This window comes from Rhodococcus sp. ACS1 (assembly GCF_002300155.1).
Taxonomy (GTDB): domain Bacteria; phylum Actinomycetota; class Actinomycetes; order Mycobacteriales; family Mycobacteriaceae; genus Rhodococcus_F; species Rhodococcus_F koreensis.
Genome location: NZ_NSDZ01000001.1, coordinates 804,242 through 860,534, shown reverse-complemented (window position 1 = coordinate 860,534; position 56,293 = coordinate 804,242). Strand labels below are relative to the sequence as shown.

The 56,293-nt window shown below is 68.2% G+C and carries 57 protein-coding genes and 2 pseudogenes (2 of these 59 cut by a window edge); 39 read left to right on the top strand and 20 right to left on the bottom strand.

All coding sequences use genetic code 11. The annotated features are described in order from the left end of the window. From CJ179_RS04100 to CJ179_RS04090, 3 genes are all read left to right on the top strand, one after another. Positions 1-832: the 3' portion of an MFS transporter gene (locus CJ179_RS04100; protein ID WP_072937986.1), read on the top strand. 602 nt of this gene lie to the left of the window's left edge; only the last 832 of its 1,434 coding nucleotides appear in the window; its start codon lies beyond the left edge, outside the window; its stop codon occupies positions 830-832. 43 nt (positions 833-875) lie between these two features. Further along, positions 876-1,247, top strand: a complete 372-nt coding sequence (locus CJ179_RS04095) for a glyoxalase superfamily protein (RefSeq protein ID WP_072937853.1) — start codon at positions 876-878, stop codon at positions 1,245-1,247. Between the two features lie 62 nt (positions 1,248-1,309). Next, entirely contained in the window at positions 1,310-2,071 is a 762-nt protein-coding gene (locus CJ179_RS04090; RefSeq protein WP_095860749.1) for a serine protease, read from the top strand. A 12-nt stretch (positions 2,072-2,083) separates the two neighbouring features. Here CJ179_RS04090 and CJ179_RS04085 read toward each other — a convergent pair whose 3' ends face one another. Together CJ179_RS04085 and CJ179_RS04080 are read right to left on the bottom strand one after the other, a co-directional pair. After that, positions 2,084-2,758 (bottom strand): response regulator, encoded by a 675-nt coding sequence (locus tag CJ179_RS04085; RefSeq protein ID WP_072937855.1) that lies wholly within the window; start codon positions 2,756-2,758, stop codon positions 2,084-2,086. Positions 2,759-2,788: 30 nt separating this feature from the next. Beyond that, the gene (locus CJ179_RS04080; RefSeq protein ID WP_095860748.1) at positions 2,789-4,405 is read right to left on the bottom strand and encodes an ATP-binding protein; all 1,617 of its coding nucleotides are present in this window, start codon (positions 4,403-4,405) and stop codon (positions 2,789-2,791) included. 67 nt (positions 4,406-4,472) lie between these two features. Here CJ179_RS04080 and CJ179_RS04075 point away from each other — a divergent pair, with 67 nt between their 5' ends. The 4 genes from CJ179_RS04075 to CJ179_RS04060 are packed head-to-tail and all read left to right on the top strand — an operon-like array spanning position 4,473 to position 7,942. Next, positions 4,473-5,462 carry a tripartite tricarboxylate transporter substrate binding protein gene (locus CJ179_RS04075; protein WP_072937987.1) on the top strand — a complete coding sequence of 330 codons (990 nt, stop codon included), beginning with the start codon at positions 4,473-4,475 and terminating at the stop codon, positions 5,460-5,462. Continuing rightward, positions 5,459-5,992, top strand: a complete 534-nt coding sequence (locus CJ179_RS04070; RefSeq protein WP_072937857.1) for a tripartite tricarboxylate transporter TctB family protein — start codon at positions 5,459-5,461, stop codon at positions 5,990-5,992. The genes CJ179_RS04075 and CJ179_RS04070 overlap by 4 nt, the downstream gene beginning before the upstream one ends. A gap of 1 nt (position 5,993) precedes the next feature. Beyond that, a complete protein-coding gene (locus CJ179_RS04065) occupies positions 5,994-7,553 on the top strand; it encodes a tripartite tricarboxylate transporter permease (RefSeq protein WP_072937858.1) in 1,560 nt (519 codons plus the stop codon). Then, entirely contained in the window at positions 7,550-7,942 is a 393-nt protein-coding gene (locus CJ179_RS04060; RefSeq protein ID WP_072937859.1) for a universal stress protein, read from the top strand. The genes CJ179_RS04065 and CJ179_RS04060 overlap by 4 nt, the downstream gene beginning before the upstream one ends. 56 nt (positions 7,943-7,998) lie before the next feature. Here the strand turns inward: CJ179_RS04060 and yaaA are convergent, their stop codons facing one another. Continuing rightward, a complete protein-coding gene (gene yaaA, locus CJ179_RS04055; protein WP_095860747.1) occupies positions 7,999-8,742 on the bottom strand; it encodes a peroxide stress protein YaaA in 744 nt (247 codons plus the stop codon). 56 nt (positions 8,743-8,798) lie between these two features. Between yaaA and CJ179_RS04050 the strand changes: the two genes are divergently transcribed. The 5 genes from CJ179_RS04050 (at position 8,799) to CJ179_RS04030 (ending at position 14,653) form a co-directional block, all read left to right on the top strand. Then, the gene (locus CJ179_RS04050) at positions 8,799-10,544 is read left to right on the top strand and encodes a proline--tRNA ligase (protein WP_095860746.1); all 1,746 of its coding nucleotides are present in this window, start codon (positions 8,799-8,801) and stop codon (positions 10,542-10,544) included. Between the two features lie 68 nt (positions 10,545-10,612). Next, entirely contained in the window at positions 10,613-12,343 is a 1,731-nt protein-coding gene (locus CJ179_RS04045) for an acyl-CoA dehydrogenase family protein (protein ID WP_095860745.1), read from the top strand. 135 nt (positions 12,344-12,478) lie between these two features. Continuing rightward, on the top strand, positions 12,479-12,892 hold the full coding sequence (locus CJ179_RS04040; protein ID WP_174705457.1) for a hypothetical protein: 414 nt from the start codon (positions 12,479-12,481) through the stop codon (positions 12,890-12,892). 126 nt (positions 12,893-13,018) lie between these two features. Further along, on the top strand, positions 13,019-13,318 hold the full coding sequence (locus CJ179_RS04035; protein ID WP_072937864.1) for a hypothetical protein: 300 nt from the start codon (positions 13,019-13,021) through the stop codon (positions 13,316-13,318). 375 nt (positions 13,319-13,693) lie between these two features. Next, positions 13,694-14,653: an alpha/beta fold hydrolase gene (locus CJ179_RS04030; RefSeq protein WP_095860744.1), complete on the top strand. Its 960-nt coding sequence runs from the start codon at positions 13,694-13,696 to the stop codon at positions 14,651-14,653. On the opposite strand, the gene CJ179_RS04025 is transcribed toward CJ179_RS04030, so the two are convergent. Both CJ179_RS04025 and CJ179_RS04020 read right to left on the bottom strand, forming a co-directional pair. Then, positions 14,654-15,301, bottom strand: a complete 648-nt coding sequence (locus CJ179_RS04025; RefSeq protein WP_072937866.1) for an FHA domain-containing protein — start codon at positions 15,299-15,301, stop codon at positions 14,654-14,656. A gap of 57 nt (positions 15,302-15,358) precedes the next feature. Further along, positions 15,359-15,958 carry a TetR/AcrR family transcriptional regulator gene (locus CJ179_RS04020; protein ID WP_072937867.1) on the bottom strand — a complete coding sequence of 200 codons (600 nt, stop codon included), beginning with the start codon at positions 15,956-15,958 and terminating at the stop codon, positions 15,359-15,361. 103 nt (positions 15,959-16,061) lie between these two features. On the opposite strand from CJ179_RS04020, the gene CJ179_RS04015 reads away from it, so the two are divergent. Beyond that, the gene (locus CJ179_RS04015) at positions 16,062-17,507 is read left to right on the top strand and encodes an MFS transporter (protein ID WP_095860743.1); all 1,446 of its coding nucleotides are present in this window, start codon (positions 16,062-16,064) and stop codon (positions 17,505-17,507) included. Positions 17,508-17,524: 17 nt separating this feature from the next. On the opposite strand, the gene CJ179_RS04010 is transcribed toward CJ179_RS04015, so the two are convergent. Then, positions 17,525-18,193: a response regulator transcription factor gene (locus CJ179_RS04010; protein WP_095860742.1), complete on the bottom strand. Its 669-nt coding sequence runs from the start codon at positions 18,191-18,193 to the stop codon at positions 17,525-17,527. Next, the gene (locus CJ179_RS04005; RefSeq protein ID WP_257015316.1) at positions 18,190-19,404 is read right to left on the bottom strand and encodes a sensor histidine kinase; all 1,215 of its coding nucleotides are present in this window, start codon (positions 19,402-19,404) and stop codon (positions 18,190-18,192) included. Before CJ179_RS04005 ends, CJ179_RS04010 begins: the two co-directional genes overlap by 4 nt. A 73-nt stretch (positions 19,405-19,477) precedes the next feature. On the opposite strand from CJ179_RS04005, the gene CJ179_RS04000 reads away from it, so the two are divergent. Together CJ179_RS04000 and CJ179_RS03995 are read left to right on the top strand one after the other, a co-directional pair. Next, a complete protein-coding gene (locus CJ179_RS04000; RefSeq protein WP_095861054.1) occupies positions 19,478-20,416 on the top strand; it encodes an ABC transporter ATP-binding protein in 939 nt (312 codons plus the stop codon). Continuing rightward, the gene (locus tag CJ179_RS03995; protein WP_095860741.1) at positions 20,413-21,261 is read left to right on the top strand and encodes an ABC transporter permease subunit; all 849 of its coding nucleotides are present in this window, start codon (positions 20,413-20,415) and stop codon (positions 21,259-21,261) included. Before CJ179_RS04000 ends, CJ179_RS03995 begins: the two co-directional genes overlap by 4 nt. 10 nt (positions 21,262-21,271) lie before the next feature. Here CJ179_RS03995 and CJ179_RS03990 read toward each other — a convergent pair whose 3' ends face one another. The 4 genes from CJ179_RS03990 to CJ179_RS03975 form a co-directional block, all read right to left on the bottom strand. Beyond that, a complete protein-coding gene (locus CJ179_RS03990; protein WP_095860740.1) occupies positions 21,272-22,099 on the bottom strand; it encodes an SDR family NAD(P)-dependent oxidoreductase in 828 nt (275 codons plus the stop codon). Further along, positions 22,096-22,581 (bottom strand): nuclear transport factor 2 family protein, encoded by a 486-nt coding sequence (locus CJ179_RS03985; protein WP_095860739.1) that lies wholly within the window; start codon positions 22,579-22,581, stop codon positions 22,096-22,098. Before CJ179_RS03985 ends, CJ179_RS03990 begins: the two co-directional genes overlap by 4 nt. A gap of 98 nt (positions 22,582-22,679) precedes the next feature. After that, entirely contained in the window at positions 22,680-23,123 is a 444-nt protein-coding gene (locus CJ179_RS03980) for a ferritin-like domain-containing protein (RefSeq protein ID WP_095860738.1), read from the bottom strand. Beyond that, positions 23,120-23,647, bottom strand: coding sequence for a hypothetical protein (locus CJ179_RS03975; RefSeq protein ID WP_072937990.1), 528 nt, complete (start codon positions 23,645-23,647; stop codon positions 23,120-23,122). The genes CJ179_RS03980 and CJ179_RS03975 overlap by 4 nt, the downstream gene beginning before the upstream one ends. 197 nt (positions 23,648-23,844) lie before the next feature. On the opposite strand from CJ179_RS03975, the gene rimP reads away from it, so the two are divergent. The 11 genes from rimP (at position 23,845) to truB (ending at position 34,872) form a co-directional block, all read left to right on the top strand. Then, positions 23,845-24,417 (top strand): ribosome maturation factor RimP, encoded by a 573-nt coding sequence (gene rimP, locus CJ179_RS03970; RefSeq protein WP_072937875.1) that lies wholly within the window; start codon positions 23,845-23,847, stop codon positions 24,415-24,417. Then, the gene (gene nusA, locus CJ179_RS03965) at positions 24,414-25,445 is read left to right on the top strand and encodes a transcription termination factor NusA (protein WP_095860737.1); all 1,032 of its coding nucleotides are present in this window, start codon (positions 24,414-24,416) and stop codon (positions 25,443-25,445) included. Before rimP ends, nusA begins: the two co-directional genes overlap by 4 nt. A 44-nt stretch (positions 25,446-25,489) precedes the next feature. After that, entirely contained in the window at positions 25,490-25,843 is a 354-nt protein-coding gene (locus CJ179_RS03960) for a YlxR family protein (RefSeq protein WP_095860736.1), read from the top strand. A 105-nt stretch (positions 25,844-25,948) separates the two neighbouring features. After that, positions 25,949-28,873 (top strand): translation initiation factor IF-2, encoded by a 2,925-nt coding sequence (gene infB / locus CJ179_RS03955; protein WP_072937878.1) that lies wholly within the window; start codon positions 25,949-25,951, stop codon positions 28,871-28,873. Between the two features lie 101 nt (positions 28,874-28,974). Continuing rightward, positions 28,975-29,265: a DUF503 domain-containing protein gene (locus tag CJ179_RS03950; RefSeq protein ID WP_015890369.1), complete on the top strand. Its 291-nt coding sequence runs from the start codon at positions 28,975-28,977 to the stop codon at positions 29,263-29,265. A gap of 113 nt (positions 29,266-29,378) precedes the next feature. Continuing rightward, positions 29,379-29,867 (top strand): 30S ribosome-binding factor RbfA, encoded by a 489-nt coding sequence (gene rbfA / locus CJ179_RS03945; protein WP_015890370.1) that lies wholly within the window; start codon positions 29,379-29,381, stop codon positions 29,865-29,867. 11 nt (positions 29,868-29,878) lie between these two features. Next, positions 29,879-30,880: a bifunctional oligoribonuclease/PAP phosphatase NrnA gene (locus CJ179_RS03940; RefSeq protein WP_095860735.1), complete on the top strand. Its 1,002-nt coding sequence runs from the start codon at positions 29,879-29,881 to the stop codon at positions 30,878-30,880. A 12-nt stretch (positions 30,881-30,892) separates the two neighbouring features. After that, complete coding sequence (locus CJ179_RS03935) at positions 30,893-32,281, top strand: MATE family efflux transporter (RefSeq protein ID WP_072937881.1); 1,389 nt, start codon at positions 30,893-30,895, stop codon at positions 32,279-32,281. A gap of 1 nt (position 32,282) precedes the next feature. Beyond that, on the top strand, positions 32,283-33,212 hold the full coding sequence (locus CJ179_RS03930) for a metallophosphoesterase (protein ID WP_072937882.1): 930 nt from the start codon (positions 32,283-32,285) through the stop codon (positions 33,210-33,212). Beyond that, complete coding sequence (gene npt, locus CJ179_RS03925) at positions 33,209-33,892, top strand: 4'-phosphopantetheinyl transferase Npt (protein ID WP_095860734.1); 684 nt, start codon at positions 33,209-33,211, stop codon at positions 33,890-33,892. Before CJ179_RS03930 ends, npt begins: the two co-directional genes overlap by 4 nt. A 62-nt stretch (positions 33,893-33,954) precedes the next feature. Beyond that, positions 33,955-34,872, top strand: a complete 918-nt coding sequence (gene truB / locus CJ179_RS03920; RefSeq protein ID WP_095860733.1) for a tRNA pseudouridine(55) synthase TruB — start codon at positions 33,955-33,957, stop codon at positions 34,870-34,872. A 4-nt stretch (positions 34,873-34,876) separates the two neighbouring features. Here truB and CJ179_RS03915 read toward each other — a convergent pair whose 3' ends face one another. Continuing rightward, the gene (locus CJ179_RS03915) at positions 34,877-35,590 is read right to left on the bottom strand and encodes a metal-dependent transcriptional regulator (protein ID WP_143051390.1); all 714 of its coding nucleotides are present in this window, start codon (positions 35,588-35,590) and stop codon (positions 34,877-34,879) included. 176 nt (positions 35,591-35,766) lie between these two features. Between CJ179_RS03915 and CJ179_RS03910 the strand changes: the two genes are divergently transcribed. From CJ179_RS03910 to CJ179_RS03900, 3 genes are all read left to right on the top strand, one after another. After that, positions 35,767-36,741: a bifunctional riboflavin kinase/FAD synthetase gene (locus CJ179_RS03910; protein WP_025432373.1), complete on the top strand. Its 975-nt coding sequence runs from the start codon at positions 35,767-35,769 to the stop codon at positions 36,739-36,741. Between the two features lie 110 nt (positions 36,742-36,851). Further along, positions 36,852-37,121, top strand: a complete 270-nt coding sequence (gene rpsO, locus CJ179_RS03905; protein ID WP_005240682.1) for a 30S ribosomal protein S15 — start codon at positions 36,852-36,854, stop codon at positions 37,119-37,121. Between the two features lie 313 nt (positions 37,122-37,434). Then, positions 37,435-39,708 carry a polyribonucleotide nucleotidyltransferase gene (locus CJ179_RS03900; protein ID WP_015890378.1) on the top strand — a complete coding sequence of 758 codons (2,274 nt, stop codon included), beginning with the start codon at positions 37,435-37,437 and terminating at the stop codon, positions 39,706-39,708. A gap of 82 nt (positions 39,709-39,790) precedes the next feature. On the opposite strand, the gene CJ179_RS03895 is transcribed toward CJ179_RS03900, so the two are convergent. After that, the gene (locus tag CJ179_RS03895) at positions 39,791-40,228 is read right to left on the bottom strand and encodes a protein-tyrosine phosphatase family protein (RefSeq protein ID WP_072937992.1); all 438 of its coding nucleotides are present in this window, start codon (positions 40,226-40,228) and stop codon (positions 39,791-39,793) included. Positions 40,229-40,405: 177 nt separating this feature from the next. Between CJ179_RS03895 and CJ179_RS03890 the strand changes: the two genes are divergently transcribed. Next, entirely contained in the window at positions 40,406-41,338 is a 933-nt protein-coding gene (locus tag CJ179_RS03890; RefSeq protein WP_095860732.1) for a LysR substrate-binding domain-containing protein, read from the top strand. Between the two features lie 43 nt (positions 41,339-41,381). Here the strand turns inward: CJ179_RS03890 and CJ179_RS03885 are convergent, their stop codons facing one another. The 5 genes from CJ179_RS03885 to CJ179_RS03865 all read right to left on the bottom strand — a co-directional run bounded on the left by CJ179_RS03885 (position 41,382) and on the right by CJ179_RS03865 (position 46,593). Next, positions 41,382-42,215, bottom strand: a complete 834-nt coding sequence (locus CJ179_RS03885; RefSeq protein ID WP_072937887.1) for a carbohydrate ABC transporter permease — start codon at positions 42,213-42,215, stop codon at positions 41,382-41,384. After that, on the bottom strand, positions 42,205-43,164 hold the full coding sequence (locus CJ179_RS03880) for a carbohydrate ABC transporter permease (protein WP_179377525.1): 960 nt from the start codon (positions 43,162-43,164) through the stop codon (positions 42,205-42,207). The genes CJ179_RS03885 and CJ179_RS03880 overlap by 11 nt, the downstream gene beginning before the upstream one ends. Before the next feature lie 10 nt (positions 43,165-43,174). Then, complete coding sequence (locus CJ179_RS03875) at positions 43,175-44,038, bottom strand: metallophosphoesterase (RefSeq protein ID WP_095860731.1); 864 nt, start codon at positions 44,036-44,038, stop codon at positions 43,175-43,177. Next, a complete protein-coding gene (locus CJ179_RS03870; RefSeq protein WP_095860730.1) occupies positions 44,035-45,411 on the bottom strand; it encodes an ABC transporter substrate-binding protein in 1,377 nt (458 codons plus the stop codon). Before CJ179_RS03870 ends, CJ179_RS03875 begins: the two co-directional genes overlap by 4 nt. A 75-nt stretch (positions 45,412-45,486) precedes the next feature. Then, positions 45,487-46,593, bottom strand: coding sequence for an ABC transporter ATP-binding protein (locus CJ179_RS03865; protein ID WP_095860729.1), 1,107 nt, complete (start codon positions 46,591-46,593; stop codon positions 45,487-45,489). Positions 46,594-47,153: 560 nt separating this feature from the next. On the opposite strand from CJ179_RS03865, the gene CJ179_RS03860 reads away from it, so the two are divergent. From CJ179_RS03860 to CJ179_RS03830, 8 genes and pseudogenes are all read left to right on the top strand, one after another. Next, complete coding sequence (locus CJ179_RS03860) at positions 47,154-48,332, top strand: inorganic phosphate transporter (RefSeq protein ID WP_095860728.1); 1,179 nt, start codon at positions 47,154-47,156, stop codon at positions 48,330-48,332. 24 nt (positions 48,333-48,356) lie between these two features. After that, positions 48,357-48,620 (top strand): hypothetical protein, encoded by a 264-nt coding sequence (locus CJ179_RS03855; RefSeq protein ID WP_095860727.1) that lies wholly within the window; start codon positions 48,357-48,359, stop codon positions 48,618-48,620. Continuing rightward, a pseudogene (locus CJ179_RS52590) lies at positions 48,527-48,937 on the top strand (DUF3349 domain-containing protein); the annotation flags it as partial. The gene CJ179_RS03855 and the pseudogene CJ179_RS52590, both read left to right, overlap by 94 nt. 48 nt (positions 48,938-48,985) lie before the next feature. Beyond that, complete coding sequence (locus CJ179_RS52585; RefSeq protein WP_241031706.1) at positions 48,986-49,294, top strand: DUF3349 domain-containing protein; 309 nt, start codon at positions 48,986-48,988, stop codon at positions 49,292-49,294. 27 nt (positions 49,295-49,321) lie between these two features. After that, complete coding sequence (locus tag CJ179_RS03845; RefSeq protein ID WP_095860725.1) at positions 49,322-50,665, top strand: hypothetical protein; 1,344 nt, start codon at positions 49,322-49,324, stop codon at positions 50,663-50,665. A 20-nt stretch (positions 50,666-50,685) separates the two neighbouring features. Beyond that, positions 50,686-51,717, top strand: coding sequence for a glutamate ABC transporter substrate-binding protein (locus tag CJ179_RS03840; RefSeq protein WP_257015304.1), 1,032 nt, complete (start codon positions 50,686-50,688; stop codon positions 51,715-51,717). Between the two features lie 93 nt (positions 51,718-51,810). Further along, on the top strand, positions 51,811-52,275 hold the full coding sequence (locus tag CJ179_RS03835) for a MarR family winged helix-turn-helix transcriptional regulator (protein WP_095861052.1): 465 nt from the start codon (positions 51,811-51,813) through the stop codon (positions 52,273-52,275). A gap of 48 nt (positions 52,276-52,323) precedes the next feature. Beyond that, positions 52,324-52,605 (top strand): annotated as a pseudogene (locus tag CJ179_RS03830) (hypothetical protein); the annotation flags it as partial. A 124-nt stretch (positions 52,606-52,729) separates the two neighbouring features. Here CJ179_RS03830 and CJ179_RS03825 read toward each other — a convergent pair. Both CJ179_RS03825 and CJ179_RS03820 read right to left on the bottom strand, forming a co-directional pair. Beyond that, complete coding sequence (locus CJ179_RS03825; protein ID WP_095860723.1) at positions 52,730-54,103, bottom strand: wax ester/triacylglycerol synthase family O-acyltransferase; 1,374 nt, start codon at positions 54,101-54,103, stop codon at positions 52,730-52,732. 196 nt (positions 54,104-54,299) lie between these two features. After that, entirely contained in the window at positions 54,300-54,539 is a 240-nt protein-coding gene (locus CJ179_RS03820) for a three-helix bundle dimerization domain-containing protein (RefSeq protein WP_072937897.1), read from the bottom strand. An 827-nt stretch (positions 54,540-55,366) separates the two neighbouring features. Here CJ179_RS03820 and CJ179_RS03810 point away from each other — a divergent pair. Continuing rightward, positions 55,367-56,293 carry the start of a transposase gene (locus tag CJ179_RS03810; RefSeq protein ID WP_257015303.1) on the top strand. 951 nt of this gene lie beyond the right edge of the window, so 927 of the gene's 1,878 nt are visible here — the first part of the coding sequence; the start codon lies at positions 55,367-55,369; its stop codon lies off the right edge, out of view.

Below are 56,293 nucleotides of genomic sequence, written 5' to 3'. Positions count from 1 at the left end.
GGGCGTGGTGTTCGCGCTCACCGAGGGCCCGGAACTCGGCTGGGGGAGTCCGTACGTGATCGGTGCGCTCGTCGCCGGGCTGCTGCTGTTCGGCGCGTTCCTGTACGTCGAACGGACCGCCGACAACCCGCTGCTGCCGTTCTCGCTGTTCCACGACAAGAACCGGGTGGCGACGCTCGTCGCGATCTTCTTCGCCGGTGCCGTCATGTTCACGGTCGCCGCGTTCGTGGCGTTGTTCGTCCAGGACATCCTCGGCTACAGCCCGCTGGAGGCGGGCCTCGCGTTCATCCCGTTCGCGTTCGGCCTCGGCAGCGCGGCCGCGGTGGCGTCCAAGCTCGCCGTGCGGATCCAGCCGCGGTGGCTCGTGGTCGCCGGCGCCACGATCATGGTGGTCGGGCTGCTCTACGGGTCGACCCTCGACAGTTCCGCCACCTATCTGGCCAACCTGTTCGTACCGGTCATCGGCATCGGGTTCGGCGTCGGACTCGCCGTGGTCCCGCTCCCGCTGTGCGCCATCGCCGGGGTGTCGGAAACCGAGATCGGGCCGCTCGCCGCCATCGCGCAGGTGGCGCAGACCCTGGGCGGCCCCCTAGCCCTCGCCGTCATCGGGGCGATGGCCACGTCGCGCACCCTCTCGCTCGGCGGCATCTCCGGCAAGGTCGCGGACATGAATCCGGCGCAACTCGAGGCACTGGGCAACGGCTACACCTTCGCCCTCGTCGGCAGCGCCGGCTGCGCCCTCATCGCGGGATTCGCCGCGCTGTTCATCCGCTTCACCCCGCAACAGGTCGCGCAGGCGCAGGCCGCCGAGAAGGCCGCGCAGCAGGCGTGAGCGTTTCGGCCCGGTGGCCGGAGACCGTCGCTAGCATCCGGTCATGGACTACAAAATCGAGCTGATCATTCTGCCGGTGTCCGATGTGGACCGGGCCAAGGCGTTCTACGCCGACCAGGTCGGCTTCGTCGTCGACCACGATCACCGCGTGGATGAGAATGTGCGGTTCGTCCAGCTCACTCCGCCCGGGTCGGCCTGCTCGATCGCCGTCGGCGAGGGCCTGGTCGACACCCCGCCCGGCTCGGTGCACGGGTTGCAGATCGTCATCGACGACGCCGATGCCGCTCACGCGGAACTGTCCGCCCGCGGTGTGCCCGTCAGCGAGGTGCAGGATCTGGCATGGGGGCGCTTCGTGTATTTCGCCGATCCCGACGGCAACCAGTGGGCGCTGCAGCAGCTTCCGCAACGCGGCTGACTCCGGCGGCAGGTAGCAGAAATCCGCCCGCCCGCGCACGCCGGGCGGAGCATGATGGTCCTGTGCTCACGCCCACCCGCACGTCCGTCATGGGGGCAGTCGCAGTAGGCATGCTGCTGGCTGCCTGGGTGGCCGGGGTTCCGGCCACCGCCGCGCCCGCCGCACCGGACTCACGCGTCGGTCCGCTGTTCCTGGCCGGGACGCCGATCCACGTCTGCACCGGATCGGTCCTGGACAGCACGGACGGCGACCTCGTGCTCACCGCCGCGCACTGCATCGCAGGGTCCGGCGGTGCCCTGTCGTTCGCGCCCGGATACGACCGCGGCGTGGCCCCGTTCGGACTGTGGACGGTGTCCCAGATCTACGTCGACCCCGCCTGGCTGGAGTCGCAGGACCCCCAGCACGACTATGCCGTCCTCCGGGTGGCGCCGAGCGGAACCACCGTGCCCGCCTCCGTCGAATCGGTGGTCGGTGGCGGCTTCGAACTGGCGCCCGCCCCGGCAGCCGAGACCACCGTGGCGGTCACCGGCTACCCGACGCTGGGCGACAGTCCGGTGTCGTGCACAGCCGCGACCACGTCGACGGACAGCTATCCGACGGTGGTCTGCGACGGTCTCGGCGACGGAACGAGTGGTGGCCCGTGGGTGGCGGGTTCGCGGGTCGTCGCCCTCGTCGGGGGCCTCGACCACGGCGGGTGCACCGACTCGGTGTCCTACTCGCCGGCCTTCGGCGCCGCCACACTCGACCTGTTGCAGCGCGCGGAGAGCCGCGGCGCGGGCGACTCGACACCGTTCGCACTGCCCGGTACCTGCACCCGATCCTGACGGAGCCTGAGGTCAGCGGGGTGCCGGCCGGTACCGGCGCACGGGCCTGCCCGCACCCCCGTACTCCAGCCGGACCTCCAGCAGTCCCTCGGACAGGTAGTGCTCGAGGTAGCGGCGGACACTGACCCGGGACAGTCCGGCGAGTTCGGCGCACTCGGTCGACGACAGCTCGCCCTTCGACCGCAGGATGTCGAGCACCAGGCGGCCGGTTTCGGCGCTGAGCCCCTTCGGTAGCCGGCTCGGGTCCGGATTCTTGCCCTTGCCCCCGAACAGGGAGTCGATCAGGGATTGGTCTGCGCCGGACTGTGATTCGAGCGCGCGGGCGCGGCGCCGGAAGTTCTCGAGTTTCTCCTGCAGCTGCGTGTAGTCGAACGGCTTGACCAGATAGTCGGAGGCGCCGCCGTGCAGTGCGCGGCTGACGGTGTCGATTTCCCGGGCGGCGGTGATCATGATGACCCCCACGGCGTTGCCCTCGGCGCGCAGTCGCTGCAGGACGTCGAGGCCGGACATGTCCGGCAGGTACACGTCCAGGAGCACGAGGTCGGGGTTGCCGGTGCGCACCGATTCGAGGGCGTCCGCCGCGGTCCGCGCCACCCCGACGGTGGTGAACCCCGGTGTCTTGTCGACGAATCGGCGGTGGATCTCCGCGACCATGAAGTCGTCGTCGACGACCAGGACCTCATACATCGCCGCGCCGTCCCGTCATGATCGGAGAGTCTAGCTACGCGGCACGTGGACGGTGAACAAGGCACCACCGGTGCCGGGTGCGTCCGAGACGGCCGCGGACCCGCCGTGCTGGGAGCTGACGAGACGGACCAGGGCGAGCCCGATTCCGCGGCCGCCGGGCGTGCCGGGCTTCGAGGTGACCCCGCGGGAGAAGATCTCCTCCCGCATCGTCTCGGGAACTCCGGGGCCGGAATCGGCGACCTCGATGAGAATGCCGTCGTCGTCGGTGATCCGGATCGAGATCCGCGCGTCCCGGCCGCCCTCGGAGACGTCGACGGCGTTGTCGATGAGGTTGCCGAGCACGGTGATCACGTCGGTGGCGAGTTCGGGGTCGAGGGCGTGCAGGTGCGAGTCCGGTTCCAGCGTCAGCGACACCCCGGTCTCGGCGGCGAGCGACGTCTTCGCGATCAGCAGCGCGGCCACGGCGGGATCCGAGATGCGTTGCGTGACAGCATCACTGATCTCCGCCCGACGGCGGGTGAGGGTGCCGACGAACTCGGTGACCGCGTCGTAGTCGCCGAGCTGTGTCAGCCCCGAGATCGTGTGCAGCTGGTTGGCGAACTCGTGCGTCTGCGCCCGCAGGGTGTCGGTGACACTCTTGTGCGAAGACAGCTGGCTCTGCATCGACGCCAGTTCGGTGCTGTCGCGCATCGTGGTGACGGTGCCGATCTCGTGGCCCTGGCTGGTCGCGGCGCGGCGGCTCAAGGCGAGCATCCGCGACGACGTCGACAGCACCACGTCGCGGCCGTCCTCCCCGGTGAGGAGGTACTGCCGGACGGCCGGGTCGAGCGCGATGTCGTCGACGTGCCTGCCGACGGCGTCGCCGGTGAGGTCGAGCAGTTCCTGGGCGCTGTCGTTGAGCACGGTGATCACCCCGTCGGGGTTCACCGCGACCACCCCCTCGCGGATGCTGTGCAGCAGGGCCTCGCGATGGTCGGCGAGACTTGCGATCTCGGCGATTTCGAGTCCGCGGGTGTGGGTCTTGATCCGGCGGGACAGCAGCCACGAGCCGAGAAGCCCCAGACCGGCGCCGATTCCGAGATACAGGAGCAGGCGCGCCCCCGCGCTGCTGAGCAGGTCCCATATGGACGGGTAGTCGTCGCTGACGGAGACGACCGCGAGGACGTCCCCGGTCGCGGACAGGATCGGGACGTGCCCGACGATGGCGCGGCGCCCGTCGACGTCCACGTCGCCCGACCAGGCGCGTCCGGTCATCACGTCGCTGGCCCCGAGTTCCGCGGGAACCCCGAGCCGGGTCGGATCCGACGACACGGTGACCGCCCCGTTCGGCGCGACGATCTCGGCGAGCGTGGCGCCCGACAGGTTGACGGCGCGATCGACCTCCGGTGCCAGCACCCGCTCGACCGAGCGGTCCGACAGCTGGTCGCGCACCACCGGCGTCGACGCCACGTTCTCGGCCACCGCGATCATGCGCTGTCCCTGGAGGTCGCGGAACTCCACGGTCGACTGGTGGACCGACACCGCGGCCACCGCGAGCAGCACGACGGCGACGACGACGAGCTGGAGGAGCAGGACCTGGCCCGCGAGGCTACGAACGCGGGGATGAAGTGGTGACCACAATGAACTTAAGTTCCGTTTCGTTCGCATAGGTGACGTGCATCACGCCGGAGGTTCAGTATTGCGGAAGATCACATTCATGGCGAAATGGGGAACGATGTCGAGAACAGGTAGCGGGAGCAGGGTACGCGCGCTGCTCCTGCTCGCGCTCGTGGGCCTCCTCGTGGCCGGCTGCGGGGTCACCCGCGGCGAGGACGAGGGCCTGCACAGGGTGCGGATGATGGTTCCGAACAGTCCGGGCGGCGGCTACGACCTCACGGCGCGGACCGCGGTGAAGATCATGGAAGACGAGGACATCACCGGCCGCGTCGAGGTCTTCAACGTGATCGGCGCAGGTGGAACGGTGGCGATGGCCCGGCTGATGAACGAGGCCGGCAACGACGACCTCATGATGATGATGGGCCTCGGCGTCGTCGGCGCCGGATACACCAACGGCTCCACCGCACGCGTCTCCGACGCCACCGCCCTGGCCAAGATGGTCGAGGAGCAGGAGGGCATTCTCGTGCCCGCGGATTCGCCACTGCAGACCATCGACGACTTCGTGGCGGCCTGGCGTGCGGACCCGGCGTCGATCACCATCGGCGGCGGTTCCTCGCCCGGCGGCCCCGACCACCTGTTCCCGATGGAGACCGCACGCGCGGTGGGAGTGGACCCGAACGCGGTGAACTACGTGTCCTACGACGGCGGAGGCGACCTGCTGACTGCCCTTCTCGGTAAGAAGATCACCGCGGGCACGTCGGGCCTCGGCGAGTACGTGGACCAGATCGAGGCCGGCCAGGTCCGGGTCCTCGCGGTGTCGGGAAACGAGCGGGTCGAAGGTGTCGACGCGCCGACGCTCACCGAGGCCGGAGTGGACCTGACCTTCACCAACTGGCGGGGCGTCCTGGCGCCGCCCGGGCTGTCCGACGGCGCCAAGGCCGACATGGTCGAGGCGCTTCAGAAGTTGCACGACACACCGGAATGGAAGGAGGCCCTGGTGAAGAACGGTTGGAGTGACGCCTTCATGACGGGACCGGAGTTCGAGCAGTTCCTCCGGGACCAGGACGAGCGGGTCTCGTCCACGCTGGCCGAATTGGGGCTGGCATGACCGCGCCCGCAGAACCGTCCGCCGTCTCCGCGGACACGGCGCCGAAGCGGAGGGACTACGCGCAGTTCGTCGTGTGCGCGGTGCTGGCCGTGATCGGGGTGTTCCTCGTCGTCGACGCGCTGTCGCTCAGCGAGGGCTTCGCGAAGGTGGACCCGGTGGGCCCGCGACTGTTCCCGCTCGTCATCGGTGGGGGACTGCTGGTGTTGTCGGTGGTATTCGCCGTCGCGATCCTGCGTGGCTCCACCGGGGATGCGGACAGCGGAGAGGACGTCGATCCGGACTCTCCGGGCGACTGGAAGACAGTCGGTCTGCTCGTCGGGTTGTTCGTGGTGACCATCGCGCTCGTCGACTTCCTTGGCTGGGCGATCATCGGCACCGTCCTGTTCGCCGGGGCCGCAACAATTCTGGGCAGCAGGCACTGGGTGCGCAACATCGCGATCGGGGCCGTACTCGGATTCGGCAGCTTCTACGCGTTCTACGTCGGGCTCGGAATACCGCTGCCCGCAGGCATTCTGGACGGAATTCTCTGACATGGACAATCTGAACTGGCTGCTGCAGGGGTTCGAGCAGGCGGCCACCCCCATGAACCTGCTCTACGCCTGCATCGGCGTCCTGCTCGGCACGGCGGTCGGTGTGCTCCCGGGCATCGGACCGGCCATGACCGTCGCCCTCCTGCTTCCCGTCACCTACAACGTCAGCCCGAGCGCCGCGTTCATCATGTTCGCCGGCATCTACTACGGCGGCATGTACGGCGGGTCGACGACGTCGATCCTGCTGAACACGCCGGGCGAGTCCTCCTCGGTGATCACGGCGATCGAGGGCAACAAGATGGCGAGAGCAGGCAGGGCCGCGCAGGCCCTGGCGACCGCCGCGATCGGGTCGTTCGTCGCCGGGTCCATCGGCACGATGCTCCTGGTGCTCTTCGCGCCTGCCGTCTCGAGTTTCGCGGTCACCCTCGGTGCGCCGTCCTACCTCGCGATCATGCTGCTCGCTCTCGTCGCCGTCACCGCGGTCCTCGGAACCTCCAAGCTCCGCGGCTGCATCTCCCTGCTCCTGGGTCTCGCGATCGGGTTGGTCGGCATCGACTTCCTCACCGGCCAGCCGCGTGCCACGTTCGGCATCCCGCAGCTGTCGGACGGGATCGACATCGTCGTCGTCGCGGTCGCCGTGTTCGCGCTCGGCGAGGCCCTCTGGGTCGCCGCGCACCTCCGTCGCAAACCGGCCGAGGTCATCCCCGTCGGCAGGCCCTGGATGGGCAAGAGCGACTGGAAGCGTTCCTGGAAGCCGTGGCTGCGGGGCACCGCCTACGGGTTCCCGTTCGGTGCGCTGCCCGCGGGCGGCGCCGAACTGCCCACGTTCCTCTCCTACATCACCGAGAAGAAGCTGTCGAAGCACAAGGACGAATTCGGCAAGGGCGCCATCGAGGGTGTCGCAGGCCCCGAGGCCGCCAACAACGCGTCGGCGGCAGGCACGCTCGTGCCGATGCTCTCCCTGGGTCTGCCGACCAACGCCACGGCCGCGGTCATGCTGACGGCCTTCGTGTCGTACGGAATCCAGCCGGGCCCGACCCTGTTCGAGAAGGAACCGCTGCTGATCTGGACACTGATCGCCAGTCTGTTCATCGGCAATTTCCTGCTGCTGGTGCTCAACCTTCCGCTCGCGCCGCTGTGGGCGAAGCTGCTTCGCACCCCGCGCCCCTACCTGTACGCGGGCATCCTGTTCTTCGCCGCCCTGGGCGCGTTCGCCGTCAACCTCCAATGGCTCGACCTGGCGCTGCTGCTGACGTTCGGGTTGCTGGGTCTGATGATGCGGAGGTTCGGGCTGCCGGTGCTGCCGTTGATCATCGGCGTCATCCTCGGGCCGCGCATCGAACGGCAACTGCGGCAGAGCCTGCAACTCGGCGGCGGCGACTGGGGCAGCCTGTTCACCGAGCCCGTCGCGATCATCGTCTACATCGTGATCGCCGTGCTCCTCATCGCACCCCTCGTCGCCAAGGTCGTCCGCGCGCACTACCCCGTTGCGGCCCCCGATTTCCCCGACGGACCGGCCGGCGGCGACTCCACCGACACAAGAGAGAAGGCACACGCATGATCGTCGTCGGATACACCCCCGACCAGTTCGGAGGGGCGGCCCTCGAACACGGCGTCGCGGAGGCGCAGCTGCGCGGAACGTCGCTGCTCGTGATCAACTCGTCGAAGGGCGACTCCCTCGCCGATCAGTCGTTCGCCGACAACGCACACCTGCAGGAACTCGAAGGCAAACTGGCCGCGAGCGGAATCGACCACGAGGTCCGGCAGATCGTCGGGGACGAAACCGTCGACGTGATCCTCGAGGCGATGACGGCGCCGAACGCGGAACTGCTCGTGATCGGCATCCGCGACCGCACCCCCGTCGGGAAGCTGCTGATGGGAAGCACCGCCCAGCGGCTGCTGCTGTCCTGCCGCAAACCGGTCCTCGCCGTCAAGCCCGCCGAGCGCTGACGCACCCGTGAGTACTTGTTAACCGCCCGCGGTTAACAAGTACTCACGGGTGGCGGTCAGTCGGTGAGGATGATCAGCTCGCGGTCTGACGCCACCTCGACGCGCAGTCCGGCCTTCGACGCCACCCGCGCCACCCCGCGAACGTCCTGGGGTTCGGCACGGGACACGGTGAGCGCACGGGCCAGCAGACCCTTGTGGTGTTTGTTGAAATGGCTGACGACGGTGCGGGTGCCGTCCGGCTTCTCCGTGAGAACCGTGGCGATCACCGCCTCGGGGATCGGACCGAGCTGCTGGTACGTCCCCGAGCGCAGGTCGACGACGAGACCGTCCGCCTCGGCCGTGATCGCCCGGGACAGCTCCGGCTTCCACAACGCGCGGAGGGTGCTCAGCCCGGGCAGCTTCGACCCGCCCGACAGCCGGTAGGCGGGGATCAGGTCACCGGCGCGCACCGCGCCGAACAGTGCGGACCCCATCGCGAGCCGCGACAGCGCCTTGGACTTCTGCGCCCTGGTGAACGACTTCGCGTCGAGCGCGTCGAACAGCACACCCGTGTAGCGCTCGAGTGCGGGCCGGGTGGGGGAGACCCACAGTTTGGCGTTGCGCTCGATCTCGTCGGCCTGCGTGGGGCCGAGGCCGAGCGCGAGCTGCGACGCCTCCCCGTCCGCGGCGAGCGTCACCAGCGCCTGGACCAGCATTTCACGGGTTTCGGTGAGCTGCGGCATGGACAGCTCGGCCAGGTCGAGGGGCGCGTCGGCGCCGCCGTCGGACTTGGTTTCGGAGGGAGGAAGTAGCACCAGCACGCACGAAACCCTACCGACGCGCCCGGCCTCGTCCCAGCCGACTATTCTGGTATCCCGTGATTACCCGCCTGTCCCACCTGTTCCTCCGCACGCTGCGCGACGACCCCGCCGACGCCGAGGTCGCCAGCCACAAGCTGCTGGTCCGCGCCGGTTACGTGCGTCGAATCGCGCCCGGTGTCTACTCGTGGCTGCCGCTGGGTCTGCGCGTGCTGCGCGAGGTCGAGCGGGTGGTGCGGGAAGAGATGAACGGCATCGGTGCGCAGGAGATCTCCCTGCCCGCGCTGCTGCCGCGGGAACCGTACGAGGCGTCCAACCGCTGGACCGAGTACGGCGACGGACTGTTCCGCCTGAAGGACCGCAAGGGCGGCGACTACCTGCTCGGACCCACCCACGAGGAACTGTTCGCGCTCACCGTCAAGGGCGAGTACAACTCGTACAAGGATTTCCCGGTCACCCTGTACCAGGTGCAGACCAAGTACCGCGACGAGGAGCGCCCGCGGGCCGGCATTCTGCGCGGCCGCGAGTTCGTCATGAAGGATTCGTACTCCTTCGACCTCACCGACGAGGGGCTCACCGAGTCGTATCAGGCGCACCGCGACGCGTACGAGCGGATCTTCGCCCGGCTCGGCGTCAAGTACGTGATCGTGTCGGCGACGTCCGGGGCGATGGGCGGCAGCGCGTCGGAGGAGTTCCTCGCCGAGAGCGAGATCGGTGAGGACACGTACGTCCGCTGCCTGGAGTCCGGCTACGCCGCCAACGTGGAGGCCGTCAAGACGCTCGCTCCCGAGCCGATTCCGTTCGACGGACTGCCCGCCGCGAAGGTGTACGACACGCCGGACACTCCCACGATCGCGACGCTCGTCGCGTGGGCGAACGACGCCGACCTGGGCCGGACCGTCACTGCCGCGGACACGCTGAAGAACCTCCTCGTCAAGACCCGGCAGCCCGGCGGGAAGTGGGAACTGCTCGCCATCGGTGTCCCCGGCGACCGCGAGGTCGACGACAAGCGTCTCGGCGCCTCGCTCGAGCCCGCGGAGTTCGCACTGCTCACCGAGGCGGACTTCGAGGCCAACCCGTTCCTGGTGAAGGGGTACGTCGGACCGAAGGCGCTGCAGGCCAACGGTGTCCGGTACCTCGTCGATCCCCGCATCGTCGACGGCACCAGCTGGATCACCGGTGCCGACGAGAAGGGCAAGCACGTGGTCGGGCTCGTCGCGGGCCGCGATTTCGTCCCGGACGGCACCATCGAGGCCGCCGAGGTCCGCGGAGGCGACCCGTCACCCGACGGCGCCGGTGAACTCGTCGCGGCGCGGGGCATCGAGATCGGTCACGTCTTCCAGCTGGGTCGCAAGTACACCGACGTGTTCTCCGTGGACGTGCTCGGCGAGAACGGCAAGCCTGTCCGGCCCACCATGGGGTCCTACGGCGTCGGCGTCTCCCGTCTCGTCGCCGTGATCGCGGAACAGCACCACGACGAGAAGGGCCTGCGCTGGCCGGCCGAGGTGTCGCCCGCCGACGTGCACGTGGTGATCGCCAACAAGGACGACACCGCCCGGGAAGGCGCCGAGGGACTCGCCGCCGACCTCGACAAGGCCGGTCTCGAGGTCATCCTCGACGATCGCAAGGCGTCGCCGGGCGTGAAGTTCAAGGACTCCGAACTGCTCGGTGTCCCGCTGGTCGTGGTCGTCGGCCGCGGCTGGGGCGAGGGCAAGGTGGAGGTGCGGGACCGCTTCACCGGCGAGAGCCGCGAGGTGGCCGCCGAGTCCGCGCTGAGCGAGATCGTCAAGACCGTCAGGGGCTGATCAAACCGCCCCACGCCTTTCGTCCGGACTGTTAGCTTGGCCTGACACGTCCGGACGAAAGGCCTGCTGTGACGAACTCCCTGCTGTTCGATCCGAACTCCTACGATCCCGAGCATTTCGATCCGGAGACGCGCAGACTGCTGCGGGCGCTGATCGAGTGGTTCGAGTCGCGGGGCAAGAAGCGGCTCCTCGAGGATGATCTCGAGGCGGTCTGGCCCGAGGACTTCCTGGAGTTCGTGAAACGGGAGAAGCTGTTCGCCACGTTCCTCACGCCTGCCGAGTCGGCGGGCGGCGATCCGGGTAAACGCTGGGATGCCGCACGCAACGCCGCGCTCAGTGAGATCTTCGGGTTCTACGGGCTGGCGTACTGGTACGCGTGGCAGGTGACGGTTCTGGGTCTCGGCCCCATCTGGATGAGCGGGAACCGGGCGGCGAAGGATCGCGCTGCGAGGCTCCTCGACGATGGCGGGGTGCTGGCGTTCGGTCTGTCGGAGCGGGAACACGGTGCGGACGTCTACTCGACGGATATGCTGCTGACTCCCGCCGAGGGTGACCCGGATCTCGCGTTCACCGCGAGCGGAGACAAGTACTACATCGGCAACGGCAACGTCGCGGGCATGGTGTCGGTGTTCGGCAGGCGCACCGATGTCGAGGGCAGCGACGGCTACGTCTTCTTCGTCGCGGACAGCCGCCACCCGGCGTACCACCTGCAGGGCAACGTGGTGCACGGCCAGATGTATGTCAGCACGTTCCGGCTCGAGGACTACCCGGTGCGGGAAGAGGACATCCTGCACACCGGGGTCGCCGCGTTCGAGGCCGCGCTGAACACGGTCAACGTCGGCAAGTTCAACCTGTGCACGGGTTCCATCGGTATCTCCGAGCACGCGTTCTACGAGTCGATCACCCACGCGCACAACAGGATTCTGTACGGAAACCCCGTCACCGATTTCCCGCACGTGCGCGGCAACTTCGTCGACGCGTACAGCAGGCTGGTCGCGATGAAGTTGTTCAGCGCCCGCTCCGTCGACTACTTCCGCAGCGCCAGTCTCGACGACCGCCGGTACCTGCTGTTCAACCCGATGACGAAGGCGAAGGTCACCTCCGAGGGGGAGAAGGTGATCGCGCTCCTGCACGACGTGATCGCGGCGAAGGGCTACGAGAAGAACACCTACTTCCGGGAGGCCGCCCAGCTGATCGGCACCCTGCCGAAGCTCGAGGGCACGGTGCACGTCAACGTCGGTCTGATCCTGAAGTTCATGCCGAACTACCTGCTCAACCCCGCGGAGTACCCGGAGATCGGCACCAGGATCGACGCCGCCGACGACGCCTTCTTCTGGGCCCAGGGACCGACCCGAGGTGCGGGCAAGATCCAGTTCCACGACTGGACGACGGTGTACGAGGCGCATTCGGACGTCCCCAACGTGGCGCGGTTCCACGAGCAGGCGACGGCGCTGCGGGAACTGCTCACCACCGCCCCGCCCGACGCCGACCAGCAGAAGGACCTCGACTTCCTGCTCGACCTTGGGCACCTGTTCTCGCTCGTGGTCTACGGGCACCTGATTCTCGAGCAGGCCGGCATCGCCGGCATCGACCGCGACTTGATCGACCAGATCTTCGACTTCCAGATTCGCGACTTCTCCGGTTATGCCGTTGCGCTGCACGGTAAATCGTCCGCCACCGAGGCTCAGCAGGAGTGGGCGCTCGGCGCGATCCGCCGGCCCGTCGTGGACGCGGAACGATTCTCGCGGGTGTGGGCGCAGGTGGAAGGGTACGACGGGGCGTACGAAATGCGGCCGTAGGCACGGCTCCACGGGGTGGGGCGGCGTCATCCCTCGGGGTGCCGCTTGCGCCCCCTGGGGTATCTGTCCGGGTGGGCGCTCTCAGCGCATTCTTATGTGGCAAGCAAAACCCCACCCCCACAGAAAGATCCACACATGGCACACACCTTCAAGCGCACCCTTTCCGCTCTCGCGATCGCGGGCTTCGCCCTCACGGCCGGAGCGGGAATCGCCTCCGCCGATCCGGGTGGTAACGGCGGCACGGCACCGGGCGGCACTTCGCAGGGTGGCAACGGCGGCACTTCTCAGGGCGGTGCCGGCGGCAACGGCGGCAACGGCTCCGGTGGAAACGTCGTGCTGGGCGGTCCGGTCATCGGCAGCCCGGGTACCACGACCGGTCCCCAGAACGCCGGCAACGGTGGCAACGGAGGAAACGGCGGGAACGCCGGGGATGCCAATGGAGGCAATGCCGGGGATGCGAACGGTGGCTCCGCGAACGGAGGCGCGGGCGCCGGTGACACGACCACGACGGACAACACCCAGAACTGCGGGTTCGTCTTCTGCTTCTGACCGAGTCGTGATCGCTCGATCTCGCTGAACACCCGAGGGGTCGACACCGCCAGGTGCCGGCCCCTCGGCGCCATGCCATACCGACTACTCCCGCCCCCTGCCACGCACTGCGAAAGGTTCTTTCCCATGTCGACTTCCTTCGGCTTCTCCACTGTCCTCACACGCACGGGTGCCGCCGTCGCGGCCGCGTTCTTCGTCCTCGCGGCGGGCGCGGGCATCGCGTCGGCGGCACCGGACGCCCCCTCCGACGATCCCTCCGTGAGCACCCTTGCTCCCGGACCGAACGCGCAGGGCGGCAACGTCGACATCGGCGGCCCCCATGTCGGGCCGATCGCGGTGGACGGGATCAAGGCCGGGCCCGGCGGAACGAGCGTCGGCGGCCACGACTTCGGCGGACAAGGCGGCGCGGGCCTTCCCTGGGGGTGACGGGTTCCCCACCCCGGGGTGCCTGGTGGTGCCCGTCCGGACACCGCATCCTGAATCGGCAGCAGAGAACACCCCTCCAGTCGCGAGCGACCCGGACCGGTTGCTTCGTCGCGGTGAGGACCCCGGAATCGGAACTCACGAGGGGAAGAGTCCGGGGTTCTTCCGCGCCGGCACTCGTTGCCGGATGCCCCCTCGCCGAGGGGGATCTCCGGCATGCCCGTGTCCACCCACCCCAGGGGTGGAATGCGCGACACCTCCGGGTGCGGTGGCCACCACTGGGGGTCCTGGTTGGTGCCGACGGTGCGCGGCAGAGTAGGGGACAAGCAAGAACGTAACGCTTCACCAGCCGCGAGCGAAGAAACCGAGGAGGCCATCATGACGAACACCCCGGTTGCACATGAGCACGAAGGTCGTCGCCTCACGGTCAGGACCGACGACGGGGTCCCGCTCGCTGTTCGCGAGTTCGGTTCGCCCGACGCGGCCACCACGGTGGTGTTCGTCCACGGTCACTGCCTGCGCACCGAATCCTGGTGGGCACTGCGCGAACAGCTGGTCCGCTTCTGGCGCAACGATGTTCGCATGGTCTTCTACGATCACCGGGGGCACGGTGAGTCGGGGGAGGCGCCGGCCGCCACCTACACGATCGATCAGCTCGGCCGCGACCTCGGTTCCGTCCTCGACGCCGTCGCACCGCACGGTCCGGTCGTCCTCGTCGGGCACTCGATGGGCGGGATGACGGCGCTGTCCTACACGCGGCAGAACCCGCACACCATCGGTTCGCGGGTCGTGGGCATGGCCCTGATCTCCACCGCGGCGTGCGATCTCGCCGAGGCCGGTCTCGGTCGGCACCTGCGGAGCCCGGCAGTGTCGCTGTTCCGCACCGCGGTGCGACGGGTACCGCGGGTCGTGCACGGATCGAAGCGGGTGGGTCGCACCGTCTGCACGGCGATCGCCCGCGCGGCAGGCGCCCGCAACCGGGTCGTCGACCCTCGCCTGGCCGCACTGGTCGCGGCGATGGCCAACACCACGTCCGTCGTCACCATGTCGAGCTTCCTCGAATCCCTGCTCGGGTTCGACGAGCGGCACTCCCTCGCCGCGCTAGCTCACATCCCGTCGCTGATCCTGTGCGGTTCGGTGGACATGCTCACCCCGCTCCAGCATTCGGTCGCGATGGCCTCGAAGCTCCCCGCTTCGGAGCTCGTGAGCGTCGACGGGGCCGGTCACTCGGTGATCCTCGAACGTGCGGCCGACGTCGCGCTCGCCATCATCGGCCTCGTCGAGCGGATCGCCCACGGTGAGACGGCCGCGCACCGCGAGCTGATGGCCGCGTGCTGATCAGAGATCGCGCTCGTTGATGATGCCGCTGCGCATGGCCCGCTCGGCCAGGCTGACCCGCTTTTGATTCTGCGGGAGATCGCCGACGCCGAACTTCGCGAACAATGCGCGCAGATGTGTCTTGATCGCGTCGACGCTGAGGAACAACTCCTGCGCGATCTGCTGGTTCGACGCGGGATTCGCAAACGCGGCGCCGTGCTTGTACGGCCGGCACAGCGCCGTGAGGACCGCCCGCTGGGTGTCGGTCAGGGACCGGACGTCGGGCATGTCGGTCCCCATCCGGGTGGCCTCGTCGAGAGCGCCGCCGAATTCCAGGTACCGGATCTTGGTTCCGCCGATGCGGATGCTGTCGCCCTGCCGGAGCCGGCGCCTGCCCGCGAGTCGCTCGCCGTTGACGAACGTGCCGTTACGGGAGAGTCCGTCGTCGAGGATGGTCCAGTGCGAGCCGACGCATTCGAGCACGGCGTGGAGTCGCGAGACCTCGTCGTCCTCCGTGAGGAGTAGATCGGAGCCGGGCGACCGTCCGATCGTGACGCGCGCGGAAGTGGGGGAGAGGTCCACGGTGTGGTGGTGACCCTCCCTGTCGGAATAGCTCAGTCGAGACTCAACGGCTCGGTCCACGGCTACACCCCTTCCGCACGCTTCCATCGTGCCCCGCCGTGTGTCCGATGAGCAAGATCAAGAGCGGAAATCGCCGATCACGGATCAGTTCTCGGAGCTTGCGGCGTCCAGGGTGTTGCCGAATGCGCACACGGCGAGTTCCTCGAGCGCCGGATCCTGCCCGGCATGTTCGGGTACCTGCATGGCGAGCAGGGTGTTGAGCAGCATTCCGTTGGCGATGAAGGTGCGGGCCCGTTCGGGGCTGCAGCCGGTGCGTGTGCGGATCTGTGTGTAGAGCCGGGACATCCAGTCGCGCGCCAGTGCGCCGATCTCCGGGTTCGCGCCGGACGTGAAGCCGTGCATCATCACGAGCAGGAGGTCGCGGTCCTCGAGCAATTCGGTGTACGCGACGCCCATCGGGAGCCACGATTCGTCGTTCTCGGGGTCGGCGGCGACACCGTCGAACCAGGGTTCGAAGGTCTCGAGAATCCGGGACATCGCGCGGTCGAAGACATCGGCGAACAGCCGCGATTTCGAACCGAACATGCGCACCACGTACGGCTGCGACACCCCGGCCTCGCGTGCGACGGCGTCGGTGCTGGTGCCGTGATAGCCGTCCCTGGCGAACGCGCGGGAGGCGGCGGCCAGTACGAGTTCACGCCGTTCCGTCGCGCTCATGCGGGTCTGTTTCACGGGCGAGGCCATGTTGACATGTTATCAGTTGATTACTAGTCTCCGAAATAAGTAATCATCTGATGCTTACAACTTCTGGTTTCCTCTACCCACGACTCGGATGTGAGGTCCCGTCATGACGACACTCTCCGAACGCCTCGACCACGAATCGGCGGCGCCGCCCCCGGGGCATCTCCGCGGCCGGACGGTGCCGGTGTGGCTGGCGATCGCCGCCGCCTCGATCCCGATGTTCATGGCCACCCTCGACAACCTCGTGATGACCAGCGCCCTGCCGGTGATCCAACGCGACCTGAATGCGTCGGTGGGGCAGTTGCAGTGGTTCCTGAACGCCTACACGCTGGCCTTCGCGACCTTGATGCTGACGCTGTCGGCGCTGGGCGACCGGCTCGGGCGCCGGCGTGTATTCCTCTGGGGCATAGTGCTCTTCGCGCTGGCATCGATCGCCTCGGCGCTGTCGACCACCTCCGAGATGCTGATCGCGGCGCGGGCCGTCCAGGGTGTCGGCGCGGCCGCGATCATGCCGCTCTCGCTCACCCTGCTCGCCGGGGCCGTGCCGCTCGCCAAGCGGGCCCTCGCCATCGGGATCTGGGGCGGCGTCTCGGGGCTCGGAATCGCTCTCGGCCCGGTGATCGGCGGCGCCGTCGTCGACGGGGTGTCGTGGCAGGCCGTGTTCTGGATCAACGTTCCCGTCGCCGCGGTCGCGATCCCGTTGGCGCTCTACGCGCTCGGCGAGTCGAAGGGGAAGCGGCAATCGCTGGATCCGCTCGGCGTCGTACTGGCCGGGGCCGCGGTGTTCCTCGGAGTCTGGGGCATCGTGCACGGCAACGACGACGGCTGGACCAGTGCCACGGTTCTCGGTGCCCTCGTCGCAGCGGTGGTGCTGCTCGCGGCGTTCGTGGTGCGCGAGTTGCGCACACCGTTTCCCGTGATGCCGCTGCGGTTGTTCCGGTCCCGTCAGTTCTCCCTGGCCAACGTGATCGGGCTGACGTTCACGCTGGGAATGATGGGTGCCGTCTTCCTCCTGTCGCAGTACCTCCAGATCGTCATGGGGTATTCCCCGTTCGAGGCCGGCCTGAGGACGCTGCCGTGGACGGCGGCACCCATGGTGGTGGCGCCGATCGCGGGGTTGCTCGCGCCTCGGCTGGGCGTCCGGACGCTCCTCGTCACCGGACTGGTGCTGCAGGGACTGTCACTGCTCTGGATGGCGTCGCTCATCGTTCCCGGCGCCACCTACGGCAGCATGGTTCCGGCGTTCGTGATGGCCGGCGCGGGAATGGGTCTGACGTTCGCCCCCAACGCGACCGCCGTCCTCGCCGACATGCCCGAGGCCGACCACGGCACGGCCAGTTCGACCAACGCGACGCTCCGGGAGATCGGAGTCGCGCTGGGGATCGCGCTGCTGACCGCGGTGTTCCTCGGTGCGGGCGGCAGCCTCACACCGACCGGGTACATCGACGCCCTCGCGCCGGCGCTGTACGTGGGAGCCGGATCCGTGGCGGTCGCGGTCGTCGCCGCCGCCCTCATGCCGGGACGGTCGAAGGCGGTCCTGGCGTCGACGTGACGGGGCCGGACCGGGCGTCAGTCCTGCCAGCCCGGCCGGACCAGGCCCCACTCGTACGCCATGACCACCAGTTGTGTGCGGTCCCTGGCGCCGAGTTTCAGCAGAATCCGGCTGACGTGCGTGCGGGCGGTGGCCGGGCTCAGGAACAGTCGCGAGCCGATCTCGGCGTTGGTGAGGCCCTCGGCGATCAGGAGCATCACCTCGCGTTCACGATCGGTGAGGTCGTCGAGGCGGCTGGAGTGCGGCGGCCGTTTGGCGTGGGTCGCGAACTCCGCGACCAGTTTCCGCGTCACAGACGGCGACAGCAGGGCATCCCCGTCGGCCACCACGCGGACCGCCCGCACCAGTTCGGCGGGTTCGGTGTGCTTGACCAGGAAACCCGTCGCCCCCGCGCGCATCGCCTCGAAGACGTACTCGTCCAGTTCGAACGTGGTGAGCACCACCACCCGCACGCCGGACAGCGCGGGATCGGCGGCGATACGCCGGGTCGCCTCCAGTCCGTCGAGCACCGGCATCCGGATGTCCATGAGGACGACGTCGGGAACCAGCGTCCGGGTCAGGCTCACCGCTTGCTCGCCGTTCTCGGCTTGACCGGCCACGGTGATGTCCGGCTGGGCGTCGAGCAGGGCGGCGAAACCCGCCCGCACGAGGGCCTGGTCGTCGGCGACGAGTACGCGAATCGTCATGCCCGGTCAACCATGTCGTGCCCGAGGGGGAGCGTCGCCTGCACCCGGAAGCCGCCACCCGGCCCGCTCCCGGCGGTCAGTTCACCGCCGAGGGCGCGGGCGCGTTCCCGCATGCCGGGGATGCCGTTGCCGCCGCCACCGGCCGACGCGCCGTCCGGGCCCCGTCCGTCGTCGTCGATCCGGACGCGGACGGACGTGGGCGAGTACGTCACCGTGACATCGGCCGACGAGCCGCCGGAGTGGCGGGCCACATTGGTCAGCGACTCCTGCACGATGCGCGCGGCAGCGACGTCGACCACGGCGGGCAACGGCCGCGGTGCGCCCTCGACGATCGTCGTCACCGCAAGACCCGCGGCGCGGGCACGCTCGACCACACCGTCCAGGTCCCCGATCCCGGCGGTGGGCGCGGTGGGCGGGCTGTCTTCGCCGCGCAGCGATGCCAGCAGCGCGTGGACGTCGCCGATCGCGTCACGGCTCGCGACCTTGATCGCGGACAGTGCCTCCTGTGACTGTTCGGGTCTGCTGTCCCACAGCTCGAGTGCGACCGACGCCTGCACGTTGATGAGCGAAAGACTGTGTGCCAGAACATCGTGCAGCTCGCGGGCGATCGCGAGCCGCTCCTCGCTGGCCCGGCGGCGCTGCTCGTCCAGGGTGCTGCGTTGCGCCGCCTCGGCGCGTTGCCTGTGGGCGTCGAGCGTCCCGCGGCGCTGACGGATGATCTCGGCGGCGGCAAGGAGCACCAGCAGCCAGGCCGCGATGCCGGTGAGGGCGAGGAGCGACGGAGCCTCGGCGGCCGAGACGGCGGGCACGGCGAAGACGATCAGCACGTAACCGACCGCGAGGATCGGATACGTGCGCCAGCGCGACCCGGCCGTCGCCGCGCCGAGGAACGCGACCACGAGCGACAGGAACACCGGGCCGTACCCGTAACCCCGGACGACGTACAGGACCGTGACGGCGAGGACGACGAGCAGGACCGTGACCGGCGACCGTCGCCGGAAGAGCAGTGCGAGCGGACCGCACACCAGCAACACGAAGCCCGCCGCGTCCAGCGGCGTCGCCCACGACTGGTTGTGGTTGGCGCCGACACTGCCGACGACCTGCACGATTGCGACGCCCAGGGCGATCAGGACGTCCCGCGGGGCGATCGACGTGTCCCTCCGGTCGGTGTGCACCACCCGAACGTAGACCCGATCCGGCGACGCTGTCATCGTCCGCGGCACGTACGCGAGAAGACGCGCGCAGGCGGATGTGCGCGCCGTCCGCGGGGCCGAGGCTGGAGCCATGACTTCCGACATCGTGGTCACCGACAGGTTGACCAAACGCTACGGCGAACACGCGGCGGTCGACGCCGTCAGCCTGACCGTGCGGGCGGGCGAGGTGTACGGGTTCCTCGGACCGAACGGCGCAGGCAAGACCACCACACTGCGCATGCTCACGGGCCTCGTCCGGCCGACCTCCGGGACCGCGACGCTCTTCGGGTGCGCACCCGGTGACAGCGCGGTGGCGGCGCGCACCGGTGTGCTGATCGAAGGCCCCGGCTTCTTCCCCTACCTGTCCGGGCGCGACAACCTGCGGGTGCTGAGCAGATACCGCCGGCTGCCGGACGATGCGGTGGAATCCGCGCTGCACCGGGTGGGCCTGCGCGATCGCGGACACGACCGGTTCCGCACCTACTCGCTCGGGATGAAGCAGCGACTCGGTGTCGCGGCCGCACTCCTCGGCGAACCCGATCTGCTGATCCTCGACGAACCCACCAACGGTCTCGACCCGGCGGGGATGGCCGAGATGCGGGAACTGATAGTCGAACTCGCCGATTCCGGGCATTCCGTGATGCTGTCCAGCCACATGCTCAGCGAGGTGCAGGAGATCTGCGATCGCGTCGGCGTGATCTCACGCGGCGAGCTGATCGCGCAGTCCACCGTCGCCGAACTGCGCGGCGGCACCAGCCTGCTGGTACGCGCCGATCCGCGGGAACGGGCCGCGGCGGTGCTCGCGGAACTGCTGGGGCGCGACGTCGTCGACACAGTGGGTGACGCGCTCGCCGTCGCCGTGTCGCCCGAACTGGCCCCGAAGGTGGCCCGTGTTCTCGTCGACGCGGGAATCGACCTGTACGAGTTGTCCCGGCGGGAGCGATCGCTCGAGGACGTCTTCTTCGCGATGACGTCCGACAGCAATCCCGGCGACCGCACGGCGAGCAACGAACCGAGGAGAATGTCATGAATGCAGTGATCGCCGGCACGCGAGCAGAGCTTCTCCGACTGCGGAAGTGGCCGTCGATGTGGGTGCTGCTCGCCGCGTGGATCGTGCTGAACCTGGTCTTCGTCTATCTGTTCAACTACATCACGTTCAAGACCGGCGGCACCACCGACATGGCGTCGTCGGCGCCCCCGGACGTGCTGCTCGCGCAGATGCTGCCCTCGGCGGTGCCCCAGGTGTTCACCCAGGGCATGGCCATGTTCGGGGGTGCGCTGATGCTCATCCTCGGCGCGCTCACCATCGGCAGCGGCTATGGGTGGGGGACGTGGAAGACCGTGTTCACCCAGGGCCCTTCGCGATCGGCCGCGCTCGCCGGAACCCTCCTCGCGCTGCTGACCGTGGTGATCGGACTCGTCCTCACCGTGGCGGCCGTCGACGTCGGGGTGGCCACCGTCATCGCCGCGGTCGAATCGGAACCGGCGAATCTGCCTGCCGCCTCGGCGATGCTGAAGGCGCTCGCCTCCGGGATGCTCATCCTCGCCATGTGGACCGCGGCGGGTGTCCTCGTCGGCGCCCTCGCGCGGGGGCCCGCGTTGTCCGTCGGTCTCGGCCTCGTGTGGGTGCTGGTGGTCGAAAACCTGCTCCGCGGAGTCGCCGCCGTCCTCGACACCGTGTCGGTGGTGACGGACTTCCTCCCCGGCACCGCCGCGGGCTCGCTGGCAGGCTCACTGCGCGACTTCGGCGGCGACACCACCCCGGGAGTCCTGAACATCCTCGACGGCAGCACGTCGGTGCTCGTCCTGGCCGCCTACGTCGCCGCGTTCGCGGCAGGCACGATCTGGCTCGTCCGCCGCCGTGACGTGAACTGACGGCCACGGCTCAGAACAGGGGACCGCCGCCGAACGGTTCCCGGTGCGACGGCGGGGTGCGGCCCTGCGTGTCGGTGATGCCGTATTCGACGGCCAGCTCCGCCGTCACGAAGGTGTGGCCGCTGCGGTCCGGCAGGGTGGGGTCCGCGGTGAGGGCGCAGATCACCTCGCCGACGAACTCGGGAGACTCGGCGTCCGCCACGGGAAAGCCGGCAATGGTCTCCATCCCGCTGGCGACGATCATCTCCGTGCGCACGATGCCCGGCCACAGCGAGACCGCACGGACGTCGTGCGGAGCCAGCTCCGCCGCCATGTCGCTGGCCATCTTGTCCAACCCGGCCTTGGACATGCCGTAGAGCACCGAGTGGAGATGTCCCCGGGTCCCGAACGACGAGATGTTCGCGATCAACCCGGACCGCCGGGGCACCATCAACCGCGCTGCCTCCACGGACGCGACGTAATGGGCGCGCAGTCCGACGCCGATCAGCGAGTCCCAGTCGCCGAGGGGCCGTTCCCAGAACGGTGTGCTGAACCCGCCGAATCCCGCGGGGGCGGCCCACACGTTGTTGACCAGCAGGTCGAGTCGGCCTGACTGCTCGTCCGAGATCCGGGCGAACAGGGCGTGCACCTCCTCGTCGACGCGGTGATCGCACGCCACCGCGATGCCGGTGCCCCCGGCGTCGGTGACCGCCCGCGCGGACGCCGACAGCGGGCTGTCCGCGGTCACCGGGCCGCGTCCGGTGACGTAGACAGTCCACCCGGCGGCCCCCAGCGCGGTCGCGACGCCCTTGCCGACGCCGCGGCTTCCCCCGGTGACCAGTGCTACCCCGGCGCTCACTGGACGACCACCGTGTCCTCGGTGAGCGGGCGGGTGATCGACCATCGAGTGGTGAAGTGGCATCGCGACATTCGCCATTCGCCGTCCTCGAAGCGGTAGGCGTCGTCGTACTCGCCGGCGGACACGGTTTCCGTCCGCTTCAGCAGATCGACCTGGCGGAACTGCAGCGTCCACGTACCGGTCGCCTCGGTGTCGCCGCGCAGCACGATATCCGGATGGAAGCCGTGGTGCATGTCCAGGATCACGTGCTTGCCGTCCACCTCGTGGAGCGCGATCCTGCGGAAGACGTCCGTGAGCCGGTCGGCGTCGTCGAACCGGCCGAGGGGGCCGAAGTCGACGGACGCCCCGGACGCGACGAAGCAGGCACGGAACGCGTCCGGATCCTTGCCGTCGCACGCTCGCCAGTAGCGGTACTTGAGGGCCTTGATCGCGGTCACCCGCTCCAGGTCCGCCACACGCTGCTCCACCGAGCGTTCGTCCACGCCGCCGTCCTCCCGTTGCCGTTCAGTGTGTCGGGAGAGACGCTAAGCCGGGAGCGCGCCGGGTGGGGGCACAATCCCGGTGGGCGGGAACCTCCGTGTCAGGGTTGGCCGGGAAACGGGTCGACCACCGGATCGGTTCCGAGTGCCACCCGCCAGGTGGCCTCCCGAACGGCGGCGTCGGTCAGCGCGGTCACTCCGAGCGTCCGGGTGTCCGCCGTCTCGCCGTGTTCGACGACCGCCCGCCACGCGACCGCGGTGTCCGCCTCGACCTGGGCCGCGAGTTGCGCGGCGGTGATCGGGTCGGTGACCGGGAACGGCAGCGTGTAGCCCGCTTCGGCGGCCGGGGCCGTCAGACCCGCCGCGGTCAGCGTGTCCAGGAGTTCGTCCCGGCGGGCCCGGTGGGCCGCGGCGGCGGTGGCCACCTGCGCCGCCCGCGTGGGATTCGAGAAGGCGGCGACCACCCCGTAGGCGAACACCGCGGAATGTTCGGCGGCCAGCGCGTCGCCGAGGCTCCTGCTCTCGGCTTCGGTGGGTGTCGTCACGGCAGCACCACCGCCAGGTACGTTCCGCACGCGGCGCTGATCGACGCACACAGTCCCGCGCGGTACGCGGTCAGCGCGCGTGCCGAGTCGGCTGCACTGCGCTGCGACTCGGCCAGGTCGGCCCGCAATTGCTCGAGACCGGGCGGAGGCGCGGGTGCGGTCGGTGTCGCCGACGGGGGAGCGGATGTGGTCGGCGCGGTGCCGTCCGGGTAAGTTCCCGCGGCCCTGGCGATTTCGGCGTCCAACGCGTCGGCGTGCGCGGTGCGCTGGGCGCGGACGAGTTCGAGTGCCGCGCCGCGGTCGGGCAGTAGTGCGATGGTCGCCGCCGCGCCCGCGGCGTCGCGACGCGCCAGACGCGACTGCGCGACCAGTGAATCGACCTCGGTGTCGGCGTCCTCGCCGTCTGCGCATCCCGCCAGCACGGGGACGCTCGCGACGCCGAACGCGGAGGCTGCTGCGAACCGGAGAGCGGTGCGCCGGGACACGGCCGGACCGGATGTCGGGGGCCGGGAGACGGTGGGCATGAGCACCGGTCCATGGTGCCAGGTCGGGCCGCGATCCCGGGAATCGAGCACCGGGGCTGGTCACGGGCGCCTCGAATCGGCGTTACTCTTAGATGCTCGAACCCGTCGCGACGGGTTCGAGGTGCTGCCCTGTGCGGCACGGTGACCTGCAGACCACGACACACGACGAGCGACAACTGAAACGAGGAGCTTCCCCGATGCCGGTTCCATCCAAGGAGAGGGTGACGGAGCTCATCTCCGATCTGGTCCAACGCCAGGGCTACGACTTGGAGGACGTTGCGGTCACCCTCGCGGGCAGGCACAGCGCAGTCCGGATCATGGTGGACAGCGACGCCGGGCTCGAACTCGACGCGGTCGCGAACCTCAGCCACGAGATCTCCGAGGTGTTCGACTCGGTGTCCGATTTCGGGGAGTCCCCGTACACGCTCGAGGTCACGTCTCCCGGCATCGACCGGCCGCTCACGCACGAGCGGCACTGGCAGCGGGCCCGCGGCCGCAAGGCCCGGATCGACCTCGCGCACGAGACCGTCGTGGGCCGGATCGGGGCCCTCGACGGCGACTCGGTCGCGGTGGTGATCGGCTCGCGCACCGGTCCGGACGTTCGGCGCATCGCGCTCCCGGACATTCAGAAAGCTGTTGTGCAGGTGGAATTCTCGAAACCCGACCCGAGGGAGCTGGAACTCGCCGGCGGAATACCCGAGGGTCGCGTGGCACCTGCGGACGCAGACGCGTCGGAAGATGAAGAAGTAGTAGAGGGGCTGGACAAGTGAATATCGACATTGCGGCGCTACGCGCCATCGAAGCCGACAAGGGCATCTCGATCGAGACCGTCATCTCGACCATCCAGACGGCGCTGCTCACCGCCTACCGGCACACCGAGGGGCATCAGCAGCACGCCCGGATCGACGTCGACACCAAGAGCGGCATCGTGCGGGTGATGGCGCACGACGTCGACTCCGACGGCAACATGGTCGGCGAGGAGTGGGACGACACCCCGGAAGGTTTCGGCCGGATCGCGGCGACCACCGCGCGCCAGGTCATTCTCCAGCGGCTGCGCGACGCCGAGCACGAGCGGAGCTTCGGCGAGTACTCCACCCATGAGGGTGAGATCGTCGGCGGCGTGATCCAGCGCGACACCCGGGCGAACTCGCGCGGCATGGTCGTGGTGCGGATCGGGAGCGAGGCCAGCGGCGCCGAGGGCCTGATCCCGCCCGCCGAGCAGGTGCCCGGGGAGAACTACGAACACGGCGAGCGGCTCAAGTGTTACGTCGTCGGTGTCGCCCGCGGACAGCGCGGGCCGCAGATCACGTTGTCGCGCACCCACCCGAACCTCGTGCGCAAACTGTTCGCGCTCGAGGTTCCGGAAATCGCGGACGGCTCGGTCGAGATCATCGCCGTCGCCCGGGAGGCAGGCCACCGGTCGAAGATCGCCGTCCAGTCGCGGGTGCAGGGGCTGAATGCGAAGGGCGCATGCATCGGGCCGATGGGTCAGCGGGTGCGCAACGTGATGAGTGAGCTCGCCGGCGAGAAGATCGACATCATCGACTTCGACGACGACCCGGCCCGGTTCGTCGGCAACGCGCTGTCACCGTCGAAAGTGGTCTCCGTCACTGTCGTGGATCCGGAGGCCCGGGCCGCGCGTGTCGTCGTCCCCGACTTCCAGCTGTCCCTCGCCATCGGCAAGGAAGGGCAAAATGCCCGTCTTGCTGCGCGCTTGACCGGGTGGCGAATCGATATCCGCAGTGACGCCGCACCCGCTCCCGAGTCGGCAGGCGGACCCGCCGCGACCACTCGTTGAGCCGGGAATGCGGAGATCGGGGCAAGTCGGCGGTAGAGTGGTCAATGGTTCAGCATGAGCATCCCTATTCCGCGCGCGTTCCTACCGGTTCACCGGTCCGAACATGCATAGGATGTAGGGAGCGCGCGCTGGCTGTCGATCTGCTCAGGGTTGTGGTTAGTGAGAGCGGGCCGCAAGGTCATGTTCTCGCCCCGGACCCGAGGCGCAGGCTTCCCGGTCGAGGTGCGTGGCTGCACCCCGTCGAGGTTTGCCTGAGTCTCGCGGAACGACGCCGAGCATTCGGCAGAGCGCTGCGAGTGTCCGGAAGTGTCGACACGTCAGAAGTCGACCACTGGGTACGCGCAGGGCACCCACCCAGAGCAGTACCTCTCGAACAGAACAGGCACAAGCACTCATGAGCACACCGTGAAGCACCAGCGATGATCGTCCATCGGAGATAACCCGAGGTCGTGCGGGCCCCTCTCAGGGGAGCCTCCTGCTCGACCTCATCAGTGAGGAGAGCAGTGGCAGGCAAGGCCCGCGTGCACGAGTTGGCTAAAGAACTCGGTGTCACAAGTAAAGAACTACTCGCAACGCTCAAGGAGCAGGGCGAGTTCGTGAAGTCGGCGTCCTCCACAGTGGAGGCGCCCGTCGCCAGGCGTCTGCGGGAGTCCTTCCCGTCGGCGAAGTCGGCCGATTCCGCAGCCCGTCCGGCTGCCAAGCCCGGCGCGCCCGCGCCGAGCGCCCCCGTGACCTCGGCCAAGCCGGGCGGACCCCGTCCCGGCCCCAAGCCGGCAGCCCCGGCTCCGGCCGCACCCGCTGCAGCAGCACCCGCGCCCACTCCCGAGGCTCAGGCCCCGGCACCGGCCGCACCCGCAGCGAGCGCAGTCACCCCGGCCGCACCGGCGAGCAATGCTCCCAAGCCCGGTCGCCCCACCCCGGCCGCCCCGGCTCCGGCCGCACCCGCAGCCCCGGCCGCCCCGGCGGCGGCCAGTGCTCCCGCGGCTCCGTCCACGGGCGCCAAGCCCGGCGGACCCCGTCCCGGCCCGAAGCCCCCGCGCGTCGGTAACAACCCGTACTCCTCGGCTCCGGCCGAGCGTCCGGCACCCCGTCCCGCTCCCGGCGCGCCGCGTCCGGGTGCACCCCGTCCGGCTCCCGGCCAGGGTGGACCTCGTCCGGCACCGGGTCAGGGCGGACCTCGTCCGGCTCCCGGTCAGGGTGGACCCCGTCCGGCTCCCGGCCAGGGCGGTCCCCGTCCGGCACCGGGTCAGGGTGGACCCCGTCCCAGCCCCGGCTCGATGCCTCCTCGCCCCAACCCGGGCGCGATGCCCGCTCGTTCGGCACGTCCCGCTCCCGGCGGTCGTCCCGGCCGTCCCGGCGGAGCCCCCGGCGGTCGTCCCGGTGGCGGCGGCGGTGGATACCGCGGCGGCGGAGCACCCGGTGCCGGCGCAGGCGCGCCCGGTGGCGGAGCACCCGCAGGTGGTTTCCGCGGTCGTCCCGGTGGCGGTGGACGCCCCGGTCAGCGCGGTGCGGCAGCAGGTGCCTTCGGTCGTCCCGGTGGCGCCCCGCGTCGTGGTCGCAAGTCGAAGCGGCAGAAGCGCCAGGAATACGATTCCATGCAGGCGCCCGCCGTCGGCGGCGTGCGGTTGCCCCGTGGCAACGGCGAGACCATTCGCCTCGCCCGCGGTGCTTCCCTGTCGGACTTCGCGGAGAAGATCGACGCGAACCCCGCAGCGTTGGTGCAGGCACTGTTCAACCTCGGCGAGATGGTGACGGCGACCCAGTCGGTCAACGACGAGACGCTGGAACTGCTCGGCGGCGAGATGAACTACGTCGTCCAGGTCGTCAGCCCGGAGGACGAGGACCGCGAGCTGCTCGACAGCTTCGACCTCACCTACGGCGAGGACGAGGGCGGCGAAGAGGACCTCGAGTCCCGGCCGCCGGTGGTCACCGTCATGGGCCACGTCGACCACGGTAAGACCCGACTGCTCGACACGATCCGCAAGGCCAACGTCCGTGAGGGCGAGGCCGGCGGCATCACGCAGCACATCGGTGCCTACCAGGTGCTGACCGAGCTCGACGGCAACGAGCGTCTCGTGACGTTCATCGACACCCCCGGTCACGAGGCCTTCACGGCCATGCGTGCCCGTGGTGCCAAGGCCACCGACCTCGCGATCCTGGTCGTCGCCGCCGACGACGGCGTCATGCCGCAGACGGTGGAAGCGATCAACCACGCCCAGGCGGCCGACGTGCCGATCGTGGTCGCGGTGAACAAGATCGACAAGGAAGGCGCGAACCCGGACAAGATCCGGCAGCAGCTCACCGAGTACGGACTGGTCACCGAGGAATACGGCGGAGACACCATGTTCGTCGACATCTCGGCGAAGCAGGGCACCAACATCGACGCGCTGCTCGAAGCAGTGCTGTTGACGGCGGACGCCGCCCTGGACCTGCGGGCCAACCCGGACATGGACGCTCAGGGTGTCGCCATCGAGGCTCACCTCGACCGTGGACGCGGCCCCGTCGCGACCGTGCTCATCCAGCGCGGAACGCTGCGGGTCGGCGACTCGATCGTGGCCGGCGACGCATACGGACGTGTGCGCCGCATGGTCGACGAGCACGGCGACGACGTGCTCGAGGCCCTGCCCTCGCGTCCCGTCCAGGTGGTCGGCTTCACGTCGGTCCCCGGTGCAGGCGACAACCTGCTCGTGGTCGACGAGGACCGCATCGCCCGTCAGATCGCCGACCGGCGCAATGCGCGGAAGCGCAACGCTCTGGCCGCGAAGAGTCGCAAGCGCATCAGCCTCGAGGACCTGGATTCGGCTCTCAAGGAGACGTCGCAGCTCAACCTCATCCTCAAGGGCGACAACTCGGGAACCGTGGAGGCCTTGGAAGAGGCGCTGCACGGCATCGAGATCGACGACGAGGTGCAGTTGCGGGTCATCGACCGCGGTGTCGGTGGCGTCACCGAGACCAACGTCAACCTGGCCGCTGCGTCGAACGCGATCATCATCGGGTTCAACGTGCGCGCCGAGGGCAAGGCGACCGAGTTGGCGAACCGCGAGGGCGTCGACATCCGGTACTACTCGGTGATCTACCAGGCCATCGACGAGGTCGAGAAGGCTCTCAAGGGCATGCTCAAGCCGATCTACGAAGAGGTCGAGCTGGGCAAGGCGGAGATCCGCGCGATGTTCCGTTCGTCCAAGGTCGGCAACATTGCCGGTTGCCTCGTCACCTCGGGTACCATCCGTCGCAATGCGAAGGCCCGGCTGCTGCGTGACAACACGGTTGTCGCCGAGACCGTCACCATCTCCTCGCTGAAGCGGGAGAAGGAGGACGCTGTCGAGGTACGCGAGGGTTACGAGTGCGGTTTGACGCTCACCTACTCCGACATCAAGGTCGGTGACGTCATCGAGGCCTACGAGCTTCGGGAAAAGCCGCGCGACTAGTCGCCATCCGTTTGGGGTGACGCAGCAGCGTCATCCGGCGTGCGCTTCTCCGGCCGAGTCGATCGGCCGGGGGAGCGCACGTCTCCCCGAAGGAGGAAAGTTTGTACGTCGGTGCGCTCGAGCTCGACATCTTGCTCGGTGACGTGCGATCTCTGAAAGAGAAACGTGCAATGGTCAAACCGGTTCTGGCGGAGCTGCGACGTTACGGCGTCTCGGCGGCGGAGACCGGGGAACAGGATCGGTACCGCCGGTCGATGCTCGGCGTCACAATGGCGAGTTCGGCGGTCGATCACGTACACGAGGTGCTCGACACGTGCGAACGGCACGTCGCCGGGATGCCGGAACTGCAACTCCTTGCGGTCCGGCGGAGGATTTTCGGCCCCGAGGACTGATTCGGAGCGCCTTGCCCGCCCCGCCGCATGCGCGGCCCGGCGTGCAGAATGAACTACAGCTACACCGCAACTTCACAACTTATCCAGCGGCCAGGGAGAGGAGTCTGATTGTCATGGTGGATCCCGCCCGGGCACGCAAACTCGCCAAGCGCATCGGCACGATCGTCGCGACGGCGATCGACCACGAAATCAAGGACCCTCGCCTGGCGTTCGTCACGATCACCGATACCAAGGTGACGGCCGACCTTCACGACGCCACTGTCTACTACACCGTGATGGGCGCCGACCTCGAGTCCGAACCGGACCTCGTGTCCGCGGCTGCGGGACTGGAGAAGGCGAAGGGTGTTCTGCGCTCGAAGGTGGGCGCAGGCACCGGAGTCCGGTTCACGCCGACGCTGACGTTCGTCGCGGACACGGTCCCCGACACGGCGCGGCACATGGAGGAACTCCTCGCCCGCGCCCGCGCCGCCGACGACGAGGTCGCGCGGGTCGCGGCCGGTGCGTCCCCGGCCGGCGACCCCGACCCGTACAAGGAACCCCGAGTCGAGGACGCGGACGACGCCGAAGTCGACGAGCCGTCCCGGTCCCGCCAGGCGGACTGACACGAACCGACATGACCCACACTCAGGAGACGTCCCTGTCTGATCTCGATCGTCACGAGGTGTTTCTGCCGCAAGCGGTCGCCGTTCTCGAGAACGCGACGTCGGTGACGATTCTGTGTCACGTCCAACCCGATGCCGACACGATCGGCAGTGGACTCGCCCTGGCATTGGTGCTCGAGCGCAAAGGGATTCCGGTGCAGGTCGCGTTCGGCGCGCCCGACGAACTGCCGGAGTCGATGCGGGAACTGCCGGGCACCCACCTGCTGGTGCCCGCGGACCAGGTGCGCCGCAACGTCGATCTGCTCGTGACCGTCGACTGCGGGAGCGCCGGACGTCTCGGGAAGCTCGCCGACCGGCTCGCGAACGCGGGGGAGACCCTCGTCATCGATCACCACCGGTCCAACACCCGGTTCGGTCGCATGAACCTGATCGACGAGTCGGCGGAGTCGACGACCGCTGTCGTGGCGCAGATGTTCGACGTGTGGGGTGTGGACATCGACGCCGACCTCGCGCACTGCCTGTACGCGGGTCTCGTGACCGACACCGGTTCGTTCCGCTGGGTGCAGCCCGGCACCCACACCCTCGCGGAGCGGCTCCTCGCCACCGGCATCGACGGGGCTCGCATCGCCCGTCGCCTGCTCGACACCCACCCGTTCGGCTGGCTGCCGATGCTGTCGTCGGTGCTCGGATCGGCGACACTCGTCCCCGAGGCGGCGGGCGGGCGGGGACTCGTCTACGCCGTCATCCGGCAGGCCTACGTCGGGGATCTGCGCTCGGAAGAGATCGAGAGCGTCATCGACATCGTCCGGACGACGTCCGAGGCGGAGGTCGCGGCCGTCCTCAAGGAGGCGGTGGACGGCTCGTGGTCGGTGTCGCTGCGGTCGAAATCCGACGTGGACGTCTCTGTCGTCGCCGGGTACCTCGGCGGCGGCGGTCACCGGTTCGCCGCCGGCTACACGGCCGTGAACTCTGCGGACGAGATCGTGAACTCGCTCGTCGAATCGCTCGGCTGAGGTCCGAAATCGTTGGCTGAGGTTTCGGAAGTCACGGGCGACGCGACCGCCCGGACGGTGTTCGGGCTGGCGTTGCCGGCGCTCGGTGTGCTCGCGGCCGAACCGATCTATCTGCTCTTCGACATCGCTGTCGTCGGCCGTCTGGGTGCGCTGGCGCTCGCGGGTCTTGCCGTCGGTGGCCTCATTCTCGCCCAGGTCAGCACCCAGCTGACGTTCCTGTCCTATGGCACGACGGCGCGCGCGTCCCGCATGCACGGGGCCGGCGACGAGCGCGGCGCGGTCCGGGAGGGTGTCCAGGCCACCTGGCTGGCACTGGGCATCGGCGCGCTGGTGATCGCGCTGGTCCAGCTGTTCGGACGCCCGGTCACGTCGGCGATAGCGGGTGGCTCCGACATCGCGGCGGCCGCCGGGAGCTGGTTGCGGATCGCGGTGTTCGGCGCCCCGCTGATCCTCATCGCGATGGCGGGCAACGGCTGGATGCGGGGTGTGCAGAACACGGTGCGGCCCCTGCGTTTCGTGATCGCCGGTCTGGTCGTGTCGGCTGTGGCCTGCCCGGTGCTGGTGTACGGATTGTGGGGCGCGCCGCGGCTGGAACTCGAGGGTTCGGCGGTCGCGAACGTGACCGGGCAGGCCGTGTCCGCGAGTCTGTTCGTCGGGGCGCTGGTGGTGGAGCGGGTGCCGTTGCGCCCGCGGTGGCACGTCATGCGCGCCCAGATGGTTCTCGGCCGCGACCTGATCCTGCGGAGTCTGGCGTTCCAGGCGTGCTTCCTCTCGGCCGCCGCCGTCGCGTCCCGGTTCGGCGCCGCCGCGGTCGCCGCCCACCAGGTGGTACTGCAGCTGTGGAACCTCGTGGCCCTCACCCTCGACTCCCTGGCGATCGCCGCGCAGGCGCTCGTCGGTGCCGCACTCGGTGCCGGGCACGCTGCAGGCGCCACGCGACTGTCGTGGCGCATCACCCGGTGGTCCACGATCTTCGCGGCCGGACTCGCCCTGATCTTCGCCCTCGGTCACGGCGTGATCCCCGAACTGTTCACCTCCGACCGGGCCGTGCTCGACGAGATGGCGGTGGCGTGGTGGTTCTTCGTCGCGATCATGCCGGTGGCCGGCGTCGTGTTCGCGCTCGACGGAGTGCTGCTCGGGGCCGGGGACGTCGCCTTCCTCCGGAACGCCACGCTGGCCTGCGCGCTGGCCGGGTTCCTGCCACTGATCTGGCTGTCGATGCTGAACGACTGGGGCCTGGCGGGAATCTGGACGGGACTCACGGTGTTCTTAATTCTTCGGATGCTTGCGGTCGTGTGGCGGGTCGGATCGGGCCGCTGGGCAGTGGTCGGGGCCGACCTGCAGGCACGGCACGGATCGGACAGCGATCCGGCGGCGGAGCACGATCGGAAAGGTGGTTGACGTGGCACCCAAACTGATGGCGGTGAGCGACACCCATGTGGGGCACCGGGGAAACCGCCCGATCACCGAGGACATCTACCCGGACTCGCCCGAGGACTGGCTGATCGTCGCCGGGGACGTGTCGGAGAAGACCGACGACATCCGGTGGGCGCTGAAACTTCTGCGGAGTCGTTTCGCGCAGGTCATCTGGGTTCCCGGCAACCACGAACTGTGGACGACGGCGAAGGACCCGGTGCAGATCCACGGCGCCGCCCGCTACGACTACCTCGTCACCATGTGCCGCGAGATCGGGGTCATCACCCCCGAGGACCCGTTCCCGGTGTGGGAGGGGGAGGACGGCCCGGTCACGCTGGTCCCGATGTTCCTGCTGTACGACTACACGTTCCTGCCCGACGGCGCCACCACCAAGGAGGAAGGCCTCGCGATCGCGCGGGAGAAGAACGTGGTGGCCACGGACGAGTTCCTGCTGTCGAGCGAACCGTACGGAACACGGGACGCCTGGTGCCGCAACCGCGTCGAGACGACGAAGGCCCGGCTGGACGCCCTCCCCGCCGGCACCCGCACCGTTCTGATCAACCACTTCCCGCTGGTGCGTCAGCCCACGCAGGTGCTGTGGTACCCGGAGTTCTCGCTGTGGTGCGGCACCGAACTGACCGCGGACTGGCACACCCGGTACAACGCCGTCTGCGCCGTGTACGGGCATCTGCACATTCCGCGCACCACCTACTACGACGGGGTGCGGTTCGAGGAGGTATCGCTGGGCTACCCGCGGGAGTGGCAGCGGCGGGGACTCCCGGACAACCTGCTGCGGCAGATCCTCCCGGTGCCGGAGTATCCGCCGGGCACGCTGAACAAGTGGGGCGGCCACTTCAAGGTCACTCCCGAACAGGAAGCCGAAGTGGAGAAGATGCGGGCGAGGGGGGCCCTGTGATCGAGAGAATTCTGCCGGCCGGCGTGGTGTCCTCCGAACTGTTCGAGGACCCGGCGGGGCTGCGTCCGCACCCGCAGGAGGAGGCGCTGATCGGGCGGGCGGTGGAGAAGCGGCGACGCGAATTCACCACCGCACGCCACTGCGCCCGCCTCGCGATGACGAAGCTGGGTGTGGACCAGGCCCCTGTTCTGCGGGGCGACAAGGGTTCCCCGGTGTGGCCGCGCGGCGTGGTCGGAAGCCTCACCCACTGCGACGGTTACCGCGGCGCGGCGCTCGGCTACGCGATGCAGGTGCGGTCCGTCGGCATCGACGCCGAACCGCACGACGCGCTGCCCGACGGGGTGCTGGACGCGGTGAGCCTGCCCGCCGAACGCGACTGGCTGTCGGGTGCGGCGGACTCCGGGCAGTGGCGCTCGGCGACCGGCGGTCCGGTGCACCGGGACAGGCTGCTGTTCTGCGCCAAGGAAGCCACGTACAAGGCGTGGTTCCCGCTCACCGCCCGGTGGCTCGGGTTCGAGGACGCGCACATCACGTTCGAGGCGTCCGGCGACGGCACCGGCACGTTCCATTCGGATCTCATCATCTCCGGGGAGACCATCGACGGACCACCGCTGGCGTCGTTCGACGGACGGTGGATGGTGTCCGACGGACTCATCATCACCGCCATTGCGGTGCACTGATTTCGGGACTGTGCGGTGCACTGATTTCGACGCCGTGACGGCGGCTGGCAGAATCGGGCCTCGTGTCTGCACGTGAAAAGCCCTCTTCCGGTCTCGTCGGCGCCGGACTGCTCATCGTCGACAAGGACGCGGGCGTCACCAGCCACGACGTGGTGGCCCGGTGTCGCAAGCTACTCGGCACCCGGAAGGTCGGCCACGCGGGCACTCTGGACCCGATGGCCACCGGGGTGCTGGTGCTCGGTGTGGAGCGGGCGACGAAGCTGCTGGGGCTCCTCGCGCTGACGACCAAGGCGTACACGGCCACGATTCGGTTGGGGCAGGCCACCACCACCGACGACGCCGAGGGTGACGTCGTCGCGTCGGCCGATGCGTCCGGCGTGAGGGACGAGGAGATCGCGGCGCAGGTGCGCACCCTCACCGGGGACATCCAGCAGGTCCCGTCGAGCGTCAGCGCCATCAAGGTGGACGGCCGGCGGGCGCACGCGCTGATCCGCGCGGGTGAGGAGTTCGAACTCGCGCCCCGGTCGGTCACGGTGTCCCGGTTCGAGGTGATCGCGAGGCGCACCGAGGGCACGTTCGTCGACCTCGACGTCGAGGTGGAATGTTCGTCCGGAACCTATGTGCGGGCGCTCGCCCGTGATCTGGGGATCGCGTTGATCGGTGTCGGCGGGCATCTCACGTCGCTGCGACGGACCCGGGTGGGACCGTTCACCCTCGAGCACGCGCGCACGCTGGAACAGTTGGCCGAGGAGCCGGGCGTCAGTCTCGACATCGACGCCGCCGCGCAGACTGCGTTCCCGCACCGGCAGATCGACGCGGACGAGGCCGAAGCGATCAGTCAGGGTCGCTGGCTCGAGCCGATCGGAATCAAGGGCGTCTACGCCGCGATCGATCCGAGTGGGCACACGATCGCGCTGCTCCAGGAGCGGGGAAAGCGGGCGAGTTCGGTGATGGTGGTCCGTCCCGCGACCCTGAGGTAGCGGCTCACACCAGCCAGATGGCCTGGGCTGCGGGGTTTCCGAGCTCGACGGTGTCCTCCTGGACGCCGATCCGGACCGACACGGTGCCGGCGTAGTCGCGTCGCTCCAGCACCGTCACCGTCACGTCCAGTGCCACACCCACCGAGTCGAAGTACCGCAGCATGGCCGGGTCGGAGTCCGAGATGCGGGCGATGCGGCCGCTCTCGCCGTTGACGAAGTCGCTGAGCTGACGTGCCGGGGGAGTGGGCACCGACCCGTCGACCGCGGGGATCGGATCGCCGTGCGGATCGCGTTCGGGATGGCCGAGCTTGGCGTCCATCCGGGAGATCATCAGATCCGAGACGGCGTGCTCGAGCACCTCCGCCTCGTCGTGCACCTCGTCCCAGCCGTAGCCGAGTTCGTGCACCAGGTACGTCTCGATGAGGCGGTGCCTGCGGACCATTCCGACGGCCGCCACGCGCCCCGCCTCGGTCAGGGCGATCGACCCGTAGCGGGCGTGGTCGACGAGGCCCTGATCGGACAGTTTCCGGATGGCCTCCGACACGGTGGACGCGGACACCCCGATCTTCTCGGAGAGCAGTTTCGTGGAGACCCGCTCCTGCGACCACTCCTGAACGGTCCAGATGACCTTCAGGTAGTCCTGCGCCACTGCCGAGAGCGCCCCGGTCTCGGAGGTCGAGTCCTCGGTCACGCTCTGGTCATTCTTGTTCACGGCCACGCCAACGAGCTTAGGCAAGTCTTACCGGCGAGACACATCGACACACCTGATCCGTCCCCGGGGGACCTCACCGTCGACCGCGAACCGCGAGGTCGTGACGTTTCCCCGCCACGCCGGACCGCCGGACAGCCGGTCCGAAGATGAACATCGGCGCGCGGCACCGTAGGCTGCCACTCGTGCTGAGATGGCGTGGTCTCGACGAGGTTCCTGCCGACTGGGGTCGTTGTGTTCTCACGATCGGCGTATTCGATGGCGTGCACCGAGGTCACGCCCAATTGATCAGTCGAGCGGTGGCGGCTGCCCGCACGCGTGGAATACCCAGCGTGCTCATGACTTTCGATCCTCATCCGATGGAAGTGGTTCGTCCGGGCAGTCATCCCGCCCAGCTCACGACGCTGGCCCGCAGGGCGGAGCTCGCGGAGGAGCTGGGCATCGACGTGTTCTGCGTCATGCCGTTCACCGCCGAATTCATGAAGCTGACGCCGGAGCGGTACGCCCACGAGATCCTCGTGGAGCGTCTGCACGTGGCGGACGTCGTCGTCGGTGAGAACTTCACGTTCGGCAAGAAGGCCGCGGGCAACGTCGACCTGCTGCGGCAGATCGGCGACCGGTTCGGTTTCGCGGTCGACGGTGTGACGTTGCTCGCAGAGCATGCGGTCACGTTCTCGTCCACCTACATCCGCTCCTGTGTGGACGCCGGCGACATGGCCGCCGCGACGGAGGCCCTCGGCCGCCCGCACCGTGTCGAGGGCGTCGTCGTCCACGGCGACGGTCGCGGACGCCAGCTCGGCTACCCGACCGCGAACGTCGCGCCGCCGATGTACGCCGCGATTCCCGCGGACGGCGTGTACGCCGCCTGGTTCACCGTGCTCGGGCACGGAGTCGACCTGGGCACCGTCACCTCCGGTGAGCGGTACATGGCTGCCGTGTCGGTGGGTACCAATCCGACGTTCTCCGGGCGGACGCGCACCGTGGAGGCCTTCGTCCTCGACCGGGAAGCCGACCTGTACGGCCAGCACGTGGCCGTCGACCTCGTCGAGCGCCTCCGCGGGATGGAGAAGTTCGATTCCGTCGACGACCTGATCGTCGCGATGGGCAAAGACGCCGAGCGTGCGCGCGCGATCCTCGCGGCATCGGAGGACGTGCGGTAAAGCACCCGCATTTCAGCTGGTAAAGTAGACCGCTGGCGTGCGCTGCGGTTCGCGGTGGCCGCGCCGAGTTTCGATCCTTGCACGCGAACGTCATCACCAGGAGTGAACCAGTGGCATTGACCACCGAAGAGAAGAAGCAGGTTCTGAGCGAGTACGGCCTGCACGAGACCGACACCGGTTCGCCGGAGGCGCAGGTGGCCATGCTCACCAAGCGCATCGTCGATCTCACCGAACACCTCAAGATGCACAAGCACGACCACCACTCCCGCCGCGGCCTCCTGCTGCTGGTCGGACGCCGTCGTCGTCTGCTCAAGTACGTCCAGAAGGTCGACATCGAGCGTTACCGCTCGCTGATCGAGCGTCTCGGCCTGCGTCGCTGAGTTTCGCAACATCGCGATCATTTCGATCGCAAATCACTCCGGTAGCCGGCGGGGCCTTGCTTAGACTGGGCCTCGCTGGCTATCGGTGTTAGCTGCCGAGGGCAGCACTACCGTATGCACCCGAGAATGTGGTGTCGGTCTTCGGTAGTGGTCTTCCGGACACGGTCCGGCGGACTTCGATCGACGGCCGCCTCCGCACAGTGACATCCCGAGAACTCGAGAGGGGGATGTCCCTCAGGTGCGCAGTTCTCGCCAGGAGGGTGAGAACGCCCCCGCGGGTACGGCGAAGACGAGAGGGAAGTGAAAAGAAGAGATGACAGAGAATTCCGCAGTAGAAGTCGATGAGGGCGTGTTCGAATCCACCGCCGTGATCGACAACGGGTCCTTCGGAACCCGCACCATTCGTTTCGAGACCGGTCGCCTCGCGCAGCAGGCCGCCGGCGCCGTCGTCGCCTACCTGGACGACGAGACGATGCTGCTGTCCGCGACGAGCGCCAGCAAGCACCCCAAGGAGCACTTCGACTTCTTCCCCCTCACGGTGGACGTCGAGGAGCGCATGTACGCCGCGGGCCGCATCCCCGGCTCGTTCTTCCGTCGTGAGGGCCGCCCCTCCACGGACGCGATCCTGACCTGCCGCCTGATCGACCGGCCGCTGCGTCCGTCGTTCGTCGACGGCCTGCGCAACGAGATCCAGGTCGTGGTCACGGTGATGAGCCTGAACCCGCAGGACCTGTACGACGTGGTCGCGATCAACGCCGCGTCGGCCTCCACCCAGATCGCCGGACTGCCGTTCTCCGGCCCCGTCGGTGGCGTGCGTGTCGCACTCATCACGTCGGACGAGAACAAGGCCGGCCAGTGGGTCGCATTCCCCACCGTCGAGCAGCTCGAGAACGCCGTCTTCGACATGGTCGTCGCCGGTCGCATCGTCTCCGGCAGCGGTGACGACGCCGACGTCGCGATCATGATGGTCGAGGCCGAGGCCACCGACAACGTGATCTCCCTGATCGACGGTGGCGCACAGGCTCCCACCGAGACGATCGTGGCCGAGGGCCTCGAAGCCGCCAAGCCGTTCATCGCTCGCCTGTGCACCGCACAGCAGCAGCTCGCGGTCAAGGCGGCCAAGCCCACCGGTGACTTCCCCGTCTTCCCGGCGTACCAGGACGACGTGTTCGCCGCCGTCGAGGCCGCCGCAGCGGAGAAGCTCAGCGCGGCGCTGACCATCGCCGGCAAGCAGGAGCGCGACGACAAGACCGACGAGGTCAAGGTCGAGGTCCTCGAGCAGGTCGCCCCGAACTTCGAGGGACGCGAGAAGGAACTCGGCGCGGCATTCCGCTCGCTGACGAAGAAGCTGGTCCGTCAGCGCATCCTGCGCGACCAGTTCCGCATCGACGGCCGCGGCATCACGGACATCCGTTCGCTGTCGGCCGAGGTCGCCATCGTTCCGCGTGCCCACGGCTCCGCTCTGTTCGAGCGCGGCGAGACCCAGATCCTGGGTGTCACCACCCTCGACATGGTGAAGATGGCGCAGCAGGTCGATTCGCTCGGACCCGAGACGACCAAGCGGTACATGCACCACTACAACTTCCCGCCGTACTCCACCGGTGAGACGGGACGCGTCGGTTCGCCGAAGCGCCGCGAGATCGGTCACGGCGCGCTGGCGGAGCGGGCTCTCATGCCCGTGCTGCCCAGCGTCGAGGAATTCCCGTACGCCATCCGTCAGGTCTCGGAGGCCCTCAGCTCCAACGGCTCCACCTCGATGGGCTCCGTGTGTGCGTCGACGCTCGCACTGCTCAACGCCGGTGTGCCGTTGAAGGCTCCGGTCGCCGGTATCGCCATGGGCCTCGTCTCCGACCAGGTCGACGGTGAGACCCGTTACGTCGCGCTCACCGACATCCTCGGTGCCGAGGACGCGTTCGGCGACATGGACTTCAAGGTCGCGGGCACGAAGGACTTCGTCACGGCTCTGCAGCTCGACACGAAGCTCGACGGCATCCCGTCGAAGGTCCTCGCCGGCGCGCTGTCGCAGGCAAAGGACGCGCGGGCCACGATCCTCGAGGTCATGGCCGAGGCCATCGACACCCCGGACGAGATGAGCCCGTTCGCCCCGCGCGTCACGGCCATCAAGGTCCCCGTCGACAAGATCGGTGAGGTCATCGGCCCCAAGGGCAAGATGATCAACTCCATCACCGAGCAGACCGGCGCCAACATCTCCATCGAAGATGACGGCACCGTGTTCGTCGGTGCGACGGACGGCCCGTCCGCGCAGGCCGCGATCGACATGATCAACGCCATCGCCAACCCGCAGCTGCCGAAGGTCGGCGAGCGCTTCCTGGGTACGGTCGTCAAGACCACCGCCTTCGGTGCGTTCGTGTCGCTCCTCCCCGGCCGCGACGGGCTGGTGCACATCTCGAAGCTGGGCAGCGGCAAGCGCATCGCCAAGGTCGAGGACGTCGTGAGCGTCGGCTCGAAGTTGCGTGTCGAGATCGCCGACATCGACAACCGCGGCAAGATCTCGCTGATCCCCGTCGAGGAAGACGGCGCTGCGGCTCCGGCCGAGCAGAGCGAAGAGGCGGCTGCCGAGAAGTAGTCTTCTCCCGGTCACCACGCCGGCGGCCCCGCACGAATCTGTGCGGGGCCGTCGGCGTTCTCGGTCGTGCCGGTGGGTCGTGTCAGGATGCGGTGGTGAACCGTCCGACATACCGCCGCTGCCACGGCGTCTCGACCGCGTGACGGTGATAGTGCTGCCGGACGAACGCGACGGCATCCTTCGCAGGCACCCCGTCGAGCACGGCGATGCAGGCGAGGGCGGTGCCCGTCCTGCCGCGGCCGCCCCCGCATGCCACCTCCACTCGCTCGGACGCGGCGCGGCGCCACACCTCGCCCAGCGCATCCACAGTGTCGCGGCGGTCCCGGGGCAGTGCGAAGTCGGGCCACCGGACCCACCGTGAGTCCCACTGCACCGGCGGCGGTGTGCGCCCCAGCAGGTACACGGCGAAATCGGGCAGGGGGCCGTCGGGGAGCGGTCGTCGCAACCCCCGGCCGCGGACGAGGCGCCCGGACGGCAGGCGGAGGATTCCGGGAGCGTCGGCATCCCAGGTGTCGATCATGGTCGTCACTCTATGCGGGGAATCTGTCCTCATGACGCGCCCGGCCTCGTTCATGCATGCATCACGTTTGCGGCTCTCACCGTGTTTTCGCAGTTCACCCGCGGTTACGCCTCCTCGCTAGCCTTGCAGCACGAGCTACCGGACATCGGGGCGGCGCATGGCGTCGAGGAGTGACCTATGGAGTTCAGGCATCTAGTCTCATTCATCACCATCGCCGAGGAGCTACATTTCGGACGGGCGGCGTCACGGCTGCATCTCACCCAGCCGTCCCTCAGTGCGCAACTGCAGAAGCTCGAGAAGTCTCTGGGTGTGCGACTCGTCGCGCGGAGTTCGCACGAGGTCAAGTTGACCTCTGCGGGCCAGGAATTCGAGGCTCAGGCCCGGTTGATCGTCTTCCAGATGGAGAAGGCCGCGCAGATTGCAAAGGCCACCGCGGAAGGGCGCTCGGGAACCCTGAACATCGGATACAACATGCCGGCGAGCCGGCACGTGCTGCCGTCCGCGCTCGCCAAGATGAGTGCCGTGCACCCGGATGTCGTGGTCTCCTTGTGGGAGAAGCGAACCGGACCGCAGCTTGCGGGCCTCGCGGACGGCACACTCGACGTTGCTCTCGTGTACGGGCATCCGAGGACGGCGGACTTCCGGTACCGGCTGGTCCTGCGGAAGATTCCGCTCGTCGCGGTCGTGGGCAAGGGGCATGTCTGGGCTGGACGCGCCGCGGTCCCGTTCGCCGAGTTGGCGAATCAGGCGTGTGTGATCTTCTCGCGCGATCAGTGTCCGGCCATGTACGACTCGATCTTCGGTGCGGCGTCGGACAGCCGGATCTCGCTCGACGTCGCTCAGACCGCCGATGATCCGGGCGCGACCGCGCACATGGTGTCGGTCAAGCCGTTGGTCGGATTCGCGTCGCTGCCGCGCGCCAGTTCGGGAGGACTCGGTGCGATGGGCGCGAATTCGGTGGCGGTGAAATTGTTCGATCCGATCCCGACGATCGACCTGTATGCGGTATGGCGAACGGTCGAGGCGAACCCTGCCGTGTTCTCATTCCTCGACTGCATCGACGATTTCGACGAATTGAAACGCAGCGATCGTGGCCTGGTCGCTATGTGATTTCGGCTTTGTCTCCGGCTGGGTATCCGCAGTCTTTCGAGTCCTATTTCAGCCCGGATCGAACGAAGGCGTTGACGATGTGCCGCTGCAGGACGACATAGAGCGCGAACACCGGCAGGCACGCCAGCCCGGCGACGGCCATCATCGGCCCCCAGTCGTTGCCCTCGGTTCCCATGAAACTCCGCAGCCCCAGCTGCACGACGGAATTGCTGCGCTGCAGGACCACCGCGGGCCAGAAGTACTCGTTCCAGGCATTGATGAACAGCAGGATCGCCAAGGCCGCCAGCGCGGGACGCAGATTCGGTACCACGACGGTCCAGAGAATGGACCACGAGGATCGGCCGTCCAGCTTTGCCGCCGCGACCAGTTCCTTCGGGAAGCCGGCCATGTGCTGGCGGAGCATCAGGACCCCCAGCGCGGAACACAGGGTCGGCACGATCACTCCCGCGAGGTTGTTGACGAGTCCCAGCTGGTACAGCAGCACGTAGTTGGGAAGCATCGTGACCTGGAACGGCACCAGCCAGGTTCCGACGAATGCGAGGTAGAGCAGGCGTTGGAAGCGGAACGAATACATCGCGAACGCGTACGAGGCGAGCAGCGCGACGAGGAGCTGACCCGCCGCCGAGACCGCCGCGACTGCGAACGTGTTGGCGAGCAGGCGGATCACGTCGACCTTCTCGGTCGCGTCCACATAGTTGCCCAGTGACAACGGCCACGGTACGGGGGAGAGGGAGCCGACGTCGTCGGGGCGCCGCAGTGACGTTGCGAGCAACCAGTAGATGGGAAATGCGCACACGAAGGTGATGGCGAAGAGGACGGCATGTCCCCGCGCCCGCCGCCACAACGGTTCGGGTACGACTGCCTCGCTAGTCGTCATGGAACGAGATCCTTTCCGAGATCCACACGAGCACACCGGCAACGAGACCGAATCCGACGAACAGCATGATGCCCGCGGCGGCACTCAGGCCCGCGTCGAAGCTGTGGAACCCGTAGTCCCACAACAGGTAGTAGATGTTCGTCGTCGCCTGTGACGGTCCGCCCTGGGTGAGGGTGTCGATGAGTGGGAACGTCCACTGGGCGCTCAGCAGCACCGTCATGAGTCCGAGGAACACCAGCGTGGGCGACAGCAGCGGCAGCGTGATCCACCAGTCGATCTGGCGCCGCGTCGCACCGTCGACCTGCGCGGCCTCGGCGTAGTCCCCGCTGATGCCGGCCATTCCGGCGGACACCACGAGCACGGCGAAACCCAGGAAATGCCATCCGGTGACGGCGACGATCACCCACGGCGCCGAGGCAGGTTCGTGGATCCAGTTGGTGTCCGAGCCCAGCACCCGGTTCACGATCCCGGCGCCCGGGTCGAGGAGCCACTGCCACACGGCCGCGCTCGCGACCGGGGCGACGAGAAAGGGCGCGAAGATCAGGCTCTGGTAGACCGCCCGGGCCCGTCCGTGTACACCGCGCGTGACGAATCCGACGACTACCGGTAGCACGAGCGTGAACGGCAGCAGACCGACAATGAGGACGACCGTCCGCCACACGGAGTCACCGACCGCGGGCAGCTCGAGCAGCCGGCGGTAGTTGTCGGCGCCGACGGAAACCATGGGCGTGGTCGGAAGCAGGTTCCAGGAGTAGGTCGAGAGTTGGGCCGCCTGAGCGAGCGGGCGGTACGTCCACACGATCAGCAGCGCGACAGCCGGTGCCAGGAACAGGTACGGCTCTGCCACCCGCACCACCCTCCGCAGAGGGTGGGTACGGGTGGCAGGCACCGTCACCGGTTCCCGGACGGGCGTTGTCGCGTCGGCAAGATCCGGTACGGCGACGAACACGATGTTTCCCTCACCCCTCCTGCAGCGCGAGTGCGTGCAACCGGGCGAGCATGTCCTGCTCGGGTATGTCGTAGACCGTCTCGGCGGGAGTCGCCTCGATCGCGGTGGCGACCACCGTCGTATCGAGGACATCGATCCTGCTGAAACCGTGGCCGGCGACACCTCGGTGGCTGCCCGCCGCCGCGATCGGATCCACCCGGTAGGACAGCGCCGGACCGACCCACACCGGGATCCCCGCCACCGCCCCTGAACTCGTCAGGTGGGAATGCCCGCAGAGGATCATCCGCACATCGGATCCGGCCAGAACCGCCTCGAGCCGGTCCGGACCCTGGAGGCGAAGGTAGTCGACCGTAGCGACCGGCGACGGAATCGGTGGGTGGTGGAGTACGAGGAGCGTTCCGCGCTCACTTGGCAGGGACAGTTCCTCGTCCAGCCAGGTCAGCTGCTCGTTCGTCAGCCAGCCCGCGTGTCGACCGGGGGTGGTGCTGTCGAGGACGATCACCCGGAGACCGTGGATGTCGTGGACCGCGTCGTGCGGTGCCTCGAGATCACGACCGCCGGAGTCGAGCCCGAGCAGTTCGGTGTGGAAGGCAGTGCGGTCGTCGTGATTGCCCATCGCGTAGATGATGTGCGCACCGAGTTCGGCGGCCGCGGGCTCGACAACCGTGCGCAATCGCCGGTAGGCCTCCGGTGCCCCGTTGTCGCTGAGATCGCCCGACAGCACGATCGCGTCGACCCGCTGGCGGGATCCGACTATCCGGTCGAGTGCGCGGGTGAGGTTGTCGAGGGTGTCGATCGTGTCGTGGACGAGGTCGCCGGCGGCGCGGATGTGGGTGTCCGTCAGGTGAATGACCGTGACGTGTGCGGGAGTCATTCGCTGGGCAGAAGCGCGGCGGCCTGCTTCTGGGCGGCTTCGAGGGTGGATTTCGGGTCGGCGTCCTGGTACACGACCGCCTCGACGGCGTCCATCATGCCGTCCCGGATCTGCAGGTAGTTGTTGCCGGGCATCGAGATCCACGGCTCCATCGAGCCGAGTTGGGCGATGTTCGGTGCGAGCAGCGGGTTCTTCTGCGACCACTCTTTCAGCCCGGCGGGATCGTCGACGAGTCCGGTGCGCAGGGGGAGGTATCCGATTCCCTGCGCGATCTTGGTGTAGGCCTCCTCGCTGGTGAGGAACTTGATCAGTTCCCAGGACGCGCGCTGCTTGGCAGGGTCGGATGCAAATGTGAAGAGGGAGGCGCCGGAGTTGGTGGGAACAGGGGTCGTGCCGGCGAAGGTGGGCATCGTGGTGGCGCGCAGGTCCCACTTGTCCTTGGCGCCCTTGACGAAGGTGCCCTGGATCGCGCTGGTCTCGAGGATCATGCCGACATCCCCGCGGGCGAAGGCCTCGTAGCCCTGCTGCTGGCTGAGCTTGGGTGTCGAGCCCGACTGCACCAGGTTCTGAGCCATGTCCGCGACCTGAACGGCCGGGTCGTCCGCGAAGGTGAGCGACGACCGGTCCTCCGCGATGACCCGTCCGCCGTTGGACCGGACGAGACTCTGGAAGCACCAGTCCTTCGCCGTCTTGGTCAGGCAGTCGAGGTATACGCCGCCCTTACCGGTCTTTGTCGTGATCGTGGACGCTGCGGCCGCGACCTCGTCCCACGTCTTCGGTGGTGCCGCCGGGTCGAGACCGGCCTGCTCGAACAGTGTTGCGTTGTAATAGAACACGGGCGTCGAGAAGACGAAGGGCACGCCGTAGGTGGAGCCCTCCCAGTCACCCAGGGTGCGCGCGGTGGGGGCATACGGGTATTTCGCACCGTCGAAGTTCTTCTGCACGGAGGCTTTGCCGACGAGGTCGTCGAGCGAGTGGGCGCCCAGCTGGTGGATCGTGAAGTCCAGGTCACTGAACCCGAGCTGCGCGACGTCCGGGGGCGTTCCGGCCACGGTCTGGCTCTGGATGCTCGAGATCGTGTCGGTGGCCGGGTTCGGACTGTTGCCCTGCGGCTTCTGCGCCGTGACGTGGATGTTCGGATTCTGCTTGGTGAACTCGTCGATGAGGGCATTGAAGGTGTCGGTCCACGCGCCCGCCATACCGTAGTTGTAGCTTTCGAACACGATCGACACCTTCTGGTCCGGAGTGAGTTCCGGCACCGGATCGGTGCTGCTCGCCGCGGAATCGGTGGTGGTGGTGCCGAGTCCGCCGCAGGCGGTCAGGACCAACGAGCTGGTCACCAGCACGCCCAGCCCGGGCAGGGTCTTCTTCACTGTGGTTCTCCTGTTTGTTCGTTGTGGGAGGGTCTCGTGAACGCGCCGGTGCTCATGCCACGACAGCGAGGCTGTTCATGCCACCGACAGCGAGGCACTGTGAGGCGATGCCTCGTGCTCGTGGGGACCGTGCCAGACCAGTCGGCGGCCGGTCACGGAATCGAAGAGTTGAATGTCGGCCGGGTCGACACTGAGTGCGGCGGTGTCGCCGATCCGGGCGGGAACGGGGCGCGGAGAGCGGACGCGGATGACGGTGCCGCCCACTGTGACGTGCAGGATCTCTTCGCTGCCCAGGTTTTCCGATGCGGTGACGACACCGCGGAGTTGGGCATCGGTGCCGTTCAGCCGAATGCGTTCCGGCCGGATGCCCGCGGTCACCTTCTGCGGTCCGGTCGCCGTGCCGGCGGACAGCCCCAGGGGTGCGTCGACGCCGTCGGTGACGAGGTGGAGTTCCCCTGCCCGATAGATCATTGTCGCGTCGAACAGGTTCATCGGCGGCGCGCCGAGGAAGGCGGCGACGAACGTCGATCGGGGAGTGTCGTACAGCTCGGTCGGTGTACCGACCTGCTCGACCCTGCCGTTGTTCAGCAGCGCGATGCGCGTCGCCATCGTCATCGCCTCGACCTGGTCGTGGGTGACGTAGAGGAACGTCGACCCCAGGCGGTGGTGCAGGTCGATGAGCTCGGTGCGGGTCGCGCTGCGCAACGCGGCATCGAGATTCGACAGCGGCTCGTCCATGAGGAAGGCCCCTGGGTCGCGGACCATAGCCCGGGCCAGCGCCACCCGTTGACGTTGTCCGCCGGAAAGCTGGGCGGGACGCCGATCCAGGTGATCGTGCAGACCGAGCGCCGACGCCACGGTGCTGATTCGTTCGCGGATCTCGTCCTTCGACCGCCGGCGGGCACGGAGAGGGAAGCCGATGTTCTTCGCGACGGTCAGGTGCGGGTACAGGGCGTAGCTCTGAAAGACCATCGCAACGTCCCGTCGGCGGGGCGGTGTTCCGGTGATGTCGTTCTCGCCCAGAAGGATGCGTCCCGCGGACGGACTCTCGAGGCCGGCGATCAGACGTAGCAGCGTCGACTTCCCGCACCCGCTCGGTCCCAGGAGAACCATGAACTCTCCGTCGGCGATGTCGAGGTCGATATCTCGCACGACCTGCGCAGCGCCGAACTGTTTCGACACGCCTTCGAGTCTTATCCGCGCCACCCGCACTCCTCGGTTGTTCCGTGTTCTCCGGAAGACACCACAGCAGCCGGGGGTGACGGTGCGGTGAACACCGCACCTCGAATTCCCCTCCCGGTACCGCGCCGGGCGGGGTCACGCAGCGACGATAGGGGGAGTGGGCCCGCGCGATAGAAAACGTCTCATACCTGCGCCACCCGGGCGATAGCCAAGTTCTACCGGGCTCAGTGAAAACCAGTGCAGAGTAGTGGCTTTCGCTCAGCAATCCTACGCTGGCTTCGTGACTTCGCATTCAGACACCGGCCTGCGCCAGCCATCCTCCTCGTCGGAATCTGCGTAACGTTCGTCGTCTGTCTCGACACCAGCATCACCCCGGTCGCGCTGCACACACATCTCCGACGCCGCCGCGAGGGCGAGGGAAATCGGATCGCCTCGCCTGAACGGATCGTGAAGTGGGTGCGCCCGTGTATCGGTCTCATTGTGATTACCCGGAGTTGAACACACCATGAACACCCAGGTGGAGTCTGGTGTGCCGGGTACGCCCCGACGAGACTGGAACAGTGAACGCAGAATTTCTCGTTCTTCTCATCGTCGTCGTCACCGCCCTCGGTTTCGATTTCACCAACGGCTTCCACGACACCGCCAACGCGATGGCCACCTCGATCGCTACCGGGGCGCTCAAACCCCGTGTCGCGGTGACACTGTCCGCGATTCTCAACCTGGTCGGCGCGTTCCTGTCGGTCGAGGTGGCGGCGACCGTTGCCAAGGGAATCGTCAACCTCACCGACACCGGCGGGCAGGCGTTGCTGATCATCGTCTTCGCGGGCCTCGTCGGTGGCATCTTGTGGAACCTCGTGACCTGGCTGCTCGGCATTCCGTCGAGTTCGTCGCACGCCCTCTTCGGCGGGCTGATCGGCGCGACCATCGCGGCCCTGGGGATGAGCGGTGTCGAGTGGTCGGGCGTGATGAGCAAGATCGTCATCCCCGCCGTCCTCGCACCCGTCGTCGCAGCTCTGGTCGCTGCCATCGGCACCTGGCTGATCTACCGCATCACCGCCGGCGTCGAGGAAAATGCCAAGGAGGAAGGATTCCGCTGGGGGCAGATCGGGTCGGCGTCCCTGGTCTCACTCGCCCACGGCACCAACGATGCTCAGAAGACCATGGGCATCATCTTTCTGGCGCTGGTGGCGCACGGCACCATCACGGCCGACACGGCGATGCCGTTCTGGGTGAAATTCTCCTGCGCCCTCGCGATCGCTCTGGGGACCTACCTCGGCGGTTGGCGGATCATCCGGACGCTCGGCAAAGGTCTCGTCGAGATCACGTCGCCCCAGGGTATGGCCGCCGAGTCTTCCTCGGCCGCCATCATCCTCACCTCCAGTCACTTCGGCCTGCCGCTGTCGACCACGCAGACGGCGACCGGATCCATCCTCGGAACGGGAATCGGCAAGTCCGGGGCGGAGGTCCGGTGGGGCGTCGCCGGACGCATGGCGGTCGCGTGGCTGTTCACCCTTCCCTCGGCCGCTGTGGTCGGAGCGGTGTGCTGGGTAATCGCCGACGCGATCGGTGGGCTGCCAGGTGTTCTCGTGGTGTTCGCGCTGCTCCTGGCAGCAGCAGGAGCCCTGTATCTGCGCTCGCGGCGGAACCCGATCGACACCTCGAACGTCAACGAGGAGTGGGACGGCGGTCTGACCCCGCCGTCCGAGAAGGCGCCCAGCTCGCATTCGGCTCAGATCTGAGAGGCAGGCAACGTGGATCTGTTCATGGACACCGTGGACTCGCTCTGGCAGGTCGTTCTCATCGGCCTGCTCTTCGGCGCCGGGCTGCCCGCCATCTTCGCGCTCGGCATCCGGTTCCTGACACTGGGCGTCACGACATCCGCGAACGGTAACGGTGCCACACGGACACCGGCCGCTCTGATCGCCGGTCTGGCGTGTTTCGCGGTGGTCCTCGTCGCGATCGTCGCCGGAATACTTTTCATCATGAAGGACTTCCTCGCCCACGATTTCGGGATCACCGTTTTCTGAACCCGGAAAGGACGCGTGCAGTGCCACGACAACCGATCACTTCAGTTCCGGCGAAGGTCCTGCGCTGGGTGCGCGAGGGCTACCCACACGGGGTGCCCCGCGAGGACTACATCGCGCTGTTCGCCGTCCTGCACCGCAGGCTCACCGAGACCGAGGTGAGTGAGATCGTCGACGAGCTGTCGGCCCCGGACGGGCATGCCCTCGAGGACGGCAAGATCGACCGCGCGGAGATCGAAGAGGCCATCGCCCGCCTGGCCCATGAGCATCCCGGCGACGACGACGTCAAGCGGGTGGCATCTCGCCTCGCCGCGGGAGGCTGGCCGCTGGCTGCGCCGATCGAGGAGAAACCTCCACTCGTGAAGGTACTGCCGCCCCTGTTGACCAACATCATCGAATGGCTGCGCGCCGGCTATCCACTGGGTGTGCCCGAGACGGACTACATCCCCCTCATAGCCCTGCTGCGCCGGCGGCTGTCCGACGAGGAGGTCCGCGAGATCACCGCAACACTGGTCGAGCAGGGCGATCTCCCGATCGGCAAGCCGGACATCCAGGTGATGATTGCCGAGGTCACCGACGAGAAGCCCCTCGACGCCGATGTCGACCGGGTTCACGCCCACCTCGTGGCCGGTGGCTGGGCCATCCCGGACGAGGCGGCGATCGACGAGTCGCACTGACCGGGCGCTGATCAGCGAGGAGGACTGGTGTTCCTGCGTGGAGACACCGTAGCCGACGACCCGCACGCGCTGGACGAGTCGCTGCTCATCGAGCCCGAATGGCGCCGGCCCTCCTGGCGGGGCTTCGTCGCATCGACCCCCGGGCGCCTGTCGGTGATCGCCCTCGTCCTCGTCGCTGCCGCCCTCGCTGCAGGAACGGTCACCTCGGCGATCAACGGGGCGCGTCAACAGGAAATCAACGCCTTGCGGACCCACTCGGAGCCTCTCGCCGACGCGGCACAGAGCCTCTACAGCTCGCTGTCGATCGCAGACGCCGCCGCGACAACGTCCTTCATCTTCGGCGGGGTCGAACCGGTGGCGGTACGTGAGGATTACAACCAGGCTGTCGGTGATGCCTCCAACGCGTTGGTGACCGCCTCGAACGGCGTCGATCCGGCAGACACGGAAGCTTTGGGCCTGCTGTCGGAAGTGTCGCGGCGTTTCGCCGAATACACCAGTCTGGTCTCCACCGCCCGCGCCAACGATCGCTCGGGAAACCCGATCGGAATCACGTATCTGCGCAACGCGTCGTCGATGATGCAGAGCACCATCCTGCCGCTGGCGCACCGCCTCTGCACCGAGCAGTGGAAGTCGGTGGCCGCCACACAGATGCGGACAACCCGACTGCCGGTGGCCGCGTTCGCTGTGACGACCTCCGCTCTCGGCGCGCTCGTGCTCGCGCATGTGTACCTGACCCGCAAGAGCCGGCGGCTGTTCAACCCCGGCCTGATCGTGGCCACACTCCTCATGGCGAGCCTCCTGACGTGGTCGGTGGCAGCGTTCGGGATATCGACGTCGGCGGGTGAGCGTGCGAGGACTGATGGGGCGCAACCACTCAGCGCTATCGCTACGGCCCGGATTCTGGCGCAACAGGCCCGGGCGGACGAGATGCTCGGGGTGTTGCAACGCGGTTCGGACCCCCAATCCGAGGTCGACTTCTCGCGGCATTCGACGGTGCTGTCCGAGATACTCGAACAACACCGGAACTCATCCGGCGAGGCCGCCGACGCCGCGATCGCCGATGCCGCCGCGGCGCTCGAGGGCTGGCGGAGCACCCACGAATCGCTGCAGCAGAAACTCGTGATCGGGGATTACCCGGCGGCCGCCGCCATGGCGGTCGATCCGGGGGCACTCGCGCCGGCTGCCCGGTTTCTCGCGCTCGACGAGGCGTTGCAGTCCGCGATCAACCAATTGAGGAACGAGGAACGTGAGGCCACGGCCGAGGCGTATCGCTCGACATCGCTGTTGGGCGTCGGTGCGGTCGTGCTCGGCGTGCTCGCCGGGTTCTCGGTCGGCGGAGGCATCTGGCCCAGACTGAACGAGTACCACTGATGTCCCGGCGAGGTGAGTGGATGCTGACGAATCCCCGCGTCGAGCATGCACATGGGCGCCGAGAATCTCGTGTTCGTGGCCTCATCGGCGTGCTCGTCACCACCGTCGCGGTACTCGCCGGTTGTGGGACACCCGCGCCCGACACTCCCGCCGTCGCAGGCGACTATTCGGAACAGTCTCTGCCGAACGGAACGCAGATCATCCCGCCGTCGGGTCTCGTCCCTCCGGCGCCTGTTCCGCCGTCGGCGTGCGGGGCGTCGGCGAGCCTGCGTCCGGGACCCCCTGTTCCGGCGGGTGCGGTGCCACCGGGGAGGCTGGTCGCCGACATCGTGGCGCGGGACCGGCTGATCGTCGGCGTCGATCAGGACACCAACTTGCTCAGTTTTCGTGACCCGACCACCGATACCCTCGAGGGATTCGATGTGGACGTGGCGCGGGAGGTCGCCCGCGATCTCCTCGGCGACCCGGCGAAGGTCGAGTTCCGACTCCTCACCCCGGGCGGCCGCCTCGACGCGCTCGAGAAGAACCAGGTCGACATCGTCGCGCAAACCATGACGATCACGTGTCAGCGCGCCGAGCGGGTGGCGTTCTCCACCGTCTATCTCGAGGCGTACCAGCGTGTGCTGGTGACGGAGGGGTCGGGGATCGCGGGGTCTGCGGACCTGGCAGGCAGACGGGTGTGCGCCGCCACGGACACCACCTCGCTCGCGACGATCCGGCGGGTCCAGCCGCAGGCCACGATCGTCGCGGTTCCCGATTGGGCCGATTGTCTGATGGTTCTCCAGCAGCGGCAGGCGGATGCCGTCAGCACGGACGACGCCATCCTCGCGGGTCTGGCCGCTCAGGATCCGACCCTCGAGATCGTCGGACCATCGCTGGAAACGCAGCCGTACGGCATCGGCATCAACAAGACCAACACCGATCTGGTGCGCTTGGTGAACGGCACCCTCGACCGGCTGCGCGTGGACGGAACGTGGATGAGGCTCTACGACCGGTGGTTGACCGTCCTCGGTCCGGTCGCCGGCCCGCCTACGCCGATTTATCGGGATTGAGGATCCGCCGGTCGATCCGACCAGCGGAGCAGGCTCGCAATTAGTGGGGATTATCCATCATCTCAAATCCCCATTACTGCTACGGTGGGGTTCATGTCTTCATCCACGACGCCCCCGGAGCGCCTGTTGCGAAACCCCACGTTCGTGGTGGCGCAGCTGCATCGGGTGGGACGCGAGGACCTCGAGGGTGTGCTGGCGGCCGAGGGGCTGAATCTGCGTACGCACTGGATTCTCTGCTGTCTCGAGGAGCCCGGTGAGCTGTCCCAGAAGCAGCTCGCCGACGTACTGGGGGTCGATCGCAGCGACATGGTGCGACTGCTCGACGACCTCGAGAAGCGCGGGTTCGTGGCCCGCACCAAGAACGCCAAGGACAGGCGCAAGCACGTGCTGTCGTTGACGTCGGCAGGCCGGCAGGTCCGGGAGCGCAGCGACGAGTTGGTGGAGAAGGCATCCGATCAGCTCTACGGCAACCTGTCGGCGAAGGAACGCCGAAGCTTGCAACGCCTCGTCCTGAAGGCGCTGGGCCTGCCGAAGAAATACGCCACCCCATCCACGTAGCCGGCGCAGCCCCGGTTCCACGGTGTCCGTTGCACCGTTTTTCTACCGGCTCGGTTGCTTCTGCGGAAGATCGCACCGGGAACCTACCTACGTGGCGGTTCCCTACACCTCCGTATCTGGGTGGCCCAGCGGCTGATCGAGGCGAGTGGGGCGGCGAACCTGTCCGGCGCCACCTGGATGGTGCATTTCGCGCGCGCACTCGGCGCGAAGATCGGACGGCGGGTCGACCTGCACACCCTGCCGCCCGTCGCCGGAATGATCGAACTCGGCGTGGGCTGCTCGATCGAACCCGAGACGGATCTGTTCGGGTACTGGGTCGACTGCGACGTCTCTCGTGATGCGCGGGGATCGAGTGCCCGACTCGACCCGCTGGCAGGGCAACCCCATTGCACCGGAGCCCGAACACCGCCGATGACCCTGCGTGGGGGACCATTCGCGTGATGCGCCGTCCGCGTCACGGGGAGGCCGCACCGACCGCGGTGTCGAGGTCGGTCAATGCGGCGTCGAGGTGGCCGATGATCCGATGCAGGTGGGGGACCGCGGTGCGGTCGCCGACCACCGCGACGTGCAACTGCCCGGATCGACTGGTCAGTGTGATGCTCAGCGCCTGGCCACGCGCGAGGGTCGGGATCGGGTAGACGGCGTCGAGATGGGCGCCGTTCCAATACCGCGGTCGGGTCGGTCCCGGGGTGTAGGAGATCATCACGTTGAACGGCGGCGGGATGTCGTCGAGGACCCGGCGGACCGGGTCGAGCATGATCGGACTCAATGTCAGGGCACTGATCAGTTGAAATTGGGTACGGCTCAGGGCGGCGACAACTCCACTGGTGTGCGCGACGGAGTCGGCGATCCGGTTCAGGCGGGCGAGTGGGTCGCCTTCGTCGGTGGCCAGGGACACCACCATTGCCCCGATCCCACGGTCGCCGCCCGGCCTGATGGTGGGGCCCTCGCCGAGGTCGAGCGGGACGGGGAGCATCGCGGTCAAAGGCGCGTCGGGAAGGGCGTATTGGTCGAGGAGATACGTGCGCAGCGCTCCCGCGCACATCGTCAACACCACTACGTCCAACGGTGCGCCGGTGCGGGCGGCGAGCCGGCGCAACCGTTTCAGGGGCCAGGATCGGGCGGAGACTTTACGGGCGCGGCCGGTTGGGGCGTTGAAGATCGTCGGCGGGGACTGAAGAGGCAGCGTGAGGGTTTCCTCGGTCAGGCCGTGGTAGCCGGCGCGGACCAGAGTAGGGACGGCGGCGGCAATCTCCCGCGTGATGACCAGGCCGGACCACAGCACTCCGCGTGGGTCCAGTGACTGATGTGGAGCAGGGGCCGCGACGGACGGGCTCCAAGGCGCTGGGCAGTCCCGGCTGTCCGGATCGACCGAGAGCGTACGGTGCAGCAGCCGCATCCCGGAGGCGCCGTCGGTCAAGGACAGGTGAAATTTCGTGTACACGGCGGTGCGCCCGTCGGTCAGGCCCTCGATGACGTGCATCTCCCACATGGGGTGCTGCGGATCGAGCGGGATCGAGTGCATCTGCGAGACCAGCCGCAGCAGCTCGGCCATGGTGCCGTCGCCGGGAACGGCGCTGTGCCGCACGTGGTAGCCGAGATCGACGACTCTTTCCGACCGCCACCACGGATACCCGTGCAGGGGGCGGATGGGCCATTTGCGGAATAGCTCGGAGGCCTCGGTGTTCGCGTGCAGGCGCTCGACCATGTCGGCGGCGTGGGCACCGGATGCGGTGTCTTTCGGGGGATCGAACAGGGTCAGTGTGGCCACGTGCATCGGGTGCGACGGGGATTCGAACAGCAAGAACATCGCCTCGGTCGGGCTCATCGGCGCCAGCCCGCCGATCCCAGCTCGCACGTCCCACCTCCCGGCCTTGTGCGGTCCCGGCAGAGCACACCGCGTCTACGAGGATCGTGGTTTCCGTCGAGACCACAGACACCGGACGGCACTGATTCCACGCAGGCACGCAGGTCCGCGGAATGTGGGATGCGCGCGGGTTCTCGCCGTCGGGGCAACGTGACGACTAGGGCGACTCGTGCACTCTCGGGTACGCGCTGGACGGCGCGATCGTCACGGATTTGTCGAGTGCCTTCACCGCGGCGCGTTCGACGAGCAGGGGCACGAAGTCCCGGATCGGGCAGCTGTCGAATCGATGATGGGCGGTCTCGACCGCATTCTCGACCCGGCCGGGGTCGAGGTATTGATATCGCTGGATCAGGTGTGCGCGCACCACGTCGATGTGCTGCCGCTCGGTGACGTCCATAACAGAAATTGTCGTCCCGTCGACCGCTGTGAGGAAGGGGTTTCCCCAGGTTCACCTGCAGAGCACAGACGTTGCCGGCCGTGTCCGGGACGGGGGGCGGGGTTGACGCCGGTCGGCGGGCTCGACAACGATGTGCCGGTGGATTGCAGCGGCGCAGTCTTGTGACGCACCGCGGCACCGCCGGTGTGGATCCGGCCTCAGCGAGCAGGAGAACCGGATGACACCGACCGAGCACGTCGACCCTGATGCCGCGCAGGCGTTCAACTGTTGCCGATATGTCTAACACTAGTAATCGGTTCTGGCATTGTCTGCCTGTGTGAATTGGTGACGCCGCGGAATGCTTGGGATGTCGGTGGTTGTGGTGTGCAATACGGCGGCATGGGGCTGGTGGTCTTCTGGGCGTGTCGGTTCGGGTCACCGAATCATTGACCGCGCGGACCTCGCTCCTTTCTGGGCAGGCCCGGAGGGGACTGTGCGGGAGCGACGCCGGAAAGGGGGTGGAGGCAGTGTCTTGCCGGGTGTGGGGCTCGACAGGACAACGGGACGTCGATGGCCAATCGGGAAAAGATGGTGCGGGACAGCGCCACTGGTGAGGTGTAGTGGGGTAGGCGTGGATCGCGGCCCCGAGTCCGCGGGGCGGCGGGCGGGGTTGGGCCGGATGCTCGGCGGCGCGGCCGAGCGTCGGTTCACGGTGGTGCGGGTGGTGTGGCGCGGGATCGATTGGGCCGGTTCGCCCGTGGGCTGGTTCGGGCGGTGCTTGTCGGAGGTCGGCGTTACAGTCGAGATCGTACGAGAGGGGGAGGTCACCTGTGCTGATGGGAGGGTCGATGAATGACGTCACGGCGGTGCCGGCATCGTTGTCCGGCCCGTTCTCCGGGCGCTGTGGTCGACACAGCATCAACGACGGGGTCTGCACGACGCCGCGGCAGTTCGCGTTCACCACCCGCGCCCATGTGGCGGTCGACGACGCGACCGGTGAGCCGATCGGGCTCGACGACGTCGACACCCGGGTGGGGTGGCTCCTCGACCTGATCACCACGGCCGGCGGCCAGTTGGCGTCGCGGCTGTGGCAGCCGGCGACATTCGACGTGCTCGCCGCCGGACGGGACCACCAGGACCGCAGGCTGCCCGCACAGGGTCACGTCGCCGCGGCCCGCCTCGGCTGGAACCCGCACTACCCGGACGGAATCTACGTGCCCTCGCGGGTCACGCGGGTGGTGGCCGCGCAGGTGATGGCCACCCTGCGGACCCTCGCCTATCGGGACACCGCGATCACCGCGCTGTCTGAGGGATTCGACCCGGCCACCGGCCGGATAGCCCCGACCACCGCCGCCGCGGACTGTGTGCCAATGGGTTTCGCCCGGGGCGTGCGGCGCCAGCTTGTTGCACACGCCGGCCACACCGACGACGGGGCACCGGCCGACCGGTTGCGGATCACCGACGTCCAGGGCCCGCCGCAGACGAGCGCGATGGCCCGACTCTCGGCAGCCGATCGGCAGCTCGCGCAGATCACCGCGGCAGGGCGTGAGTTGGTGTTGACGGTGAAGCTGCCCACCTGCCCCGCCCCGGCGGGGCGGGCGCAGTGGCGGCGGGTCCGGCTGACCGCCGCCATCCCCGGGCACCTGCACGGCCGGGCGATCACCGACTGGCATCTGCCGACCCTCGTCCTCGACCGGAAGGGTCTGCTGTGGCGGTGCGCGGCGACCGAACTCGTCCCCGACTGTGACCTGGGATCGGCGACCGTCGCGGTGGGG

Excerpts from the sequence above, each read along its gene's own strand:
- CJ179_RS03895 (WP_072937992.1), bottom strand. The coding sequence starts at position 40,228 with ATGATCGACACCTGGGATGCCGACGCTCCCGGAATCCTCCGCCTGCCG.
- CJ179_RS03835 (WP_095861052.1), top strand. The coding sequence starts at position 51,811 with ATGTCTTCATCCACGACGCCCCCGGAGCGCCTGTTGCGAAACCCCACG.
- CJ179_RS04020 (WP_072937867.1), bottom strand. The coding sequence starts at position 15,958 with ATGGCCTCGCCCGTGAAACAGACCCGCATGAGCGCGACGGAACGGCGT.
- CJ179_RS03825 (WP_095860723.1), bottom strand. The coding sequence starts at position 54,103 with ATGAGCCCGACCGAGGCGATGTTCTTGCTGTTCGAATCCCCGTCGCAC.
- CJ179_RS04075 (WP_072937987.1), top strand. The coding sequence starts at position 4,473 with ATGTCGAGAACAGGTAGCGGGAGCAGGGTACGCGCGCTGCTCCTGCTC.
- CJ179_RS04015 (WP_095860743.1), top strand. The coding sequence starts at position 16,062 with ATGACGACACTCTCCGAACGCCTCGACCACGAATCGGCGGCGCCGCCC.
- CJ179_RS04005 (WP_257015316.1), bottom strand. The coding sequence starts at position 19,404 with ATGACAGCGTCGCCGGATCGGGTCTACGTTCGGGTGGTGCACACCGAC.
- rimP (WP_072937875.1), top strand. The coding sequence starts at position 23,845 with ATGCCGGTTCCATCCAAGGAGAGGGTGACGGAGCTCATCTCCGATCTG.
- CJ179_RS04065 (WP_072937858.1), top strand. The coding sequence starts at position 5,994 with ATGGACAATCTGAACTGGCTGCTGCAGGGGTTCGAGCAGGCGGCCACC.
- CJ179_RS03890 (WP_095860732.1), top strand. The coding sequence starts at position 40,406 with ATGGAGTTCAGGCATCTAGTCTCATTCATCACCATCGCCGAGGAGCTA.
- CJ179_RS04030 (WP_095860744.1), top strand. The coding sequence starts at position 13,694 with ATGACGAACACCCCGGTTGCACATGAGCACGAAGGTCGTCGCCTCACG.
- CJ179_RS03875 (WP_095860731.1), bottom strand. The coding sequence starts at position 44,038 with ATGACTCCCGCACACGTCACGGTCATTCACCTGACGGACACCCACATC.
- CJ179_RS03820 (WP_072937897.1), bottom strand. The coding sequence starts at position 54,539 with ATGGACGTCACCGAGCGGCAGCACATCGACGTGGTGCGCGCACACCTG.
- CJ179_RS04035 (WP_072937864.1), top strand. The coding sequence starts at position 13,019 with ATGTCGACTTCCTTCGGCTTCTCCACTGTCCTCACACGCACGGGTGCC.
- CJ179_RS04060 (WP_072937859.1), top strand. The coding sequence starts at position 7,550 with ATGATCGTCGTCGGATACACCCCCGACCAGTTCGGAGGGGCGGCCCTC.
- CJ179_RS04085 (WP_072937855.1), bottom strand. The coding sequence starts at position 2,758 with ATGTATGAGGTCCTGGTCGTCGACGACGACTTCATGGTCGCGGAGATC.
- CJ179_RS04070 (WP_072937857.1), top strand. The coding sequence starts at position 5,459 with ATGACCGCGCCCGCAGAACCGTCCGCCGTCTCCGCGGACACGGCGCCG.
- CJ179_RS03995 (WP_095860741.1), top strand. The coding sequence starts at position 20,413 with ATGAATGCAGTGATCGCCGGCACGCGAGCAGAGCTTCTCCGACTGCGG.
- CJ179_RS03840 (WP_257015304.1), top strand. The coding sequence starts at position 50,686 with ATGCTGACGAATCCCCGCGTCGAGCATGCACATGGGCGCCGAGAATCT.
- CJ179_RS03960 (WP_095860736.1), top strand. The coding sequence starts at position 25,490 with ATGGTTCAGCATGAGCATCCCTATTCCGCGCGCGTTCCTACCGGTTCA.
- CJ179_RS03940 (WP_095860735.1), top strand. The coding sequence starts at position 29,879 with ATGACCCACACTCAGGAGACGTCCCTGTCTGATCTCGATCGTCACGAG.
- CJ179_RS04040 (WP_174705457.1), top strand. The coding sequence starts at position 12,479 with ATGGCACACACCTTCAAGCGCACCCTTTCCGCTCTCGCGATCGCGGGC.
- CJ179_RS04080 (WP_095860748.1), bottom strand. The coding sequence starts at position 4,405 with ATGCGAACGAAACGGAACTTAAGTTCATTGTGGTCACCACTTCATCCC.
- CJ179_RS04000 (WP_095861054.1), top strand. The coding sequence starts at position 19,478 with ATGACTTCCGACATCGTGGTCACCGACAGGTTGACCAAACGCTACGGC.
- CJ179_RS04025 (WP_072937866.1), bottom strand. The coding sequence starts at position 15,301 with ATGGAAGCGTGCGGAAGGGGTGTAGCCGTGGACCGAGCCGTTGAGTCT.
- CJ179_RS03885 (WP_072937887.1), bottom strand. The coding sequence starts at position 42,215 with ATGACGACTAGCGAGGCAGTCGTACCCGAACCGTTGTGGCGGCGGGCG.
- CJ179_RS04095 (WP_072937853.1), top strand. The coding sequence starts at position 876 with ATGGACTACAAAATCGAGCTGATCATTCTGCCGGTGTCCGATGTGGAC.
- rbfA (WP_015890370.1), top strand. The coding sequence starts at position 29,379 with ATGGTGGATCCCGCCCGGGCACGCAAACTCGCCAAGCGCATCGGCACG.
- CJ179_RS03900 (WP_015890378.1), top strand. The coding sequence starts at position 37,435 with ATGACAGAGAATTCCGCAGTAGAAGTCGATGAGGGCGTGTTCGAATCC.
- CJ179_RS03975 (WP_072937990.1), bottom strand. The coding sequence starts at position 23,647 with ATGCCCACCGTCTCCCGGCCCCCGACATCCGGTCCGGCCGTGTCCCGG.
- CJ179_RS03855 (WP_095860727.1), top strand. The coding sequence starts at position 48,357 with ATGGACACCGTGGACTCGCTCTGGCAGGTCGTTCTCATCGGCCTGCTC.
- CJ179_RS04010 (WP_095860742.1), bottom strand. The coding sequence starts at position 18,193 with ATGACGATTCGCGTACTCGTCGCCGACGACCAGGCCCTCGTGCGGGCG.